This window comes from Streptomyces sp. NBC_01775 (genome assembly GCF_035917675.1).
In the GTDB taxonomy this organism is placed as follows: Bacteria; Actinomycetota; Actinomycetes; order Streptomycetales; family Streptomycetaceae; genus Streptomyces.
The window spans coordinates 1,755,419-1,813,089 of the sequence record NZ_CP109104.1; the positions used below are offsets into that span (position 1 = coordinate 1,755,419).

General features: G+C 68.4%; 48 protein-coding genes and 5 pseudogenes (2 of these 53 running past the window's edge). 23 read left to right on the top strand and 30 right to left on the bottom strand.

Annotation, left to right across the window (positions count from 1 at the left end):
• The 5 genes from OHB04_RS08055 to OHB04_RS08075 all read left to right on the top strand — a co-directional run.
• Positions 1-297: the 3' portion of an amino acid permease gene (locus tag OHB04_RS08055; RefSeq protein WP_405807589.1), read on the top strand. Its footprint begins 1,179 nt before the window's first position; the window shows 297 of its 1,476 coding nt (coding positions 1,180-1,476); the start codon falls outside the window, past its left edge; its stop codon occupies positions 295-297.
• Positions 294-1,373 carry an asparaginase gene (locus OHB04_RS08060; protein ID WP_326807144.1) on the top strand — a complete coding sequence of 360 codons (1,080 nt, stop codon included), beginning with the start codon at positions 294-296 and terminating at the stop codon, positions 1,371-1,373. The genes OHB04_RS08055 and OHB04_RS08060 overlap by 4 nt, the downstream gene beginning before the upstream one ends.
• A 118-nt stretch (positions 1,374-1,491) precedes the next feature.
• Positions 1,492-2,898 carry an aspartate ammonia-lyase gene (aspA, locus tag OHB04_RS08065; protein WP_326807145.1) on the top strand — a complete coding sequence of 469 codons (1,407 nt, stop codon included), beginning with the start codon at positions 1,492-1,494 and terminating at the stop codon, positions 2,896-2,898.
• A 289-nt stretch (positions 2,899-3,187) separates the two neighbouring features.
• Positions 3,188-3,430, top strand: a complete 243-nt coding sequence (locus OHB04_RS08070; RefSeq protein ID WP_326687020.1) for a hypothetical protein — start codon at positions 3,188-3,190, stop codon at positions 3,428-3,430.
• Entirely contained in the window at positions 3,427-4,491 is a 1,065-nt protein-coding gene (locus OHB04_RS08075) for a hypothetical protein (protein WP_326687021.1), read from the top strand. Before OHB04_RS08070 ends, OHB04_RS08075 begins: the two co-directional genes overlap by 4 nt.
• Before the next feature lie 339 nt (positions 4,492-4,830).
• Here the strand turns inward: OHB04_RS08075 and OHB04_RS08080 are convergent, their stop codons facing one another.
• The 4 genes from OHB04_RS08080 to OHB04_RS08095 form a co-directional block, all read right to left on the bottom strand.
• Positions 4,831-5,616 carry an enoyl-CoA hydratase-related protein gene (locus OHB04_RS08080; RefSeq protein ID WP_326687022.1) on the bottom strand — a complete coding sequence of 262 codons (786 nt, stop codon included), beginning with the start codon at positions 5,614-5,616 and terminating at the stop codon, positions 4,831-4,833.
• Complete coding sequence (locus OHB04_RS08085; protein ID WP_326807146.1) at positions 5,613-7,784, bottom strand: acetate--CoA ligase family protein; 2,172 nt, start codon at positions 7,782-7,784, stop codon at positions 5,613-5,615. Before OHB04_RS08085 ends, OHB04_RS08080 begins: the two co-directional genes overlap by 4 nt.
• 68 nt (positions 7,785-7,852) lie before the next feature.
• On the bottom strand, positions 7,853-9,094 hold the full coding sequence (locus OHB04_RS08090; RefSeq protein WP_326807147.1) for an acyl-CoA dehydrogenase family protein: 1,242 nt from the start codon (positions 9,092-9,094) through the stop codon (positions 7,853-7,855).
• Positions 9,095-9,126: 32 nt separating this feature from the next.
• Positions 9,127-9,717, bottom strand: coding sequence for a thioesterase family protein (locus OHB04_RS08095; protein ID WP_326687025.1), 591 nt, complete (start codon positions 9,715-9,717; stop codon positions 9,127-9,129).
• A gap of 223 nt (positions 9,718-9,940) precedes the next feature.
• Here OHB04_RS08095 and OHB04_RS08100 point away from each other — a divergent pair, with 223 nt between their 5' ends.
• Positions 9,941-10,786: an IclR family transcriptional regulator gene (locus tag OHB04_RS08100; RefSeq protein WP_326807148.1), complete on the top strand. Its 846-nt coding sequence runs from the start codon at positions 9,941-9,943 to the stop codon at positions 10,784-10,786.
• Between the two features lie 263 nt (positions 10,787-11,049).
• Here OHB04_RS08100 and OHB04_RS08105 read toward each other — a convergent pair whose 3' ends face one another.
• From OHB04_RS08105 to OHB04_RS08120, 4 genes are read right to left on the bottom strand one after another with little or no spacing between them, the layout of a single operon-like run.
• A complete protein-coding gene (locus OHB04_RS08105) occupies positions 11,050-12,177 on the bottom strand; it encodes an XdhC/CoxI family protein (RefSeq protein ID WP_326807149.1) in 1,128 nt (375 codons plus the stop codon).
• Positions 12,170-14,305, bottom strand: a complete 2,136-nt coding sequence (locus OHB04_RS08110) for a xanthine dehydrogenase family protein molybdopterin-binding subunit (protein ID WP_326807150.1) — start codon at positions 14,303-14,305, stop codon at positions 12,170-12,172. The genes OHB04_RS08105 and OHB04_RS08110 overlap by 8 nt, the downstream gene beginning before the upstream one ends.
• A complete protein-coding gene (locus OHB04_RS08115) occupies positions 14,305-15,297 on the bottom strand; it encodes an FAD binding domain-containing protein (protein WP_326687029.1) in 993 nt (330 codons plus the stop codon). The genes OHB04_RS08110 and OHB04_RS08115 overlap by 1 nt, the downstream gene beginning before the upstream one ends.
• Positions 15,294-15,881, bottom strand: coding sequence for a 2Fe-2S iron-sulfur cluster-binding protein (locus OHB04_RS08120; RefSeq protein ID WP_326807151.1), 588 nt, complete (start codon positions 15,879-15,881; stop codon positions 15,294-15,296). The genes OHB04_RS08115 and OHB04_RS08120 overlap by 4 nt, the downstream gene beginning before the upstream one ends.
• Positions 15,882-16,184: 303 nt before the next feature.
• On the opposite strand from OHB04_RS08120, the gene OHB04_RS08125 reads away from it, so the two are divergent.
• The 6 genes and pseudogenes from OHB04_RS08125 (at position 16,185) to OHB04_RS08150 (ending at position 20,506) form a co-directional block, all read left to right on the top strand.
• Positions 16,185-16,832: a TetR/AcrR family transcriptional regulator gene (locus OHB04_RS08125; protein WP_326687031.1), complete on the top strand. Its 648-nt coding sequence runs from the start codon at positions 16,185-16,187 to the stop codon at positions 16,830-16,832.
• Between the two features lie 440 nt (positions 16,833-17,272).
• A complete protein-coding gene (locus OHB04_RS08130; RefSeq protein WP_326687032.1) occupies positions 17,273-17,608 on the top strand; it encodes an ArsR/SmtB family transcription factor in 336 nt (111 codons plus the stop codon).
• Positions 17,609-17,610: 2 nt separating this feature from the next.
• The gene (locus OHB04_RS08135; protein ID WP_326807152.1) at positions 17,611-18,348 is read left to right on the top strand and encodes a cation transporter; all 738 of its coding nucleotides are present in this window, start codon (positions 17,611-17,613) and stop codon (positions 18,346-18,348) included.
• The gene (locus OHB04_RS08140) at positions 18,345-18,959 is read left to right on the top strand and encodes a methyltransferase family protein (protein ID WP_326807153.1); all 615 of its coding nucleotides are present in this window, start codon (positions 18,345-18,347) and stop codon (positions 18,957-18,959) included. The genes OHB04_RS08135 and OHB04_RS08140 overlap by 4 nt, the downstream gene beginning before the upstream one ends.
• Positions 18,960-19,475: 516 nt before the next feature.
• Positions 19,476-19,890 (top strand): annotated as a pseudogene (locus OHB04_RS08145) (zinc-binding dehydrogenase); the annotation flags it as partial.
• A 121-nt stretch (positions 19,891-20,011) separates the two neighbouring features.
• The gene (locus OHB04_RS08150) at positions 20,012-20,506 is read left to right on the top strand and encodes a cation-translocating P-type ATPase C-terminal domain-containing protein (RefSeq protein WP_326807154.1); all 495 of its coding nucleotides are present in this window, start codon (positions 20,012-20,014) and stop codon (positions 20,504-20,506) included.
• Here OHB04_RS08150 and nhaA read toward each other — a convergent pair.
• Positions 20,476-21,774: a Na+/H+ antiporter NhaA gene (nhaA, locus tag OHB04_RS08155; RefSeq protein ID WP_326807155.1), complete on the bottom strand. Its 1,299-nt coding sequence runs from the start codon at positions 21,772-21,774 to the stop codon at positions 20,476-20,478. The two genes, OHB04_RS08150 and nhaA, sit on opposite strands and share 31 nt — an antisense overlap.
• A gap of 264 nt (positions 21,775-22,038) precedes the next feature.
• The gene (locus OHB04_RS08160) at positions 22,039-23,565 is read right to left on the bottom strand and encodes an alanine/glycine:cation symporter family protein (RefSeq protein ID WP_326807156.1); all 1,527 of its coding nucleotides are present in this window, start codon (positions 23,563-23,565) and stop codon (positions 22,039-22,041) included.
• 122 nt (positions 23,566-23,687) lie between these two features.
• Here OHB04_RS08160 and OHB04_RS08165 point away from each other — a divergent pair, with 122 nt between their 5' ends.
• Positions 23,688-23,945, top strand: coding sequence for a hypothetical protein (locus OHB04_RS08165; RefSeq protein ID WP_326807157.1), 258 nt, complete (start codon positions 23,688-23,690; stop codon positions 23,943-23,945).
• A gap of 551 nt (positions 23,946-24,496) precedes the next feature.
• The gene (locus tag OHB04_RS08170) at positions 24,497-25,300 is read left to right on the top strand and encodes a zinc ribbon domain-containing protein (protein WP_326807158.1); all 804 of its coding nucleotides are present in this window, start codon (positions 24,497-24,499) and stop codon (positions 25,298-25,300) included.
• Positions 25,301-25,780: 480 nt separating this feature from the next.
• Here OHB04_RS08170 and OHB04_RS08175 read toward each other — a convergent pair whose 3' ends face one another.
• The 7 genes and pseudogenes from OHB04_RS08175 to OHB04_RS08205 all read right to left on the bottom strand — a co-directional run.
• Complete coding sequence (locus OHB04_RS08175) at positions 25,781-26,293, bottom strand: hypothetical protein (protein ID WP_326807159.1); 513 nt, start codon at positions 26,291-26,293, stop codon at positions 25,781-25,783.
• A 40-nt stretch (positions 26,294-26,333) separates the two neighbouring features.
• Positions 26,334-26,939, bottom strand: a complete 606-nt coding sequence (locus tag OHB04_RS08180) for a transposase family protein (protein WP_442814795.1) — start codon at positions 26,937-26,939, stop codon at positions 26,334-26,336.
• A gap of 460 nt (positions 26,940-27,399) precedes the next feature.
• On the bottom strand, positions 27,400-27,618 hold the full coding sequence (locus OHB04_RS08185; protein ID WP_326807160.1) for a hypothetical protein: 219 nt from the start codon (positions 27,616-27,618) through the stop codon (positions 27,400-27,402).
• Positions 27,619-27,716: 98 nt separating this feature from the next.
• Positions 27,717-28,826, bottom strand: coding sequence for a cytochrome P450 (locus OHB04_RS08190; protein WP_326807161.1), 1,110 nt, complete (start codon positions 28,824-28,826; stop codon positions 27,717-27,719).
• Positions 28,823-30,121: a cytochrome P450 gene (locus OHB04_RS08195; RefSeq protein WP_326807162.1), complete on the bottom strand. Its 1,299-nt coding sequence runs from the start codon at positions 30,119-30,121 to the stop codon at positions 28,823-28,825. Before OHB04_RS08195 ends, OHB04_RS08190 begins: the two co-directional genes overlap by 4 nt.
• Before the next feature lie 400 nt (positions 30,122-30,521).
• Positions 30,522-31,130 (bottom strand): annotated as a pseudogene (locus OHB04_RS08200) (TIM barrel protein).
• Between the two features lie 8 nt (positions 31,131-31,138).
• Positions 31,139-31,323: pseudogene (locus tag OHB04_RS08205) on the bottom strand (inositol 2-dehydrogenase); the annotation flags it as partial.
• 222 nt (positions 31,324-31,545) lie between these two features.
• Here OHB04_RS08205 and OHB04_RS08210 point away from each other — a divergent pair.
• Both OHB04_RS08210 and OHB04_RS08215 read left to right on the top strand, forming a co-directional pair.
• On the top strand, positions 31,546-31,749 hold the full coding sequence (locus OHB04_RS08210) for a hypothetical protein (RefSeq protein WP_326807163.1): 204 nt from the start codon (positions 31,546-31,548) through the stop codon (positions 31,747-31,749).
• 1,220 nt (positions 31,750-32,969) lie between these two features.
• Positions 32,970-33,365: a peptidase inhibitor family I36 protein gene (locus OHB04_RS08215; protein WP_326807164.1), complete on the top strand. Its 396-nt coding sequence runs from the start codon at positions 32,970-32,972 to the stop codon at positions 33,363-33,365.
• A gap of 96 nt (positions 33,366-33,461) precedes the next feature.
• Here the strand turns inward: OHB04_RS08215 and OHB04_RS08220 are convergent, their stop codons facing one another.
• Positions 33,462-33,644 carry a hypothetical protein gene (locus tag OHB04_RS08220; RefSeq protein ID WP_326807165.1) on the bottom strand — a complete coding sequence of 61 codons (183 nt, stop codon included), beginning with the start codon at positions 33,642-33,644 and terminating at the stop codon, positions 33,462-33,464.
• A 241-nt stretch (positions 33,645-33,885) separates the two neighbouring features.
• Between OHB04_RS08220 and OHB04_RS08225 the strand changes: the two genes are divergently transcribed.
• Positions 33,886-35,103, top strand: coding sequence for a recombinase family protein (locus OHB04_RS08225; protein WP_326807166.1), 1,218 nt, complete (start codon positions 33,886-33,888; stop codon positions 35,101-35,103).
• 692 nt (positions 35,104-35,795) lie between these two features.
• On the opposite strand, the gene OHB04_RS08230 is transcribed toward OHB04_RS08225, so the two are convergent.
• From OHB04_RS08230 to OHB04_RS08240, 3 genes and pseudogenes are all read right to left on the bottom strand, one after another.
• Positions 35,796-36,275 carry a hypothetical protein gene (locus OHB04_RS08230; RefSeq protein ID WP_326807167.1) on the bottom strand — a complete coding sequence of 160 codons (480 nt, stop codon included), beginning with the start codon at positions 36,273-36,275 and terminating at the stop codon, positions 35,796-35,798.
• A complete protein-coding gene (locus OHB04_RS08235) occupies positions 36,268-37,473 on the bottom strand; it encodes an RHS repeat-associated core domain-containing protein (RefSeq protein WP_326807168.1) in 1,206 nt (401 codons plus the stop codon). Before OHB04_RS08235 ends, OHB04_RS08230 begins: the two co-directional genes overlap by 8 nt.
• Positions 37,395-38,654 (bottom strand): annotated as a pseudogene (locus tag OHB04_RS08240) (IS701 family transposase); the annotation flags it as partial. The gene OHB04_RS08235 and the pseudogene OHB04_RS08240, both read right to left, overlap by 79 nt.
• Positions 38,655-38,889: 235 nt before the next feature.
• Between OHB04_RS08240 and OHB04_RS08245 the strand changes: the two are divergent.
• From OHB04_RS08245 to OHB04_RS08255, 3 genes are read left to right on the top strand one after another with little or no spacing between them, the layout of a single operon-like run.
• Positions 38,890-39,603 (top strand): PASTA domain-containing protein, encoded by a 714-nt coding sequence (locus OHB04_RS08245; protein WP_326807169.1) that lies wholly within the window; start codon positions 38,890-38,892, stop codon positions 39,601-39,603.
• Positions 39,600-39,740, top strand: coding sequence for a hypothetical protein (locus OHB04_RS08250; protein ID WP_326807170.1), 141 nt, complete (start codon positions 39,600-39,602; stop codon positions 39,738-39,740). The genes OHB04_RS08245 and OHB04_RS08250 overlap by 4 nt, the downstream gene beginning before the upstream one ends.
• A 1-nt stretch (position 39,741) precedes the next feature.
• On the top strand, positions 39,742-40,494 hold the full coding sequence (locus tag OHB04_RS08255) for a hypothetical protein (RefSeq protein WP_326807171.1): 753 nt from the start codon (positions 39,742-39,744) through the stop codon (positions 40,492-40,494).
• Between the two features lie 10 nt (positions 40,495-40,504).
• Here the strand turns inward: OHB04_RS08255 and OHB04_RS08260 are convergent, their stop codons facing one another.
• From OHB04_RS08260 to OHB04_RS08275, 4 genes are read right to left on the bottom strand one after another with little or no spacing between them, the layout of a single operon-like run.
• Positions 40,505-40,786 carry a YrhB domain-containing protein gene (locus tag OHB04_RS08260; protein ID WP_326807172.1) on the bottom strand — a complete coding sequence of 94 codons (282 nt, stop codon included), beginning with the start codon at positions 40,784-40,786 and terminating at the stop codon, positions 40,505-40,507.
• Between the two features lies 1 nt (position 40,787).
• A complete protein-coding gene (locus tag OHB04_RS08265) occupies positions 40,788-45,398 on the bottom strand; it encodes a putative T7SS-secreted protein (RefSeq protein WP_326807173.1) in 4,611 nt (1,536 codons plus the stop codon).
• On the bottom strand, positions 45,398-46,063 hold the full coding sequence (locus tag OHB04_RS08270; protein ID WP_326807174.1) for a hypothetical protein: 666 nt from the start codon (positions 46,061-46,063) through the stop codon (positions 45,398-45,400). Before OHB04_RS08270 ends, OHB04_RS08265 begins: the two co-directional genes overlap by 1 nt.
• Positions 46,063-46,494 carry a hypothetical protein gene (locus OHB04_RS08275; protein WP_326807175.1) on the bottom strand — a complete coding sequence of 144 codons (432 nt, stop codon included), beginning with the start codon at positions 46,492-46,494 and terminating at the stop codon, positions 46,063-46,065. The genes OHB04_RS08270 and OHB04_RS08275 overlap by 1 nt, the downstream gene beginning before the upstream one ends.
• Positions 46,495-47,136: 642 nt before the next feature.
• Between OHB04_RS08275 and OHB04_RS08280 the strand changes: the two genes are divergently transcribed.
• On the top strand, positions 47,137-47,925 hold the full coding sequence (locus OHB04_RS08280; protein WP_326807176.1) for a PE-PGRS family protein: 789 nt from the start codon (positions 47,137-47,139) through the stop codon (positions 47,923-47,925).
• Here OHB04_RS08280 and OHB04_RS08285 read toward each other — a convergent pair.
• Positions 47,811-49,544 (bottom strand): PE-PGRS family protein, encoded by a 1,734-nt coding sequence (locus OHB04_RS08285; protein ID WP_442815080.1) that lies wholly within the window; start codon positions 49,542-49,544, stop codon positions 47,811-47,813. The genes OHB04_RS08280 and OHB04_RS08285 overlap by 115 nt on opposite strands.
• A gap of 539 nt (positions 49,545-50,083) precedes the next feature.
• On the opposite strand from OHB04_RS08285, the gene OHB04_RS08290 reads away from it, so the two are divergent.
• On the top strand, positions 50,084-51,757 hold the full coding sequence (locus tag OHB04_RS08290) for an SWIM zinc finger family protein (RefSeq protein WP_326809415.1): 1,674 nt from the start codon (positions 50,084-50,086) through the stop codon (positions 51,755-51,757).
• Between the two features lie 28 nt (positions 51,758-51,785).
• Here OHB04_RS08290 and OHB04_RS08295 read toward each other — a convergent pair whose 3' ends face one another.
• The 3 genes and pseudogenes from OHB04_RS08295 to OHB04_RS08305 form a co-directional block, all read right to left on the bottom strand.
• Complete coding sequence (locus OHB04_RS08295) at positions 51,786-51,992, bottom strand: hypothetical protein (protein WP_326807178.1); 207 nt, start codon at positions 51,990-51,992, stop codon at positions 51,786-51,788.
• A gap of 305 nt (positions 51,993-52,297) precedes the next feature.
• Positions 52,298-53,884, bottom strand: a complete 1,587-nt coding sequence (locus OHB04_RS08300; protein ID WP_326807179.1) for a serine/threonine-protein kinase — start codon at positions 53,882-53,884, stop codon at positions 52,298-52,300.
• Between the two features lie 187 nt (positions 53,885-54,071).
• A pseudogene (locus OHB04_RS08305) lies at positions 54,072-54,659 on the bottom strand (type I restriction endonuclease subunit R); the annotation flags it as partial.
• A gap of 17 nt (positions 54,660-54,676) precedes the next feature.
• Between OHB04_RS08305 and OHB04_RS08310 the strand changes: the two are divergent.
• Entirely contained in the window at positions 54,677-55,981 is a 1,305-nt protein-coding gene (locus OHB04_RS08310) for a recombinase family protein (RefSeq protein ID WP_326807180.1), read from the top strand.
• 141 nt (positions 55,982-56,122) lie between these two features.
• Here the strand turns inward: OHB04_RS08310 and OHB04_RS08315 are convergent, their stop codons facing one another.
• Positions 56,123-57,671: the final stretch of a hypothetical protein gene (locus tag OHB04_RS08315; protein WP_326807181.1), read on the bottom strand. The gene runs 4,487 nt beyond the window's last position; 1,549 of the gene's 6,036 nt are visible here — the last part of the coding sequence; the start codon falls outside the window, past its right edge; its stop codon occupies positions 56,123-56,125.

A 57,671-nucleotide genomic window follows, 5' to 3' on the forward strand; every position in this document is an offset into this window, starting at 1 on the left:
ATCATGATCAGTCATCTGCTCTTCTGGCGGAAGGCCAGGACCGGCGAGGTCGTCCGGCCCGGCTACCGGCTGCCGGGCTCACCGTGGACCGAGCTCGTCACACTCGCGTTCCTCGTCTCCGTCCTGGGCCTGATGTGGGCCGACGGCGGCGCCGGGCGGATCACCGTCATGTCCCTGCCCGGGATCGCGGTGGCGCTGGTGGGCGGCTGGTTCGTCGTACGCGGCCGGGTCCGCTCCCTCCGGGCCGCGGCTCAGGCCCAACGGGCCGTTGCCGAGCGGACCGGGGAGGAGGCATGAGTGTGATCCGTACCGCGGGCAGGAGCACGGCCGCGGTGGCGGCGCTCCCGGCGGAGCAACCTGTGACAGAGCGCCTCGTGACGGAACGGCCCTTGGCAGAGCCGCCCGTCCGCCGCTCGCCCGCCCATGTCCCGCTCGCCCAGCTGGTGCGCGGGGGCATCATCGAAGGCGTCCACCACGGCTCGGTCGTAGTACTGGCCGCGGACGGCAGCGTGCAGTTCCGGGCCGGCGATATCGAGGCCGCCTGCTACCCGCGCTCGGCGCTCAAGCCCCTCCAGGCGGTCGCCCTGCGGCGCGCCGGGCTGGAGCTGGACGGCGAGCTGCTGGCCCTCACCGCGGCCAGCCACTCGGGCGAGGCCCGGCATCTGTCCGGGGCCCGGCACATTCTGCGCCTCGCCGGGCTGACGGAGGACGCCCTGCGCAACGTCCCCGATCTGCCCTACGGCCTCGACCAGCGCGAGGAGTGGCTGCGCCGCGGGCTCGGCCCGACCCGGCTCGCCCAGAACTGCTCGGGCAAGCACGCCGCGATGCTGATGACTGCCGGGCTGCGGGACTGGCCGCTGCCGGACTACCTCGACCCCGGACATCCGCTGCAACGGGCCGTCGCCGAGGTGGTGGCGGATCTCACCGGACAGGAGATCGCCGGGGTGAGCGTCGACGGTTGCGGAGCACCGCTGTTCGCGGTGTCCCTGCACGGGCTCACCCGAGCCGTCGCACGGCTGGCGGCAGCCGCGCCGGACACCCATGAGGGCCGGGTCGCGCAGGCCATGCGGGAGCACCCGGAGATGGCCTCGGGCACCGGGCGGGACGTCGCCCTGCTGATGCGCGCGGTACCGGGCCTACTCGCGAAGGACGGTTTCGAGGGCGTGCAGGTCGCGGCGCTGCCGGACGGACGGGCTGTCGGCGTGAAGATCGCCGACGGCGCCGACCGCGCCCGGATGCCGGTGGCCGCGGCGGCCCTCGCCCGGTGCGGGGTCGACCCCGCGGCCTTGGCCGGATTCGCCGCCACGCCCGTCATCGGCGGCGGTACGGCGGTCGGCAGCCTGCGGGCCGCGGGGGCGCTCGCCGCCTCTTGAGCCGGCCTGCCTCCCCTCACCGCTGCCCCCGGCTGTCCCCCGGCAGGCCGACCTCGCATCCCCGCACAACCGCAAAACCCTCGCCCGCACCACCTGAGCCCAAGGAAATATCCGCGCCATGACTACCGACCACCGCCGCGAACACGACCTGCTCGGTGACCGGGACGTGCCTGCCGCCGCGTACTGGGGCATCCACACGCTGCGTGCCACCGAGAACTTCCCGATCACCGGCACAGCGATATCCGCGTACCCGCATCTGATCAACGCCCTCGCGGCGGTCAAGGAGGCCGCGGCCCGCGCCAACCAGGACCTCGGGCTGCTGCCCGCAGGTCAGGCGGATGCCATCGCGGCTGCCTGCCAGGAGATCAGGGGTGGCCGGCTGCACGACCAGTTCGTCGTCGACGTCATCCAGGGCGGGGCGGGCACCTCGACGAACATGAACGCCAACGAGGTGATCGCCAACCGGGCCCTGGAGATCCTGGGACACGCGAAGGGCGACTACGCGCACCTCCATCCCAACGAGCACGTCAACCTCAGCCAGTCCACCAACGACGCCTACCCGACGGCTCTCAAGGTCGCCACGATCACCGCCGTGCACGAGCTGCGCGACGCGATGACCGTGCTGCGCGAAGCGTTCGCCGCCAAGGCGGAGGAGTTCCGCGGCATCCTGAAGATGGGCCGCACCCAGCTCCAGGACGCCGTGCCCATGACGCTCGGACAGGAGTTCTCCACGTACGCGGTGATGCTGGAGGAGGACCGCAGCCGGCTCGCGGAGGCCGCACTGCTCGTGCACGAGATCAACCTCGGGGCCACCGCGATCGGCACCGGCCTCAACGCCCCCGCAGGCTACGCCGAGACAGCCCGCAGCCACCTCGCCGCCCTCACGGGTCTGCCGCTGGTGACCGCGGTCAACCTCGTCGAGGCCACCCAGGACTGCGGTGCGTTCGTCCACCTTTCGGGCGTCCTCAAGCGCATCGCCGTCAAGCTCTCCAAGAGCTCCAACGACCTGCGACTGCTCTCCTCCGGCCCGCGCGCCGGGCTTGCGGAGATCAACCTGCCGCCGGTCCAGGCGGGGTCCAGCATCATGCCCGGCAAGGTCAATCCGGTGATCCCCGAGGTCGTCAACCAGGTCGCCTTCGAAGTCATCGGCAACGACGTCACCATCACCATGGCCGCCGAGGCGGGCCAGCTCCAGCTCAACGCCTTCGAACCGGTCATCCTGCATTCCCTCTCGGAGAGCATCACCCACCTGGGTGCCGCCTGCCGCACCTTGGCCGAGCGCTGCGTGTCCGGCATCACCGCCAACACCGGCACACTGCGCGCGAGTGTGGAAAACTCCATCGGCCTGGTCACCGCGCTCAACCCGCACATCGGCTACACGGCCGCCACCGATATCGCCAAGGAAGCGCTCGCCACCGGCCGCGGCGTCGCGGAACTCGTCCTGGAAAAAGGGCTGCTCCCGGCCGACCGGCTCGCCGCCCTGCTCCACCCGGCCAAGGTCGCCAACTCCAGTGTCGTTTCGTGATCTGTCCAGCAGGTTCGTCGACAGACGGTCGTCGGCCGTGGATGCGGCGAGCTGCCTTCCGATGCCGCGTTCGAGGACACTGACGCATCGGTCAGCACGGATCCGGGATAAACCGTGAGCTTTTTCAGTGTTGTCGCTCCGGGGTGAGGACGCTGAAAGCGCTCCGTGTACCGCCGCGGTTGACGCGAACGTCGTACCAGTGCTGGATGCCACATTCCCGACCTGGGGCCTAGTGTCACGAAGCAGCGAGCGCCACGAGGATCGGTCACGGATTGCGAGGAGGCCCCAGGTGGGTGACGGTGACTACCGCGACGCACAGACTGCGTGCCATCAAATCCAGCGCCTGTCGGACGACCATTGGCACGCCTTGGACACGCCCTGCCGTGCCATGGACGACAACGCTTGGGTCGGTCCGGCTGGTCGCCTCTTCAAGGACGAGGTGAACGGGCTACGACGCGAGTTGCAGACACAGCTGACCAAGGCAGTGCAGGACGCTGACGACAAACTCCATTCGCTGCCGAGGCAGCCATGACCGATCCCACAGCGAATCCCGCTTTCTCCGGCATCAAACTGCCCGTCTTCGATGATCTGGTCACCAGCCATACGCGGGCCGCGCCCGCACTCGAACAGCTTGCTCACGACTTATGGGCGGAGCTGAACAAGCTGGGAGTCGACACCTCCCCTGCTCTGCGGATCCGCACGCTGGCTCAACGGTTGCATTCTCATTCGACCGAACTGCAAAGACGGCAGCGCCAAGTGCATGAACTCCAACAGGGCGGCGGCACGCAGCACTGCACCACTTCGGGCATCTTCTGGGAGCTGAAAGAAGTCTCCCTCCCTACCCCCTCGCCCCAACCCGGTCAGCCGCCTCCGGACCTGGCGGAGCTTTCCTACGAGCTCATGAGTGCGAACCTGCTGCCCCGTCGTGGAAGGTTGCGTGCGGACGGCACACCGTTCTCCCGTGCGGAGGACGCGGTCCTGAGTTGGATGGAGGTATACAGAGAAACCATCCTCCAGGAAGCCGCGAGGTGGCGCATCTCCCCGAAGGCGATCGTCGCCGCCATCGCGTGGGAGGCGATCGATAACCCGCAGCCGTTCCGTCACCCGATCCCCGCTGGTTCAGGACTGGGCCGGATTCACCCCCGGCTCGCCCGCTGGGCAACCGGCCCCGGAAAAATTCACACCGACTTCCCGCTGGTCAAGCAGATCGAGGCCCGAGGCTACCTCCCTCCGAGGAGCCTGGCGGAGCGCGAATCGATACTCAGCACCGACGAAGGGTCGATCAAATACATCGCTGCGATCATGGGAGCGTTCGCCGATGTCGCAGAGCAGGACGGACGTCACAACATCCGTAACCATGTCCCCATGCTCACTCAGTTGTACCAGGGCTGGGACTTGAGGAAATGGGAAGAAGAACTCCGCCACAAGCCGGACGGTGAAAAACCCGGCTGGGGAGACGACATGGCCGAGTGGGCAGAGAAGAACCCTGAATTCCTGACCGCAGCCCTGGAGAAGCAACCTGGCCCCACACCCACCTTCCCCGCCCCGGCCCCACCCGCGCCGACACCCGGGCCCAGCCCCGCGCCTCGCTGAGGTACTGGAGCCACTGGAGTACCAGGCGAGCGTGGTCCCCTCGCGGGACGCGTCCGGCGGATCACGCGTGCCCCGCGCCTGGGTGAGCACCGAAGGGGCGCGGGGCTGTGTCATTCATGCGGCTCCGCCGCGATGGGGGTCCCGCTGTTCTGGGCCCTCCCGGCCGGAGGCTGGGGGGGGAAGCCGAGAACTCGGGGGTCCGACCGGCCTCCCCGCTCGAAGAGCTGCGGGGAGCACCCCGCACCCCGCACCCCGCACCCCGCACCCCGCACCCCGCACCCCGCACCCCGCAAAATACAGTCAGGGGCACCCCGTGCTCAGCACCAGAGGAGCGAGCGCTCATGTCCCCGTCCAGCGCGGTGCGCGCTTTTCCGCGAAGGCGCGGGGGCCCTCCTGTGCGTCGGTGGAGGTCAGCATGGCCCGGTAGCGGGGGAGGTTCGTGTTCCGCATCGTGGCGTAGGCGTCCTCGACGCCCAGTTGCTCCGTCGCGCGCAAGACTTCCTTCACGGCCGCCACCGCCAGGGGTGCGCCCTCCCGGATGGTGTGCGCCAGGGTGAGCGCCCTCTCCAGCGCGGTGTCCGGCCCGTCGACAACCTGGTTCACCAGTCCCCACCTGGCCGCCTCCACCGCGTCCAGCCGCCGGCCGGTCAGCAGCAGCTCCGTTGCCACGGCGCGCGGCAGCCTGCGGGGCAGCCGCAGTACTCCGCCGGAGTCGGCGATCATGCCGACCTTCACCTCGGGGAGGGCGAATTCCGCGTGGGCCTCCGCCACGATCAGGTCGGCGGCCAGGGCGAGTTCGAAGCCGCCGCCCAGTGCGAGTCCGTTCACCGCGGCGATCACCGGCTTGTCCAGGTCGAACAGCTCGGTCAGCCCGGCGAACCCGCCGGGTCCGTGATCGGCGTCGATGGCCTCGCCCCCGGCCGCCGCCTTCAGGTCCCAGCCCGCCGAGAAGAACCGCTCCCCCGCCCCGGTGACCACCGCGGCCCGCAGCGTTCCGTCCTCGCGCAGCCGGTCGAAGCCCTCGTACAGGGCCTGGCTGGTGGCTGCGTCGATGGCGTTGGCCTTGGGCCGGTCCAGCGTGATCACCAGTACGCCGTCCTGTACGTCCAGCCGTACGGGGTTCATGGTGCTCCCTTTCGTTGTTCCCGTTCGCTCAGGTGTGGCGCGGCGCGCCTGATCAGTACGTCCGCGGCGATCGCGCCCCGGCCCTCGGGCAGCACCAGCAGCGGGTTGACGTCCAGTTCGGTGACCTGGGGGTGGTCCCGTACGTAGGCGGCGACGGCCTGGACGGCGTCGACCACGGCGGGTACGTCGCCCGCCGGGCGGCCCCGGAAGCCGCGCAGCAGCGGCCACACGCGCAGGGAGGACAGCGCGGCTTCGATCTCCTCGCGCGTGGCCGGCAGCAGCAACGTGGCGGTGTCCCGGACCAGCTCCACCAGCACGCCGCCAGCGCCCAGGGTCAGCGCGGGGCCGAAGGCGGGGTCGTGGTGTACGCCGACGAGGAGTTCGGCGACGGCGTCCGGCACCATCCGCTCGATCAGGAACCTGTCGGCGAGCCCCGCCATGGCGGATACGGCCTCTTCCACCGCCGCCTCACCGGCCAGTCCCAGGCGCACGCCGCCCACCTCGCTCTTGTGCGCCATGTCAGCGGCGAGAGCCTTGGCGACGACGGGAAAGCCCAGTTCGCGGGCGGCCCGCGCGGCCTCGCCGGGTGCCGCGACGGAGCTGTCCGGGACGGGCACGCCGTACCCCGCCAACTCCCGCTTCCCGGCGTACTCGTCCAGCGTCTCGCCGCCGTCCAGCGTGTCGCCGTCGTCCGGCGTCTCCTCGTCGTCCGGCGTCTCGCCGTCCCGTACGGGCTCATGAAGCGGCGGGCCATGTGGCGGCAGCGTCCGGTCCGCCGTGCGCCGGGCGGTACCGATCCGGTGGGCCGCGGCGATGGCCCGCACGCCGTCCGCCAGCCCTTGGAGGGGGACGATGCCCTGCGACATCAGCCGCTGGGCGACCGGTTCGGGCACTCCTTCTGGCAGCGAACCGACCACGCAGGCCGGGGCGCCGGTCCGGCGCTGTGCTGCCACGTAGGCGTCCAGCGTGATGGTCCAGGCGCCGTCCTCGCACCGGTCGGCGCGTGGCAGGTCGAGCAGCAGCAGGTTCACGTCGCAGTCCGCGCCGAGGAGCGCGGTGAAGCACTCACGCTGCGCGCGGAAATCGCCCCAGATGTAGGTGTGGTAGTCGAGCGGGTTGCGTACATGCACCTGCTCGCCCAGCACCTCATGCAGCCGCGCGACCAACTCCTGTGGAAGCGAGGGGAGTTCGACCCCGTGCCGCTGCGCGGTGTCCGCCAGCAGGGCGGCCTCGCCGCCGGAGCAGCTCGCCGAGGTGATCCGGGCACGCTCCGGAGAGGCCGGGCCTCCACTCACCGGCCCGCTCACCCGTCCGCTCACCGGCCCGCTTATCCGCCCGCCCAACGGCCCGTGGACGTGCAGCAGCTTCAGCGTCTCCACGAAGGTGCCGATCTCCTCCACCCGCGCGACGCCGGTGCGCTGGAACAGGGCGTCGCACAGCACGTCCGAACCGGCGAGGGAGCTGGTGTGGCTCATGGTGGTCTGCGCGCCCAGCGCCGAGCTGCCCGCCTTCAGCGCCACGACGGGTACCCCGCGCCGCAGCGCGGACAGCGCCGCGCGGGCGAAGCCGACGGGGTCAGCGATCCCTTCCAGGTGCAGCCCGATGGCGGTCACGCGCGGGTCTTCCAGCAGGGCCTCGATCAGCTGCGGGGTCCCTGTGACCGCACCGTTCCCGGAGGTGATCAGGTAGGCGAGGGGGAGCGCGCGGCGCTGCATGGTGAGGTTCTGGCCGATGTTGCCGCTCTGGGTGATGACGGCGACGCCGCTGTCCGTCCGGGCGCCGCCGTGCTGGTCGGCCCACAGCGCCGTACCGTCCAGGTAGTTGAGGACGCCGAGGCAGTTGGGCCCGATGACCGGCATGTCACCGGCGGCGGCGCGCAGCGCGTCCTCCAGCGCGGCGCCGCGCGGCCCGTCCTCGGCGAAGCCGGACGCGTGGCACACGGCCCCGCCGGCGCCGCGCCCGGCGAGTTCGCCGAGGATTCCCACGGTCGCCTCCGCCGGTACGGCGAGGAACGCGGCGTCCGGCGCCGCGGGCAGCTCGCCCGTGCCGCGGTGACACGGCAGGCCCTCGATGTGGTCCCGGCGGGGATGTACGGGCCACAGCTCGCCCTCATATCCGACGGCGCGGCACTGGCGGATGGCCGCAGCCGCCGACTCGCCGCCGTACACCGCTATATGACGAGGCCTCAGCAGGCGGTTCAACGGGCGGGCCCGAGGGTGAGGGGCGCCCGGCGTCATCAGGCGCCCAGGGGACGCAGCAGGGAGCGGGAGATGATGTGCCGCTGGATCTCGCTCGTGCCGTCCCAGATGCGCTCGACACGGGCGTCACGCCAGTAGCGCTCGATGGGCAGCTCGGCCATGAGTCCCATGCCGCCGAAGGTCTGGAGCGCCTGGTCGGTGATGCGGCCCAGGGCCTCGGAGGCGTACAGCTTGGCCATCGCCGCGTCGCGGTCGGTCATGGTGCCCTGGTCCTGCTTCCAGGCGGCGCGCAGGGTCAGCAGTTCGGCGGCCTCCAGCTCGGTGGCCAGGTCGGCGAGCGGGAAGCTCACGCCCTGGAACCGGCCGATGGGCTGCCCGAACTGCTCGCGTTCGGCGGCCCAGTCGAGGGTGAGGTCGAGCACGCGGCGGGCCCGGCCGATGCTGGTGGCGGCGACCTGGAGGCGGCTGGCGCCGAGCCACTCCCCCATCAGCGCGAAGCCCTGGCCCTCCTCCCCCAGCCGCTGGGCGGCCGGGAGCCGGACGTCGGTGAAGGTCAGTTCGCACTGGTGGTAGCCCCGGTGCGACACGCACCCCGAGCCGCGCCGCACCTCGACACCGGGTGCGTCGAGGTCCACCAGGAAGGCGGTGATGAGGTTCTTGGTGCCGCGCGCGGTCTCCTCGGTACCGGTGGCCGCGAACACGATGGCGAAGTCGGCCATGTCGGCGTGCGAGATGAAGTGCTTGGTGCCGTTCAGCACGTACGCGTCACCGCCGTCCCCACCGTCACCGCCGTCCCCGCCACCGGAATGGCCGCCCCCGGAATCGCCGTCACTGCCCCCGGTACCGCCGCTTTCGTGTACGGCGCGGGTGCGCATCGAGCGGACGTCGGAGCCGGCGCCCGGCTCGGTCATGGCGAGGCAGTCGTGCCGCTCGCCGCGCACGGCGGGCAGGAGGTAGCGGGTGCGCTGCTCGCCCTCGCACGCTTCGAGGATGTTGCTGGGGCGGGCGACGAGCATCTGGAGGGCGAAGCTTGTCTTGCCCAGTTCGCGCTCGACGAGGATCATGCTGACTGCGTCGAGTCCGCCGCCGCCGATCTCCTCCGGCATGTTCGCCGCGTACAGCCCGGCGCCGATCGCCTTCTCGCGGATGGCGCGGGCCAGTTCGGGCGGTACGTCGTCGAGTTCTTCGACCTCGTCGGCGTGCGGGTCCAGTTCGGTCCGCACGAACTTGCCGACGGTCTCCACGATCATGCGCTGCTCGTCGGTCAGCTCGAAATCCATGTTCTTCCTCTCCTCAGCTGGCCGTCCGGTCCTCAGCTGGTCCGGCGGTTGGCCCGGCTGCGGTCGCCGGGTATGCCCATGGGTCTGCCGACCACTTCGGGTACGGGCAACGCGTCGTGCGCGGACTGGATCTCACCGAGCCGGCGCAGGAGTTCCCCGGGGATGGGGCAGGCGCGCGCCTGCTCCGTGTCGACGTGCAGCAGCAGCTGCTCGGCCGTGGCGAGCAGGGTGCCGTCGGCACCGTGCCGCATTTCGTGGAAGAGGTGCACCCGCTTGGTGTCGTGGTCGAGCAGCCGCAGCGTGAGCCGGAGCGGCTCCCCCTCGGCGGCCTCGCGCTTGTTGTGCAGGTGCGTCTCCACCGTGTAGAGGGACCCGCCGTTCGCCCGGTACTCCTCGTCGATGCCGAGGTAGCGGAAGAAGGCGTCGGAGTTGTCGCCGAAGACGAGCAAGTAGCACGACTCGCTCATGTGCCCGTTGTAGTCCACCCACTCCGGCCGTACCGGAGTGGCGTGCAGCTCCAGCGGCGCCGGCACGGGCGCCGCGTCGTCCCACGGCCGGTGGCCCGTTCCCTCGTACGGAGTGACCACGCGTGCCGGGTTCTCTGCCATCGGGTTCTCTGCCATCTGTCCACCCTGAGATCCTGGCGTGCATCGCATAATGTGCGATGCGCGTTCGCATTGTGCGACGCTACGAGGCGACTTTCCGGCACGTCAAGTACCGCGACCACCCGCGCGGGGCACAGCGAGCCACGGCGATCCCCAGCGAGGCGGACGACTACGCTTCCCGGAACGGACGAGTGCCGGACGGACGAGGCCGGAGCGGACGAGGAGAGCGGAGACAACGGAAATGGACACGGCGCACGCCCCGGACGCTCTGGACGAGCAGGGCACTTCGGGCAGACAGGGCGCCTTGGACGAACAGGGCGGGACACGCCCTGGCGGGGGCCGCGTACAGGCGCTGGAGCGGGCCATCGCCCTGCTCAACGCCGTCTCGGCGAGCGCCCCCGAAGGCCGTCCCGTCGCCGAACTGGCCGCCGAGTGCGGCCTCAACCGGGCTACGGCCTGGCGGCTGCTGGCCACCCTGGAACATCACGCGATGGTCGAACGGGACCCGGCCGGCAACCGGTACACCATCGGCTCCGCGATCAGCCGCATGGCCTCGACCGCGAGCGTGGAGGGGCTGATCCGCCGCTCCCACGACGTGCTGGAGCGGCTGTGCCGGGACACCGGTGAGACCGCGAACCTCGCCGTCGCCCAGCGGCTCGGCCTCACCTACGTCGACGAGGTGGTACCGCCCGCCGTGCTCAGCGCGCGCTGGCTCGGCCGCCAGGTCCCGATCCACGCCACCTCGGCCGGCAAGGCGCTGCTCGCCTGGCAGACGGCCGGGGAGGTCGAGGCGCTGCTCTCCGGCCCGCTGGCCGAGTACACCGAGACGACCCGCACCGACCGGCAGGCCCTGCACACCGAACTCGCCGAGGTCCGCGCCCAGGGCTACAGCGTCAGCGTCGGCGAACTCGAACCCCAGCTCTACGGGGTCGCCGCTCCCGTCCTCGACGCGGACGGCCACCCCCTCGCCGTCGTCAGCGTCTGGGGCCCACGGGACCGCGTCACCGAATCCCGCTTCGCGGAACTCGGCGCACGGGCCCGGCAGGCGGCCCACGAAATCCGCGAACGCCTCGCGCCGGGCTCGTAAGGCCCGGAGCCGGCCGGACCCCCGTCACTCGGCCCCGGCCCCGGCCGAAGGGAAGTAGAAACTCACTTCCCGTCGGGGAAACTTGTCCGCACTGGAAGCTCGAGCGGACCTGGCCTGGCTCATGAACGCCCGCCGCAACGTCGGTCGGAGGCTGCGCGTGATCGCTCCTGGCGTCGAGTACGTCTTGTCCACGGCGCGGCATGTTCGTTATCACCACCCGGCCACCTCTCGTCGGCCACCGGCCACCGTGGGGAGGTGCGGGCTCAAGCGGGTACGGTCACGTGCGCAGAGCGTGCGTCCGGTGCGCTGAGCGGGATTCCGGTCCCTCCCTTGCGCACGGCGATGATCTCCGCGGCGATCGAGACAGCGGTCTCCTCGGGCGTACGGTCCCCGAGGTCGAGTCCGATCGGCGACCGCAGCCGCGCCAGCTCCGCCTCGCTCATGCCGATGTCCCGCAGGCGCTGGTTGCGGTCCAGGTGCGTACGGCGCGACCCCATGGCTCCGACGTACGCGACAGGCAGCCGCAGCGCCGATTGGAGCAGCGGCACGTCGAACTTCGCGTCATGGGTGAGCACGCACAAGGCGGTGCGCCCGTCGACCTCCGTTCCCCGCAGATAGCGGTGCGGCCAGTCCACCACGATCTCGTCGGCGTCAGGGAAGCGCTCCCGCGTGGTGAAGACGGGGCGCGCGTCGCACACGGTGACGTGGTAGCCGAGGAGCTTGCCCGCGCGCACCAACGCCGCCGCGAAGTCGATCGCCCCGAACACGATCATCCGGGGCGGCGGCAGACTCGACTCGACGAAGACCGTGAGCCCGCCCGGGCAGCGGGAGCCGTCCTCGGAGAGTTCGAGCGTTCCGGTGCGGCCTGTGCCGAGCAGGGCGCGTGCCTCGTGCGCCACGGCCTCGGCAACCCGGCCACCACCATCGCCGAGCGTTCCCGCGTGCGGCCCCTCGGCGGGTACGGCCAGGGCCCCGCCCACGAGTTCGGCCGGCCCACGGACCACCCGGGCGAGGGCGACGCCGTCGCCCCGGGCCGCCGTTCGCAGGGCCGTCGCGAATGCCTCGCGCTGCGGCGCCCGCGCTCCCACCGGAGTGACCAGGATGTCGATCACTCCCCCGCACGTCAGCCCGACCGCGAACGCGTCCTCGTCGCTGTAGCCGAACCGTTCGAGCACCGGCTCGCCGTCCGCGAGCGCCTGTCCGCACAGTTCATGGACGGCGCCTTCGACGCAGCCGCCGGACACCGAGCCGATGACGGTCCCCTCTCCGTCCACCGCGAGAGCGGCACCCGGACCACGAGGGGCGCTGCCGGAGACGGCCACGACCGTGGCGACGGCGAAGGCACGGCCGTCCTCGGCCCACTTCGTCAACTCCCCGGCGATGTCAAGCACGTCGCTGCTCTGTGGCCGCGAGCACCCGGTCAGGGCGGATGGGCAAGTTCCGCTGCCGGACGCCCGTCGCGTGCCACACCGCGTTGGCGACGGCAGCGGCGGCGCCCACGACGCCGATCTCACCTACCCCCTTGATGCCGACCGGGTCGCCCGGGACGGGGTCGTCCACCCAGTCCGCCTCGACGCGGTCCACGTCGGCGTTGGCGGCGAAGTGGTAGCCCGCGAGGTCGGCGCCGACGATGCCGCCCGAGGTCTGGTCCCGCAGCGCTTCCTCGTGCAGGGCCATGGAGATGCCCCAGATCATCCCGCCGGTCAACTGGCTGCGCGCCGTGAGCGGGTTGACGATACGGCCCGCGGCGAACATGCCGAGCATGCGCCGCACGCGTACCTCGCCGGTCGCGGTGTCCACGGCGACCTCGGCGAACTGGGCTCCATAGGAGTGGCGCTCGGCCGGTGCGAGCGCGGCGAGAGCCTCGGCGCTGTCCGAGCGCACGGTGAGGCCCTCCGGCGGGATGTCCACGCCGAGCGCGAGGCGCTCCCTGATTTCCCGGGCGGCCGGTGTGATGGCCCACACCCAGGAGCTGGTGCCCGCCGAGCCGCCCGCCACCCACGCGAGCCCGAAGTCGCTGTCCGCGATGCGGACCTGGACCCGTTCGGGCTCGACGGCGAGTGCGTCGGCCGCGACGAGGGTGAGCGCCGTCCGGGCTCCGGTGCCGATGTCGGCGGCAGCGATCCGGACGGTGAACGTTCCGTCGGCCCAGGCCGTGACCGCCGCCGTGGACGGGAGCGCGAACGCGTGGAAGGTGGCGGCTGCGGTGCCGGTGCCGAGCAGCCACCGTCCTTCGCGGCGCAGTCCGGGCCGGGGATCACGGTCGGCCCAGCCGAACCTGCGGGCGCCCTCCTCGAAGCAGCCGATCAGGTTGCGGCCCGCGAACGGCAGTCCGGTCACCGGGCCTGTCTCGGGTTCGTTGCGTACCCGCAGGGCGATCGGGTCGACACCGCACTTCTCAGCGAGTTCGTCGAGCGCCGACTCCAGGGCGAAGGCCCCGGGGGCCATACCCGGTGCGCGCATGGACGTCGGGGTGGGGACGTCGAGGTGGACGACCCGGACGTCGGTGTGGTGCGCTTCGGCGTCGTACAGGGACCGGCCGGCCGCGGCGGCCGGCTCGGCGAAATCGTAGACGGCGGAGGTCCGGCTGACGGAGCGGTGCTCCAGCGCGCGCAGCCGGCCCTCCGCGTCGGCGCCGAGCCTGACCCGCTGCGCGGTGGGGCTGCGGTGGCCGGTGAGCGTGAACATCTGCCGGCGGGTCATCGCCACGCGGACCGGCCGCCGCAGCACGGTGGCCGCCATCACCGCCGCCACCTGGTGCACCCGGACGGTCTTGGAGCCGAAGCCCCCGCCGACATGTTCGGAGCGGACCCGTACCGCGGCCGGATCGAGCGAGAACAGGTTCGCGAGGTCCGCCGCGACCCAGGCGGCGCCCTGGTTGGAGTCGACGACCTCCAGCCTGCCGTCGTCCCAGCGCGCTGCCGCCGCATGCGGTTCCATCGGGTTGTGGTGCTCTTCGGGGGTGGTGTATTCCGCGTCGACGACGAAGGCGGACGCGGCGAGCCCTGCCGCCAGATCACCCTTGCCCGTTGTCGGGGGCATGACGCCGCCCATCGGCTGGGCGTCGGAGCGGTCCCCGGCGAACGCCGCGTCGTGCGGCTCCTGTTCGTAGCGTACGACCAGCGCTTCGGCGCCTGCCCTGGCCTGCTCGGGCGTCTCGGCGACGACAAGGGCGACGGGCCAGCCCTCGTGCGGCACACGGTCGTTCTGGAAGGCGCCGACGGTCGGGTCGGGCACCATGCCCATGATGCTGCCGTAATCCGTGCGGACGCGCGGCGCGTTGTCATGGTGCAGTACGGCGAGGACACCGGGCATCGCGAGCACGGCGGCGTCGTCGACGGCGCGGATGCGGCCACGGACGATGGTGGACAGCACCAGGCTGCCGTGGGCGAGTTCGGCGAAGGGGATGTCGGCCGCGTACCGCGCGGCGCCGGTGACCTTGTCCCGTCCCTCGACGCGGGTGTGCGCGGTGCCGACGGCGCCCTTCGCCTGTGTACGTTCGGGAATGGTGGAGGTCATCAGGCCTCTCCCTCCTCGGCGAGCTCGGTCAAGGCGGCCACGGTGAGATTGCGCAGCAGCGTCACCTTGTAGCCGTTGTGGGCGAGCGGCCTGGCGTCCGCCAGCTCGGCGTCCGCCGCGGCGGCGAAGCTCTCGGCGTCGGCCGCCTCCCCACGCAGGAACTCCTCGGCCTTCCGTGCCCGCCAGGGCCGGGACGCCACGGCGCCGTAGGCCAGCCGCACCTCTCGTACGACACCGCCTCGCACATCGAGTGCCGCGGCGATGGACCCGACGGCGAAGGCGTACGAGGCGCGCTCGCGCACCTTCCGGTAGCGGGACCGGGCCGCGACGGGAGCAGGAGGCAGCGTGACACCGGTGATCAGCGCACCCGGCGGCAGCGCTGTCTCCTTGTGCGGGGTGTCGCCCACCGGGAGATGGAAGTCGGCGAGCGCCGACTCGCCCGGTCCCTGCGCTGTTTCATACGTCACGACCGCGTCGAACGCCGCGAGCGCGACCCCCATGTCGGAGGGATGCACGGCCACGCAGTGCTCCGAGGCGCCCAGGATCGCGTGGTTGTGGTGCTCGCCGGCGATCGCGGGGCAGCCGCTGCCGGGCTCCCGCTTGTTGCAGGGCCGGCTGAGGTCGGTGAAGTAGCCGCAGCGGGTGCGTTGCAGCAGATTGCCGCCGACCGTGGCCATGTTGCGCAACTGCCCCGAAGCCCCGGCCAGGACGGCCTGAGCCAACGCCGGGTAACGGCGGCGGACGTCGGGGTGTGCCGCGAGGTCGCTGTTGGTGACGGTCGCGCCGATGCGCAGGCCACCGTCGTCCGTGGGCTCGATGCCGTCGAGCGGCAGCTCGCGGATGTCGACGAGCCGCTCCGGGCGCTCGACGCCGGCCTTCATGAGGTCGACGAGATTGGTACCGCCACCGAGGAAGCGGGCCCGCGGATCGGCGTCCAGCAGTGCTACCGCGCCTGCGGCATCGGTCGCCCTCCGGTAGCTGAACTCCCTCATGCCGCCGCCTCCTCGTTCGCCTCGCGCTCGGCCGCAGGGTGCTCGGCCGCGGCATGTCCGACAGCCTGAACGATCGACACGTACGCGCCGCAGCGGCACAGATTGCCGCTCATCCGCTCCCGGATCTCCTCGGGCGAGAGCGGCGGCGGACCCGCTTCGGGCCGTACGTCGCCGGTGACGGCGCTCGGCCAGCCGGCCGCGTGCTCCTCGATCACGCCGATGGCCGAGCAGATCTGCCCAGGAGTGCAGTAGCCGCACTGGAAGCCGTCGAAATCGAGGAACGCCTGCTGCACGGGGTGCAATTCGCCCTGCTCGGCGAACCCTTCGATGGTGGTGACCTCCCGCTCTTCGGTGCCGATGGCGAGTTGCAGACAGGCGACGGACCTGCGGCCGTCGACAAGGACGGTGCAGGCTCCGCACTGACCGTGGTCGCAGCCCTTCTTGGTGCCGGTCAGATCGAGGCGCTCGCGCAGGGCGTCGAGCAGGGTGGTGCGGTGGTCGACGGTCAGCGCGTGCTTCTCACCGTTGATGTGCAACGTGATGGCACTCTGCGTCGACGAGTCGGAGGAGTCGGGTGGATTCATGGTCGGCCCTCTTTAACGTGCCCGGAGACAGGAGTCCGAGAGGTGGTGGCCGGTGGCCCGAGAGGTTCGGGATGCCGGATGAGACGGTGCGGGAGGGAAGGCGGGTGCGTAGTTGCCGTCGCGTGGTACTCGTCCGCTGTAACCACCGGTACAGTGATCCAAGCGGACAACTGTCCGCTACCAGGGAAACGTACCGGACGGTTGTCCGGTACGCAAGAGAACTCAGCGCAGGCCGCCCGGAACGGCAGCACGCCGCAGGCGGAGCCACCCTCACGGAGAGCCACACCCACGAGGAGGACGCGCATGGGCCGGCAGCAGCGACCCGAGCAGGCAGCGAGCGGACAGGAGCAGCAAGCGGCGAACGATCAAGCACAGTCGGCGGGACCGAAGCGCTCGGATGCTCTGCGCAATCGCGAGCGGATCCTGGAAGTCGCGCTGGCCGAACTGACGCGGGCCCCGAATGTCCCGCTGAGTTCGATCGCCCGGAAGGCGGGCGTCGGCCAGGGCACCTTCTACCGCAACTTCCCGAGCCGCGAGGCGCTCATCCTGGAGATCTACAGCCATGAGATGACTCAAGTGGTGCAAAGCGCCACCGAGTTGCTCGCGTCCCGGGCACCCGACGCGGCGCTGCGCGCCTGGATGGACCGGCTCGCCGAGTTCGCGCTGGCCAAGGCCGGCCTCGCGGACGCGATCCACAAGGCCCTCAGCGCAACCGGGAGCGAGAAGCCCCCGCCGGCCGAACTGATGGCCGCGGCCGGACTCCTGCTCCGCGCGGGCGAGGAAGCGGGCACCCTCCGTCCGGGCGTGACCCCGGACGACTTCCTCCTCGCGATCACCGGCCTGTTCACCATCGAGCCCGACGAGCACTGGAAGGAACGCTCCACCCGGCTCCTCGACCTGGTGATGAACGGCCTCCGCGCAGGGGCGCGGAACTCCCCTCACGCGAACTGAGCGCCCCCGGACACCTGGCTCGCCGAGGGCTCTTCGACGAAGGCCTCGAACCGCTTCTTGCCTGTGCACGCTCACAGCACCGCGCGCAGGCCCGGTGACGGCGCTCGCGCCCACTCGGTGCTTGCTTACGGCTACGAAAAAGCCCCTCCGACAGCGCTTCCGCTGGCCAGAGAGGCTTTCACTGGAGTGTCCGAGGGGGACGTGGATCGATGTCCCACGAATCGTGCCATTGGCAGCAGAACCGCCCTTGCTATAGCCCGCACGGCCGGGGTCGTGGACCGGTGCAATGCGGTCCCCGCGCGAGCTGGGGTGGTCCGCTGCTGGAAGGCCCCGACCGACCGGACAGGCGCGGGCCAGCCGGGCCACCGCACCAGCCGAGCCCGACAAGGACAATCAATCCATGACTTCCTGAATTCAGGAAATCATGTACTGTTGGCGGTGTGCTGACTGTTGCCTCCGACATCGAGGTGCTGGCCCGGTTCGGCCGTGCGCTCGCCGACCCGATCCGCTGCCGCATCCTGCTCGCCCTGCGCGATGCCCCCGCCTACCCCTCCGACCTCGCCGATGCCCTCGGCATCTCCCGCACCAGGCTGTCGAACCACCTGGCGTGCCTGCGTGACTGCGGCCTGGCCGTCGCCCTCCCCGACGGGCGCCGTACCCGCTACGAGCTGGCCGACGAGCGCCTCGGTCACGCACTGGACGACTTGCGCACGGCCGTGGTCGCCGTCGATTCCGACCGCACCTGCCCGGACGCCGCCACGAAGGGGTGCTGCTGACCATGGCCGCCGAGATATCCCTCTCCCTCGGCCCGAGCCCAGCTCGTCGCGATGCGCTCGCCCGCCGGATACGGCTGCTGGTCGCCGCGACCATCGCCTACAACGTCATCGAAGCCACCGTGGCCCTCACGGCCGGCGCCCTGGCCTCCTCCACCGCACTCGTCGGTTTCGGCCTGGACTCCGTCATCGAGGTTTCCTCGGCCACGGCGGTCGCCTGGCAGTTCTCCACGGCCGACCACCAGGTCCGCGATGCCCGGGAGAAGACCACCCTGCGGATCATCGCCGTCTCCTTCTTCGCTCTCGCCACCTACGTCACCGTCGATGCCGTGCGGGCCCTCACCGGCAGCGGCGAGGCTGAGCACTCCCTCCCCGGCATCATCCTGGCCGCACTGTCCCTGGCCGTCATGCCGTTCCTGTCCGCCGCCCAGCGCCGCGCCGGACACGAACTCGGCTCCGCCAGCGCGGTCGCGGACTCCAAACAGACCCTGCTGTGCACCTACCTGTCCGCCGTCCTCCTCATCGGACTCCTCCTCAACACCGCCCTCGGCTGGAGCTGGGCCGACCCCCTCGCCGCCCTCACCATCGCCGGCGTCGCCGTCAAAGAGGGCCGCGACGCCTGGAAAGGCAAAGGCTGCTGCGCCGCCCCCGCCTCAGCGACGCCGGCCGAGACCACAACGGCCGCGTGCGACTGCCCTCCCGGCTGCGGCTGCTGCACCCCGGCAGAAGGGAACCAGGAGTGAACGCCTGGGCATGGACCGCGCTGCTCCTCCACCTCGGCTGGACAGCCTTCGCCTTCGGCGTTCGCGCCGCCCAGCAGCGACACCGCACCGGCGACGCGGGCTTCCGTGGCATCTCCGGCCGCCCCGGCCAGCCCTCCTGGTGGGCCGGAGTACTGTTCGTCGCCGCCTTGCTCGGCGGCCTCGCCTCGCCGACAGCCGCCCTCGCCGGGCTTCCCCCTCTGCCCGGAACCGACGCCCCCGCCCTGCACTGGTCAGGACTGGCGATCACGCTTGCGGGGCTGGCGGGCACCGTCGCGGCCCAGACGAACATGGGTACCTCCTGGCGCGTGGGCGTGGACCCCGGCGAGCGCACCGCACTGGTCACCGACGGGTTGTTCGCACATGTACGCAACCCGGTCTTCACCGCCATGGCCACAGCCTCGCTCGGCCTCACCCTGATCGTGCCCAACTGGGTCTCCCTCACCGCCCTGGCCGCGCTGGTCATCGCCATCCAACTCCAGGTCCGCGTCGTGGAAGAGCCCTACCTCACAGCCGTCCACGACCCGGACTACGCCGGCTACACCACCCGCACCGGACGCTTCCTCCCCGGCATCGGCCGCCGAACTCCCTGACCGCAGCAGACAGACGGCCCCAAAGCCACGCAGGGACGGACCAGTTCCCACCACGACCGAGGAAGCGCCCCTCGACGAAGCCGCCCCGGCCCATGAGCGACATCGAAACTCAGCGATATCGATCTCGAGAACGCTCACCCAGTGGCTCCCGGAGCCATCGCCGAACGACGCCCTGGAAAGTGACACATGGGAGGTACCCGAAGCCCTACTCCTGCGTGTGCAGATATGTGCTCCGAACGTGCTGACGCACGGTTGCACTCAGCCTGCTGAGACCCGGTGACGTCGACAGGCGCGGGGGTACCGGCGATGTGATGCGCCGCGCTGCCGCAGGAGCGTCTCGCACTCCCCCAAGCACCTTTCCCGTGCCTCGCCGAAGGAAGGCGTCGGCTGCACTGTCTCTCCTTCTCGCATGACCGTGCGCAACAGGGCGCTGGATCCCTCCGGTGCGGCCTCGTCGGCGAGGGCGATGAGGTCGTCGTAGGGGTCTCGTCGATAGACCTGCTTCCGTCCCGGTGTCTGACGGACGGCCTGGGGGCCGACGTGGCCATCGAGGCCGTCGGAGTGGCCGAGACGTTCGAGATGTGCACGCGCATGGTGCGGCCGGGAGGGCACGTGGCGAACATCGGCGTACACGGTGGGCCGGCCCAGTTTGCATCTGGAAGATCTGTGGATCAAAGACGTGACGGTAACGACCGGCCTGGTCGACACCTACTCGACACCGATGCTTCTCGGAATGCTCCGAGCCGGACGACTGCCCGTCTCCTCGCTGGTGACCCACACCTTCGCGCTGGGGGCTATGGAGGAGGCATACGACATCTTCTCCCGGCCGTCCGAGACAGGAGCGCTCAAGGTCGTACTGAGCGGATCGTCACCAAGGACATGCTCGTCCGCGCCTGGGGGCGGTTCGGACTCCTGTCCGCGGGCCTCGTGATCGGCGCCTTCTTCTACACGCTCTGGCGCGCGGGCTGGACACTCGGCGCTCGACAGCCGCGGGGAGCCCCCGGCATCACGCCTGTGCAAGCGCGACCACCGCGACCTTCGCCGGAATCGTGATGTGCCAGATCGGCACCGCGATGGCCGCCCGCACCGACCACGCCTCACTGCGGCGGGTCGGCCTGCTCTCCAACCCCTTGCCGCTGATGGATATCGCCTTCGAAGTGGCGTTCACGGCCGCACTGGTCCGGACGCCGCCGCCTCAGGCGGTATTCGGCACGGCCCCACCGCCCGCCAACATCCTCGGGCTGCTGCTCGCTTTCCCGTTCCTGGTCTCGGGGCCCGACGCGATCCCGCCGGTCCCGCCCACGCAACCGCGTCGTATCCCGGGTGGTGCCGGCCCTTGGCGCCCAGGCAGAGGCTGTCACCGCGCCGGAGAGCATGGCCACGCCGCCGGTGACGAAGGCCCATTCCTGGCGAGCGCTGCCAGGGCTCCTGTTCTCGTTCACGGCCGTTCTGATGACCAGGGCGGCGACGATGATCGCCACTGTCAGCAGGGAGGCGTCCATGGAGGGCTTCCCTGTCAGCGTTCGGTGGTGTCGGCTCGCTGGTAGATGTCCGGGATGCCGTCGTGGTCGTCGTCGCGGGTCTCCTCCTCGTACAGGCGGCGGTAGATGCCGTTGCGCCGTTTGATGAGGAGGGCCGCCGAGCCGGCGGCGAGGAGGGAGCCGGTCAGGACGGCGGCTTTGACGTGCTCGGAGGCGGCCGGGTCGGGGAAGGCGAGTTCGCCGATGAGCAGGGCGACGGTGAAGCCGATTCCGGCCAGTACCGCGAGTGCGAACACGTCCGCCCAGGCCAGGTCGGGGTTCAGCTTGGCCCGGGTGAACCGGGCGGCCAGATAGGTTCCGGCGAAGATGCCCAGGGTCTTGCCGATGACGAGGCCCAGCACCACGCCCAGGGGCTCCGGGCGGGTGAAGACTTCCCCCAGGGCCGCGCCCGAGACGCCGACACCGGCGGCGAAGAGCGCGAACAGCGGGACCACGACGCCTGCGGAGACGGGGTGGAGCAGGTGGGAGGTCTGCTCGGCGGGGGATGCGGTCTCACCCTTGTCGCGGGTGGTGCGCAGGATCAGACCGATCGCGACGCCGGCGACGGTGGCGTGGACGCCGCCGTTGTACATCAGCGCCCAGGTGACGACGCCGATCGGGACGTACCACCACCAGCCGCGCACACGGAAGCGCTGGAGGACGTAGATGACGGCCAGTCCGACGAAGGCCCCGCCGAGGGCGGCGAAGTTCAGGTCGCTGGTGAAGAAGATCGCGATGATCAGGATCGCGCCGAGGTCGTCGACGACGGCGAGAGTGAGCAGGAAGGCCCGCAGTGACGCGGGCAGGTGGGTGCTGAGGACGGCGAGGACGGCGAGCGCGAAGGCGATGTCGGTGGCCATCGGCACGGCCCAGCCCTCAAGGCTGCCTCCGCCGACCGTGGCCGTGGCGGCGTAGAGGGCGGCGGGCACGGCCATGCCGCAGAGAGCGGCGATGACCGGCAGTGCGGCGGTGGCGGGGGTGCGCAGCTCTCCGACGACCAGTTCGCGCTTGAGCTCTATGCCGGCGACCAGGAAGAAGATGGCCAGCAGTCCGTCTGCGGTCCAGTGTCCGACCGAGAGGTCCAGGCCGAGGGCCGGAATGCCGAAGTGAAAGTCGCGAATCTGCTCGTAGGCCCCGCTCCACGGGGTGTTCGCCCACACCAGCGCCACGACGGCGGCGGCGAGGAGCACCAGCCCGCCGACGGTCTCCGTCCTCAGTGCCCGTACTACGGCGTTGCGCTCCGGGAGAGGGAGCAGGCCGAGGAAGGGGGAACGCTCGCGTGGGGCGGGAGCCATGCGTGGGCCTCCGGAGGGATCGGCTTCAGGGCATACGGGCCCAAGGACGCCGACCAGACTTCCCGGCACACCGCGCGTCGTTGTCCAACCGCCCACAGAACGAGGCGTTGACGCGTTATTTACACCCTAACCGCCTGCCGCATGCCCCGCCAGGCGCCCTTTCACCTGCCGATATGCGGATGTGGGCATGGCGAGCGGGCCCGTGCACACCAAAGGCGCGAGGTGTGTACGGGCCCGCTCAGGAGCCGGGCCGCGGGGGCGCGGTCAGACGGTGGTCTTCTCCGACTCCTGGTCCTCGTCCTCGACCGTTTCACCGGCGTCGCGGGCGCGGACGAACTCCAGGAACGAGTTCAGCTCGCGCTTGACGACCGGTGCGAGGAGGTAGAGGCCGATGATGTTGATGACGGCCAGTGTGAAGAGCACGGCGTCGGCCATGTCGATGAGCGTCTGAAGGGTCAGCAGGGAGCCCGCTACGGCGAACAGGGTGTAGACGACCTTGTAGGTGATCTCGCTGGTCTTGCTGCGGCCGAAGAGGTACGACCATGCCTTGAGGCCGTAGTAGCCCCAGGTCAGCACGGTGGAGATGGCGAAGAGCAGCACCGCGACGGTCAGGATGTAGGGGAACCAGGGCAGGACGGTCTCGAAGGCGTCGGAGGTGACGGTGACGCCCTCGGCTTCGGCGTTGCCGACCTTCCAGCTGTCAGGCTTTGCGATGACGATGGTCAGCGCGGTCATCGTGCAGATGAGGACGGTGTCGATGAACGGCTCCAGCAGGGCGACCAGGCCCTCGCTGGCGGGGTGCTTGGTCTTGACCGCGGAGTGAGCGATGGGGGCGGAACCGAGCCCGGCCTCGTTGGAGAAGGCGGCCCGCTTGAAGCCGATGATCAGCGCGCCCAGGACACCGCCCGCGACACCCTCCGGGTTGAAGGCGCCCTCGATGATGGTGCCGATCGCGGCGGGCACGGCGGACGCGTTGACCAGGATGACGGTCAGGCAGGCCACGATGTAGATACCGGCCATGGCGGGCACGAGCTTGCTGGTCACGTTGGCGATCGAGCGGATACCGCCGAGCAGCACGATGCCGACGAGCGCGGCGATCAGGATGCCGAAGAACAGGGCGCCGGCGGACGAACCCAGTGCGCCGTCCTCGCCGCCGGTGACGGAGACGAGCTGGACGTAGGACTGGTTGACCTGGAAGAGGTTGCCGCCGAAGAGACCGAAGAACAGGATCATGAAGGAGGCGAGAACCGCGAGGAGCTTGCCGAAGGTCTTCCCGTTCTTTCCGAAGCGGTCGCCCAGCCCCTTGGGCAGGTAGTGCATCGGGCCGCCGGACACGGTGCCGTCGGCGTGCACCTCGCGGTACTTCACGCCCAGGGTGACCTCGACGAACTTGGTGGCCATGCCCAGCAGGCCGCAGAGGACCATCCAGAAGGTGGCGCCGGCGCCACCGATGGAGACGGCGACGGCCACTCCGGCGATGTTGCCCAGACCGACGGTGCCGGAGACGGCGGCGGTCAGCGCCTGGAAGTGGTTGACCTCACCGGCCGACCCCTTCTCGTCGTACTTTCCGCGCACCACATCGACGGCGAGCTTGAACTTGCGGACCTGGACCAGCCCGAACCAGGCGGTGAAGACCAGGCCGGCCACGACGAGCCAGGCGACGATGAGAGGCAGCTCCGTACCGGCTACGGGGACGGCGTAGAAGACGACTTCCCCGAGCCAGGTGGCTATTGGCTCGAAGAATCCGCTGACGGCTTCGTCAACGGACGTGGTCATGGAGTCGAGTGACACGGTGGATACCTCGATGGCGCAGTATCGGCGCATGGGAGGTGGCGCCGGGAAGATGTGCGGTCGTTGAGTGAGCGCCGTTGTCCGGTCGGCGACCCTGGGCGCGCGGTCCGCGGACTCGAACCGTGATCACCCTGGTCGTGCTGCTGGTGCATGCCTGGCCGATCCGCGCCGTGGCGAGGGGTGGTGCCACCTGCGGAATTGCGCAGTTCTACCACGACCTTTACGAAGTGTTTAGTGATGTAGGTCACATGACCAGGCGCATTCCTCGAAAATCCCAGCGAGCGAAGCCAGATCGTTATCCGGACGCCTTGATCCGTTCATCGGGCACGTATCCGCAGGTGAGGCCGCATGGACCCCGTGGCGCCGCGATGCGGCCGTGAGGCTCAAGACACCTCCGGAACACTGCGCAGACCGGACGACAAGGGGGCCGGTGTGCCCGACGGCTGGTGGGGGCCGCAATTCATGTCACCCGGGCTGACCTGCTGTTTCGGATCTGACAGACCTCAGCAGGCCATGACGAACCCCCCAGCCATACAGGGCATCTGCCGCTTCCCATCCGCGTCGTGCCCCGCCGGGGATTCGCACCCGCACAGCACGATGGCGGAGATAAGCGCGATCGCGGGATCAGCCGACTCGCGTCTTCCGGAGATGCGTCGACATCGTCACCACGAGCGAATCAGCACCGGTAAGAGCGGGTTCGACACGACCAGCCCTTGCGTGTGGCTCCTGCCGGGGACTCCAACCTGCGACCACGAGCACTTCGGGGCGTCGGAGTGTCGAACGCGGAGAAAACTCTTGGTCGTCTTCTCCGCTGCGTCAGGAGCTTCCAAGACTCGACATCGACGACGTCACCCTCGGCCACCGCACCCAACTGACGTGGAATTCCCACGACAAGTGGGTCTGGTCGGCCGAACCCGTCCACGAACCGCTCGTGCCGACGGCCCACTTCCAGGCGGCCCAGGCCCAACAGGAACGCCGTCGCAACATCGCGGGCGTGGAGCGCATGGTCGCACCGACCAAACGCAGCTACGCACTTCGCGGCCTGCTGCGCTGCGGACACTGCGACCGCAAGATGCAGGGCAACTACAACAACGGCCTCCCCAACTACCGCTGCCGCTACCCCGCCGAATACGCCCGGAGCGCGTCCCTCCCCCACCCCCTGACCGTCTACGTCCGCGAGGGCGCGCTCCTCCCCGCACTCGACGCGTGGATCGCCCGCACCTTCGCCCCCGGCCGCCTCAAGCAGCCCCTCCAGGCCCTGCACCAGGCCCAGAGCGTGACCACCCCCGCCCCCGGTCCCGCGCTGGAAGTCGCCCGTCGCACCCTCGCCGACTGCGACCGCCGCATCGACCGCTACCGCGCCGCCATCGACGCCGGAACGAACCCGGCACTCGTCACCGAGTGGATCAACAAGGCAACAGCCGACCGCAACGCCGCCCAACGCCAGATCGCCGCCGCCGCGACAGCCACCCCCGAGCGCAAAGCCCCGCTCTACGCGGCCTTCGGGCTGTCCCTCACCTACGGCCACAGCAAAAGGGCCGTGACTGTGGAGTCACGGCCCGAGAGCGCGTGTACGGCATGTGCGTACGGTGCGTGTCCGAGGGAGGACGTGGACCGATACCCCACGAATCGTGCTATTGGCGGCAGAACTGCCCTTGCTATAGGCCGCACGGCCGGGTCGTGGACCGATGTAATCCCGACCGCGTCAAACGTTGAAACTGAACGTCAAACCTAACGCTATGACGCGCATGGATAGCGTCTGCACATGATCAACCAGCGGGAAACCAGCGTCCGGCCGACAACCATCGTTGAGGCCAGCAGCCCTCACGCCAGCCGCCGTGTACCGACCCGCCCAGAGCAGTCCCCCAGGGCACCTGGACTGAACGAGCCCAGGGGCCTCCCTGCCGTGCCATCGGCTCTGTCACCATCTACAGATGACAACAAGGAGCAGCGGCAAAGGATCGGCAAAGCCCTTTTAACGGCGCAGGTCAGGAAGTGTGGTCCCCGCGCGAGCGGGGGTGGTCCGTACAGATTGAATGACGCTTGCGCCCGGATAATGTGGTCCCCGCGCGAGCGGGGGTGGTCCGGTCGCGCGCTCGCGCACCAGGGGTGCGGGATCGTGGTCCCCGCGCGAGCGGGGGTGGTCCGCCTCTTGATCGATACGAACGGCTTCTGAGGCCCGGCGGCCCCCGTCTACAGCGGCTGGCGGGCCTGGTCACTCCTCGAAATCCTGGTAGCCATACGCTCCGAGATGCCCCTCGGCCAGCTCAACAACGTCGTCTTCGTCGTCCTCGGCCACGGTCTCACCGGTCAGCGGCGGCACTTCTATTCGGCTCCAGTCCACGCTGACACTGACCGCGTCCCCGAGACTGCCGCAGAACATCTTGGAGGAGAGCCTCTCCTTCTCGTCACCTGCCCCGTCGTCAGCACGGAAGTCATAGCCGACCGGTTCCCCGGGGCCCTTGAAGGTGATGTCCATATAGCCGTCGATGGAAATCGTAATAAAGGGATGCAGGTCTATCGACTGTGCCAACTCCTCTTGCTGATATACATGCAGCGACAAGTCCGCCCCGTACCAACACAGCAGGTAGAGATTGATCTCCTCGGCAAGCTCCTCGGCCAGCGCGATCTTCACCTCGTCGAGACTGGCCAGAACGTAGTGCGCGTCCTTGCGAGCGCCGCCCGGCGCAACGCCGAAGGCCAGGTCATAGAAACTCTTCTTCATCATGGTCGCCACAGTAGCTGGCCACATTGACAACCCCACGGCCTCAGAAGCCACTGTCTTTCGTGCAGTTCGCCCGGCGGTCGTGGTCCCTGATCAGGTTGTTCGTAGTTCGTGTGTCGGCGTGCAGGGCTTGTTCCGACCGGCCTTTCGGACGGCGGATTGGGACGAGGATGCCGATGCCGGCGCCGATGTAGCCCTTGTCGGCGAGGGTGGGAAGACCGTCAGCCGCCGCCTTGTAGAGGGCGGGGAATGCGTGGAGGCGGGCGGCGGTGATGTCGGGGGTGGATCCGGGTTCGGTGTCGGAGACCCATAGCGGGGTGCCGTCAGGGGCAGCCAGGAACTGTACGTTGCCGCCGAACGCCTTGTGCTTCTGGCTGAACCAGAGTTCGTTGCCGTTCTCGCGGGGACCGGCGACGCGGTCGGAGGCGATCAGCGTGCCATCGAGGATCACGTGGATCATGCCCTCCCCTCGGCAGCGGCCGAGAACCTCGTGCAGGTCCGGCGCCTGGCCAGCGAGGACGTCGATGCCTTCGTGGAGGTAGCGGTAGCCGGTTGCCTGGGAGACGCCAGCGTCGCGGGCGAGGCAGTGCACGCAGCTGCGTTCGCGGAACCAGCGCAGGACCAGCGCTGCTTGGCGGTACGGGCCCAAGGCGCGTGAGTTCCTCGGAGTCCCGATCCGGCGGCGATGGGGGGCCAGCAGACGGGCTCGCTCACAGTCCGTCGAACGGATGTCGCGAGACGATGTCGCGGCGCTCGTACGCTCCGTCGGCGACATCGCTGCCGCCGTGCACCAGGCCGAACCTCATGACAAGGCCGAAATCTACGAGCGGCTCGGGCTCCGGCTCACCTACGCCCCGGAAAGGCCACGGTTCTCGCGGAGATCACACCCGACTCCGGAAACAGCAAATCCCCACGGCATACGAGAAGCCGTGGGGAAATGATTGGTGTCCGAGGGGGAACGTGGACTGATGCCCCATGAATCGTGCCATTGACGGCAGAACTGCCCTTGCTATAGCCCGCACGGCCGGGGTCGTGGACTGGTGTAATCCCGAGCGCGTCAAACGTTGAACAACAACGACGCTGGATGGATCAGTGCAGCAAGTCGTCTGCTACGCGAAGATCCGCGCACTCGTCGAGCAGGCAATGGCCACCCATGTGATGAGTTGACGGATGCGGTGGGTGTGCGGCGTTGCGCCGGTTGCCGCCGCCGGTGCCATACCGGCCCTGCGGGCCAGCAGGGTGATGAGGCCGCCGACAGTGACCAGGCCGAAGGCCAGGTTCCGGCACGCGTGTGATGCGGGGTGCGCCGAGGTGAAGGGCCCTGCCACGTCGGACGGGCTGAAGTCAGCCCGTCCCGCAGGACCGGGGCCTTCGGGGCGGAGCCCCCAGGAGCAACGGGAAGGGCCGACCACCGGCAGTGCCGGCCTCAGCGCAGCTGGACCGGCAGTTCCTGGTAGCCGTTGATGCCCAGGGACGGCACCCGGGAGGCGGGCCGCCCCGTGAGGGACAGTCCGGGGAAGGCAGCGAAGAGCCGCTGCAGGGCGATCTCGGCTTCCAGCCGGGCCAGCGATGCACCGGGGCAACGGTGCGGGCCGTAGCCGAAGGCGAGATGCCGGGAGGCGTCGGCGCGGCCGGGAGAAAAGACCTCCGGATCACCGTCCGGGAAGGCGTGCGGGCAGCGCTGAATGGCCGACAGCGGCACCAGCACGGCCTCCCCCTTGCGGATCATGTCCCCCTCGACGTCCACGTCGTCGAGTGCGTAACGGAACATCACATGACGGGTGGGAGACTCCCAGCGCAGCGCCTCTTCCACGATGCCGGGCCACGGGTCCTCCCCCGCGTCCTGCCGGGCTCTCGCGGCCTGGAGCGTCTCGGGGTGTGTCAGCAGTCCTTTGACGGCGTGGCAGATCAGATTGGCCGTCGTCTCGTGGCCGCCGATCACGGTGGTCACGAGGTTTCCGATGACCTCCGCCTCGCTCAGCTCCCCCTCGTCCATGGCGGTGACCAGGTCCATGGTGAGGTCGTCCCGGTCGCCGCGGGCGCGCTTCTGCTCGATCAGTGCCAGCAGCGTCGCGGGGAAGCGGTGGGAGACCGTCTGCTGCACCTCTTCCGCGCTGGCCTCGGAGTTCAACGCCGCCGCCGACAACTCGTGCAACTCCTCGCGCCGCATGCCGTCTTCAGGTACGCCGAGCAGTGAGCAGATGACATCCAGCGGCAGCGGCAGCGCGAACCCGGCGAGCAGATCCGTCTCCTCCCCGGCGGGGACGGCGGCCAGCCCCGCCAGCAGGCGGTCGGTAATGGCCTCGATCTGGGGACGCAGCGCCTCTACGCGGCGGGGCGAGATGGCGCGCTGGATGGGGAGCCGCAGCCGACGGTGGGTCTCGCCGTCGGTGGTGAGCAGGCCCTTGCCCTCCACGATGAACAGCAGCGGCCAGTCCACGGGTATCTCCCCGCGTGCGTGAGCGCCCCAGTGCTGGATGTCCTTGGAGAAGCGGGGGTCGCCCAGCACCAGGGCACCCGCCTCCCGGGTCGTCACCGCTTTGGCCACCACGCCACCAGGGAGCGCCACAGTGGCAACCGGCCATGCGGCTCGGAGGGCTGCTCCTTCTGTTCCGTGGAGATCGGCCGGGGCGGGTTCGAGAGAAAGCGGTGCTGTGCTGTCCACTGCTGTCCGTTCGTCTGAGAAGTCGGCGGATAAGGGAATATCACGGGAAGCGCAGTGGGTGACCTGGCCATATACGGAAGGTCCCAGGCGAGACTCTCCTTGGGAACGGCCAGCCGCATGCCCGGCAGCCTGTTCCACAGCACTTCGAGCCCCGTACGGACGATGAGCGTGCCCAGGTCCGGTACCGGGCAGCCGTGGGAACCGGCGCCCCAGGCCAGATGCGACCTGTTGGTGCGGGAGACATCCCAGCTGGTCGACATCATCATCGGGTCACCTCCGGTCGCAGCGAGGCAGATGATCGCCATGTCCCCGCAGTTGATCGGATAGCCGCCCAGCGTGGTGTTCTGGGTGGCCCAGCGGCCGATGAGGTTCTGGACGGGCGCGTTGACCCACATGACGCGGTTCATCGCCTCTTCCATCTGACAGCGCCCGGCGATAACGTCGGAGTTGAGTTCCGGGTTGGTCAGCAACTCCAACACGGTGTTGCAGATCCAGGTGTTGCTGGCGCCGCGCCCGCAGACAATCTGCAGCCATACGTCCTCGCTCAGCTCGTGAGCATCCAGCTGCTGCTCCATCTGCCGGTTGTAGTGGTGCATCCAGGAGATGAGGTCGGGCCCCGAGGCCCTCTGCTTCTCCTCCACCAGGGCCCGCATCCGGACATCGAGATCCGCGGCGGCACGGTGGGCCCCGGGACCGCCGCTGAGCATCTCGTGAATGGCGGTGCCGGTGGCCAGCGCGCTGTTCTCGTCCATGCCCATCAGCCGCATCATGACCAGCAGCGGCAGCTGGAGCGCGTACTGGTCGAGGATGTCGGCCTCGTTCCATTCCCCGGGCCCTTCTGGGGGGAAGAACGAGGCGATGAGCTGCTCCGCGAGGTCTTCGATGAGGGCGCGGGTAAAGAGCAGGTCGATCTTGGCCAGCGCCTTGTTACCCGGGCTGGAGAGGCGTGAGTGCTCCATGCCCTCGGCGTAGAGACGGCTGCGCCGGTAGGCGATCTGGGGGATCAGCGGGTGGTCGGGTAGCGCACCTTCGGCGAAGTCGCGGTACCAGCGGGAGTCCCGCGTCCACATATGGCCGCGGTTCTGGAGAATCTCCAACTGGTAGGCGTGGTCCAGGACGAGGTACCCGCGGAAGGCGCCGGTCTCCTCCAGGGTGACAGGCGCCACAGGACCGAAGGTCTTGCGCAGACTTTGGTAGTACGAGAACGGTTCGCGTGCGAAATCCTGGCCGTAGAGGGTGGCACTACGTGCTGGCCAGGCCGTACGGGCATACGGCCAGGGATCACCAAGCGGAGTTCTTGAGGCATAAGTTGACACAGCCACATCCTCCAGGGCAGTGCTCAGCCGAGGCAACTGTGAGTGGAGGGGCAGAAGGTACTTCTGTGCTCAGAGGCCCGGTTCGACAGCGCCTTCCTCACCATGCCGGCAGGAGTACTCGACAGACCTTTCCGAAGATAAGGGGCGCACTGCCTCGGGAGGTAAAGGGTGAACCCGGGAGGCAGGGGAGGTACCCGCAGCCCCCCTACCTCCCGTCGGCATCCGCGCTACCTCCCGGAGCGCAAACCTCTCAAGGGGCCAGCTCCTTGGTGATGCGGTCCAGCATCAGCGCCGAGGGCTCGCGTGCCCGCTCCTCCCAGGCGAAGACACAGGCGGTGGCGACCCCCGTCGAAGCTGAGCTCGCGCAGGATGCCGAAGAAGCTGTTCCAGTCGACCTCGCCCTGGCCGATGTCGAGGTGCTGGTGGATACGCGCCGGCGTGCCTTGGGGTATCCCCCAGCTCGAAGAGCTAGGGGAAGGGTCGAGGATGTAGCGCTCGCCGGACGACGCCTTGAAGTAGAAGATGCCGGCGACGTGGACGTGCGCCAGCTTGTCGCCCACGTACCGCCTCATGGCCGCGATGTCGGCCCCTACCTGCTCGGGTCCGGAGAGGTGGAAGGAGTGCGGGTCGCAGTACAGGCAGTTCGTCCAGGGCTTGTTGATGACGCGCACGAGGTCGACGGCGGGGGTGTTCTCCTCGCAGAGGTCGAGCTCGTCGTCGGCGCGGGGTGCAGGAAGAACGGCATGAAGTCGTCGCGCGGCGAGAACTCGATGTACTCATAGCCCAGGTCGGCGGCCGTGCGCACCATCTCCTCGATGGGCAGGAAACGGAACATACGGGGGTCGAGTGCGATCTCCATGCGGGGACTCCGTACAGCGCGGGCCGGGGCTTCATATCGACGCTGCCCAGCTGTCCGTCCGATTCAAGGGAGCGGACCGTGGCGTCGGTGATGACGGTGGCAGCGTAGCCGTCCCAGGCGGTCGGCCCTTGGGCTCGGCGCCCGCTTCGACGCCGAAGCTCCACTCCTGGAATTCGGTGTCGAAGGCGTCGGAGAGCAGTTCGGGCTTGCTGTGGCTCTCCGTGCCGGGGCGAGTGGTCAGCACCACCAGGGTCTCGGCGCGGTTCTCGGTGAACAGGTCCTGGGCGTCGACATCGATGCGGCCGAGTTCGGGATGGAGGATGGTCTCCAACCGCGTCGGCCCGTCCGCCCAGCACCCGGGTGTACTCGTCCACCACGGCCGGATCGGACACCCGGGTGTGGATACGAGTCGACTGTGAAGATGCGTGACTGGGTCGCAACTGGAAAACCGCCGTTCCACCTCGGCGAGTTCGACGGTCGCCTCGGCCTCCAGGACCCTCCGCAAGCCGATCTCCACGCCGAGTTCATCGAGGCGGTCGGCGAACGATTTCGCCAGAGCGGCCAGTTCGGCGTACGTCGTCACGGTGGTGCGGCCCGGCTCGGGTGGCTAGTGCCGTGACCGGCAATGTTTGCCCGTCAAGGAGCGTCGTCCGGTGCGTGCGATCGCAAGGCGGCCGGAAGTCCTTGTAGCGGAGCTACCAGGGCTTTTGGCCAACGCCGCGAGCGTGCGTGCCGGGCGGCGCGACGGGGCAAAGCTTGCCGGGAGGGGCACTAGATGCCGGCGGGGCGGCCCGGGTTGCGGCGGGCCGTGGCGAGCAGGAAGTCATGGAGGAATTCTTCGGCGGGCACGGTCTGGCTCACGTTCATGCCTCTCTCGTCCGGAACGTCGTACTGACCGGCAAGGTTTCCCTTGTGCGAATGAGTTCTTCCAAATGATGACGGCGGGCCTGCCACACGAACGGCGCGTTATGTCACCCAGGAACGCCACCTGTACCGATCCATTGAAGAGCTCACCAGAAATTCCCTGAATGTCTCTCAAGAAAGGGAGGTCCTCGACGGCAGGAACAGGACCTTTCCGGGGAGGGAGTGTCAGTCAACGGACAGGACTGGACACGCTTCAACGTCCCATGACGGTTTATCCCGGAACCAGAAAAAAATTTCCACTATGCGGAATGAGAGCGGAGGCAGGAGCCGGGATGGCCGACATGACGGAACTCCTGTCCCCGCGAGGTCAGCTCGAAGCTCGGCCGGCGTTCGAGGGCGCCGCGCCCGGCGCCTTCGCGGTAGCGGACGATACTGGTGGATAGGCGGGCATCACGGCTGGTCAGCCGTGGCACGCGTCGAGCCAGGTGTGGGGCAGGGGCCGGTGACCATGAGGGAGGCCACAGCGGTCGTGCCGGCGGCGAGCATGACGGGCCATTACTCGGACGTGCTTCCTCTCGGCTGGGCCGGGCGGTCAGCTGACCGGGCTGAGCCGGGTGTTCTGGAAGGCGGCGACGTGCCCCCTGACCGTCGGCGTCCCGCATGCACGTCGGACCTTGCTGGTCTTGTGCGTCCGCTTGCCCAGGCAGGCGTCCCTGGCCGCTGACGACGGCCACATCGGGTGCGCAGAAGCCCTCTGCTCGGGGTGTCGAAGTCGCCTGGCCCGACCGCAACGGAGAAAGCAGCAGGCGATCTCCAGAATGCCGTGCATCATTGGCTGACCGTCCCATAGAGTGCTCGCCGGGCCGTTCGAATTTCGTCGAATTCCGCCTACGGCACACCGAGTTCGCGGCGCCACAGCGGTGCCCGCGCGCCCCTTCTGCCGGAAATTTCCCCTTGCAAACGAAGGTGACGTACGTGAAGCGCACCCTTGCCATATCGGCCAGCGTCCTGACGCTGAGCAGCGCGGGCCTGATCGGCCTCAGCCCGACCGCTCAGGCCGACTCCAGAGCCAGCTGCGGAGCCAATCGATTCTGCCTGTACGAGGGCTACAGCTTCGAGCGTGGTGTATACCGCCACAAGCCCCGCCCGGGTTCCTGGTACCGCGTGAATCTGCCGTCCTCCATCAACGACCAGGCAAGCTCGATGGTGAACAACACCAAGTACGACGTGTTCATGTATTCCGGCCGCGACTGCTTCGGTGACGCGTACACCGCAGCAGCCAAGTCCTCCGACAAGGACCTGGCCCACAACTCGGGCAACAACAAAGGCAACATGAGCAACCGGGTGACCTGCATCACCGTCTCGAAGTAGCACCACCAGACGGGGTGCGGTGCCTTGACGTTCGCACCGCACCCCGTCCGTAGCATCCGTAGCGGCGTCAGTTGCGCGACGTCGGCGGAGTGAGCGTCACCTGGTCCAGGACCGGGTGTACTTCGAGCGCTGCTCGTACTCGTTGTAGGACTTGTCATCGAAGTTGGGGAACTCCGCCGACGTGAACGTCACCGTGATGCGGTTCTGCCCCAGCTCCTCCGCGAACCGTGAGTTCGCGGAAATTGTTGAGGACTTCCCGCACAACCGCGTATCAACCACGTCGCACCTCCCCAACGCCGTTTCATCAGAGGCAGGCACTCCATCACATGCCTCTGACACCATGAGGTCGTGACGCCGACGGGCAATGATCAAGCACCGCAAAGCCGCTCTAGAGCCGCAGGTCAGGAAGTGTGGTCCCCGCGCGAGCGGGGCTGTTCCCCAGCTCGCCGACGAGGCCGAGCTGTGGCTGAGGTGGTCCCCGCGCGAGCGGGGCTGTTCCCGCAGTCACGGTAGGCCCCATGTGGCCCGCAAGGCCGCCGACGGCAAACCCCTCCACGGCTTGGAACCCGACCTCAAGACCGCATCCGTCGTTGTCCGGATCTTCACCGCGTTCCTGCCCGGATACGGCATCTACGCGATCGCCGAGGGACTCACCCGCGACGGCATCGCCCGCCCCTCCGCCCACGACCCTCGCCGCAACCCCCACCGCGACACCCGCGCCTGGGCCAAGAGCGCCGTACGCGCCACACTCAACAACCCCCGCTACACCGGCCGCCAGGTATGGAACCGGCAGAAGAAGCACGAGTCCCTGCTCGACATCACCGACGTCAGCCTCGGCTACACCACCAAGATGCGCTGGAACACCCAGGACAAGTGGATCATCTCCAAGAAGATCGTCCACACCCCACTCATCGACGACGACACCTTCGCCCGCGCCCAGGACATCTTCCACAGCAAGACGCGGACCGGCCCCGCTCACGGCGTGCAGCGCACCCGCCGCCCGTACCTGCTACGAGGCGCCCTCATCTGTGGCGCGTGCGAGCGGAAGATGCAGGGCCACTGGTCTCACGAGCAGGCCTACTACCGCTGCCGCTATCCCAACGAATACGGGCTCGCGAACCACGTCCAGCACCCCCGCAACCTCTACGTACGCGAAGCATGGGTGACCCGGCCACTCGACGACTGGCCCGCCAAGACGTTCCTGCCGCACCGCATCGACAAGACCGTCGACCTCATGACGGCAACCGGTCCCGACACGGGCCATCCCGATACCACCGAATCCACTCAGGCACGGGCCGACATCGCACGGTGTGACGCCAAGCTCGCCACACACCGCTCCGCCCTCGAAGCGGGCGCCGACCCCGGTCTGGTCACCCGCTGGATCACCGACGCAGGCCGCACGGGCCCAGGCCGAGGCGAAACTACGACCTCCCCGCACAGGCGGAACCCGGAATCTCGCGGGACTACGTCACCGACCCTCATCCGCACAGCGGACGACCTCTCTCAGGTGATCCACCAAGCTGCCCCGACCGACAAAGCCGAGATCTATCAGAAGCTCGGTCTCCGCATCCGCTACACGCCCGCACAACAAAAAGTGCTGGTCGAGGCGCACCTCAACCAGCACATTCCCGGCACCCGTGGGGTACCAGTCGGTGTCCGAGGGGGGTGTCGAGCTCAGCGCACGATGTTCCGGCGCTGGTGGCGGGGACGCTGGCGCTGTCGTAGGGCTCCATCGTAGCCGCACGTGTGGCCACGCTCCGTGCCCGTCCGATCGACGGGCAGGAGCGGCAGCGCGCTCGTGCCGGACGATGTTCACGCTGCTACCCCGAACCGCGCGTGCCACCGCCCGGCGGGCCCGCTGTCAGGCGGTTTTGTCACGAGCTCCCCACCCCGGCCAAGTTCGCGATGTACTCGTAGCGGTATCACCACGTCAAGACCAGCTCATCCGGAGCAGGGCGATTACTGCAAAAGATGGGTCTCAACCGACGGTCGGATTCCCAGCGCTACGAGCGCCGAAGTCCATCGAGTCCTGGGCCAGCCGGGAAACAAGAAACGCTCCTACCCGTACATCGCCATCGACGACGCCCGGCTCCGAATCCTGCGCGCCTAACCGCAGAACGACCAGAAGGCCGACAGTGACTTCTGGAATTTCTGGCGGAGTCGCCCTCATCATCGAGCGAGCAGAACGCATGCAAAGCTCTCGGCCAACGCCTGCCCGAAATCCGGAACGAAGCAGGGTTCACCAAGCATGTGTTGGCCGCGCTCAGATGTGCGGGCACGAGTCGAAGTGCTCACGCTTCAAAATCGGCTCGCGCCCCGTCCGAGGCCGGTGTCGCGGCTGGGCTGCGGCCTGCGTCGCAGCCCACTGATCGGAGATCGTCTCTACCTTCCGTGGAATCGGTGACACATACATCGATTGGGTAGGTGCATTTAAGGAACTCTTCCCTTTTTTGGCTTTCCCCAAGATGCCGTGAACAGGTAAATCCACCACAGCGGATTGACGAAATTCACCCACGACTTTCTACGTGCGAGATGGCGTTCCCAGTAAGCGTCCTGTTCCTCCACCGAACCGATCCGGTGCGCGCAGTAGCCAAAGGTGGGGACCAAGTCCCGAACTGTTGGGGGGCGCCACATGTGGAGGACATAGACCATCCATGCGCCGTAGGAAGCCGACTGTGGCGAGGGCCTGACATCGACGCGTGCCCCGTTGCAGCAGAGGGTGATGTCTCTTTGAGCGAGAGTTGCACGCATTTCCTGAAGGGCAGAGAAAACATTATCAGCCGCTTTCGAAATTTCCACACCACTGGAGGACTCAAGGTGCAAAATCCACGGCCCATCACCCTCGACGAGAATTTTCCATTCTTCCTCGCGGCCCTCCAGCCTCACATAGATTGGGATTTCTTCATTCATTCGTGAACCTCGGATTCTCTATCACTTCACCGGTAGGTCTTCCGTATTGCCAACGCTCCGCTCGAACAATATTACTGCCATCAATCCCCCTGAAGATAACTTCCCGTTCAGCCGGGAACCCAGTTCCTTTAATGAAGGACTTAGTCGCCCCACCAAGGGCGCGGTTCACGTCGACACCGTATCCATTTCCGCGTATCTCGTAGACCCATGTCCCACGTCCTCTGGCGAACTGCGGAAAGTTTCCGGCCTGGCTGGAACTCTTACTCGTGCCCACCCAATTTGACGGCTTATCATGCAGAGCGTACTTGCCGATATCTTCATTCGTTCCTCGTGGGGAGAACCCGGATGAAAACACCTCGTCGGGACTTCTGGTATCGCCCCTGAACACACGTCGCGGCTTCACTGCGGCCCTGCGGCGAACTCCGAAATCTGAGGCTACGGCCATTCGACAGCCGTCTGGCGCGAGGCCGAGGGGGTCCGTCACTGTGTGCGGATTGTCCACATACGTAGCTGGGTTCGGCCCCGGTATCAGTCCCAGCGGGTCCTGTGACAGATATCGCCCGGTCTCCGGATCGTAGTACCGGAAGTAGTTGTAATGGAGGCCGGATTCCGGGTCGGCGTACTGGCCCGGGAAACGGAGGGGGCAGGTGGCGGTGCCGGTGGTCGCCGAGGGCAGGGGGTCCGGTGATGGGAGCGGGGTGCCCCAGAGAGTGGTGCGCTGTCGCCAAGTGGTGGTGCCGTCGGGGGTGACCAGTTCGGTGGGGGTGCCGGTGAGGTCGGTGAGGATGGCGTGGAAGCGGGGGGTGGTGTCGAGGTTAGTGAGCTTGGTGATGAGGGATGTGCCGGAGGTGCGGGTGAGGGGAGCGTGGTCGGTCTGGGTGAGGGGACGATGGGTGTCGGGGGCGTAGTCCCAGGTGGTGGTGTGTCCTTCGGCTGTGGTCTGTTCGGTGACGCGGGTGCCGTCCCAGGTGAAGGTGATGGTCCTGTCATCCGGACCCGTCTTGGTCGTGCGGCGGCCAAGGGCGTCGTAGGTGTAAGTCCACGCTGAGCCGTCAGGATCCCGGAGGTGGGTGAGACGGTCCTCGGCGTTCCAGGTGTAGGTCCAGGTGTGGCGGTGGCCGTTGAGAAGGCGGCGGCAGGTGGATGTGCGGCGGCCGACGGCGTCGTGGAGGTAAGTGGTGCGACCGGCGCGGTGCACGAGTGTGCCGGAGTTTTCACGTTCGTGGCGTGGTGGTGCCAGCCGGTCCAGGAGCGGCCCTCGAAGTGGTCCAGACCCAGGGCCGTACTTGAGTTCGCGTTAGTCGTGTTCGATCCGCCAGCGGATCTTGGCCAGTCGCAGCAGAAGGTGCAGGATGGTGTCGGCGGGAAGGCTGGTCAGCCAATAGTCGGTGGGCTCCGGCTGGTGGGGCGGCCACTGGGCCAGGAGCGTATCGGTCGGCAGGGCGCCGTCCCAGGCGTCGCGTCCGCCGGACTGCTCGCGTGCCGCTTTCCGGACCGCGACACCGGTCGGCCCGGACCTCCATGGCAATGAACCGGCTGGTCATCGCACCGCGGCTGCCCTGCCGCCAGGTGCACCGCCGCAGTGAGCGCCGTCCGGTCCTCATGACCAGGTCTTTCACGGAGTGGGCCGGGTCGCGGTAGCGGGGCAGACGGGGTGCGCCATCCGCCCGGCCCGTTGTGGCGTGCTGGGCACGGACGGCGTCGGCGGGATGTGCGCTGGTGTCCCCGCGCACGGCGGTGATGTAGTCCAGATGCCGCTGGCGCAGTCCCGCGCGGAGGCGTGCATCTGGCCGCACCCGGCGTCCGCCACCACGATGCGGTCGGCCAGGCCCCACCTGGCCACCTGGTCCAGGACATCAAGCGCCAGCCGCCACTTCTCCCGGTGCCCGACCTCATCCGGCACCCCGCAGGCACGGCGCCGCCGGGTGTCCGGGTCCCATTCCTTCGACAGGAACAGCCGCCACTGCAACGGAACCGACGCGGTATCGCTGACCGTGACCTGGCAGTTCGCCTGCTTGCCAGAGCACCGCAGTACTGGCGGGCAACCCCGACCGACATCCCGCCGTCCTTGGGGAAGGACACATCGTCGATCACGACGGCATCCGGGCTGATCAGCGGCACCATGCGCTCGGCGATACGCCGCTGCACCGGCACCGGATCCCACGGCGACTGGTTCACGAACTGCTGCAGGGTTCTGTTCATGCCGTCCGGCAGCCGCTCGGCCATCGGCCGGATCGACTTCCGCCGCCCGTCCAGCATCAGCCCCCGCAGGCAACAGTCGCCCTGCACACGCTGATCCCGCCGCGGCACAGACGCGAACAGGTCCGCTACGAACTCGGCTAACTTCGCCCGCATTCCCTCCACTTGCTGCATATCCATACACCCACCGTGCCTTCGAAGCCGCTGAAAACGTCGATCACTCCAGACGAGCTGCGCCGCCGCAACGACGCGAGCAAGCGCGAGGCCGAAGAGCAGGACCGGGGAGACCAGTTGGAGACGCAACTAGCCCCACATGAACTGACGAGTACCACCACAACACGACAGGGCCCATAAGACCCTGATGTACCCGACACATCCACCAGTACGATCCGGCATTCAACAACCAGGGGGACCCGTGAACCAGCACCCGCAGCACCCGTACCAGCAATTCCAGCCGCCGCCCCAGCCGCCGAGGCGGAAGCACACCGGCCTCAAGGTCACCGCCGCCGTGTTCGGCGTCCTCGTTGTCATCGGCGGCATCGCCTCCGCTGTCGGCGAGGGCGATGGCAGCCCCAAGGCCGACAAGAAGCCCGCGGCGTCTGCCAAGCAGAAGGCCAAGCCCGAGAAGCCGGCCGCAGACGAAAAGAAGGAGACCAAGAAGCTCCCCGCCCTCACCCGCAAGGGCCTGCAATCCGCTCAGGACGAGGCCCAGGCAGCCGGGTTCTACACCCTCACCTCGCACGACGCGCTCGGCCGGGACCGCATGCAAGTGTTCGACCGTAGCTGGAAGGTGTGCTCCCAGAAGCCAGCACCCGGCACGCACGCCACCGACACCGAGATCGACCTCGGAGCCGTGAAGACCACCGAGGACTGCCCTGCCAAGGACGCCGGACCCGTCAAGACAGCCGACGGCACCATGCCGAACTTCATGGGCAAAAGCGTCAAGGCAGCCCGGAGCGCGCTCGACTCCTCGGTGAGCCTCGACGCCACCGATTCGACCGGGCAGGGCCGCATCGTGCTGATGGAATCGAACTGGGAAGTGTGCTCCCAGACCCCCGCGGCCGGCACGAAACTCGATGGCCAGCCTGTGACGTTCAAGGCCGTGAAGTTCGAGGAGAACTGCGCGTGAGGCGGTCGGGAGGGGGCGGGCTTGCGGTGCTCCTCGCCGCGGTGCTGGTTACGGGAGCATTCGCAGCCGGGTACACCAGCGGCGCGGGGCCGACACTGGTCCGCGTCGACGACGCCCGCCACATCGGCTCCCGTTGAGATGGAGAAGTCGGCCACGCCCGCAGCAGAGCCGGACCCCGCGCCGACCAGCTCTGAGCGAGCGAAGCTCACCGAGGACGCCCCCGGCGCAACCTGGACCGACACCAGCGAGGACGCACTGTGTGAAGGACTGAAGCTGTTCGGCACGGCGTGGATTGCCCGGCAACTCCGAGAAAGCCAGTCGGACGCGGACGTCGACTGGAACTACGCGGCCCAGTTGGGCGAGGAGAAATGCGAGGATGACTGGCTGGTCGGAACTGTGGTTGCCGAGCACGGCGGTCTGGATGAGTCTGGTGTCGATTGGGGGCACCGCTACCTCCCATATGCGCTGACGGAGATGCGATCCCCGGAATCCGGCATGTTGCCTGCTGCTTGCCAGAGCATGCGCGGAGCGCTGGCCCAGTTCATGGGCGATCCGGGGCTCCAGCAGCCCTTCCGGGTGGATGCGCTTGAGTGCGACCGGGCGGTCGTGGACCGTGTCGTACCCGCGCTGGACGGTCCCCATCCCGCCTTCGCCGAGTTCACCCTGGAGTTCATAGCGCCCGGAAATCTACTGTGTTGGCACTGTGTGGGTTCTCGTCCCCCATCCCGTCCCGTACGCGAGCAGGGGTGGTCCGTGCCCGATGCGCCGTCAGGTGCTCTCTTCGTGGTGGTCCCCGCGCGAGCGGGGGTCCGCCCCGGCCATTTCGCCGGAGGCATACGCGCGAGCGCCAGGAGGTGTCACCAACATTTTCCGGGCAGTTGGCTGCGGTAATTCCCAGATGTCAAATCAGCCCTTTGTTCATGTATTCCAATGCTTCAACAAAAGGGATGAAGTGACACTCTCCCGTGTTCAAATCCACCTTGATTGGATTATTGCCCGCCAGGCGCTCCATTTCATCTCCGTGATCAAGATATGCAATCGTGTCGTAGCACACGACAAGATCTTCACCGTCGAGAAAGGCGCTTTCCGCGCTGAGCCGGACCTCACCCCCTTTTCCCCATTCCTCGCTTTTCGCCGCAAGGTACTCGGCGGCTCGCGAAATGGCGGCTTCCTTGTCCAGCATGTCAGTTCGTCCTCATGATCCAGTAATGTTCCCAGTTTGCGACATGGTGAGCATGCCCTATTTGCCCGTCAAGAAATACTACGCTACCGCGGTCGTTCATGACATTGAAATAGTGCCCTATCCCCTTTTCCGGCCATGCGCCGACAATCCCTCGTGCGCCCTCCCCCGCTCGCTGCATGTGTTCAACTACCCCGGACAGGCCGTTTTGCTTCTGGAAGTTTCCACCGAGAGCCTCTGTCATCTCTGGCATGGTCATTGGCCTGTCAGCTCCGAGAGCAGAAGCAGGGCTGCCCTGCATGGTCGAGTCGACTGCCGATGAGACTGGCCCGCAATTCATCGTCCCACCTTGAGGATTGACCAAATCCCGCAGTGCGGGAGTCCGAGGGGTGAAATAGTCGTGACCTCTCAGGGTTGTGCCGCCCTCTGGCCCCCACCAGGCTCTACCGCCTGAGTGGCACGGGGCGAGGCCAAGCGTGTCAGTCCAGGCCCGGGGGTTGTCCACAAAGGCTACTGGGTTCGCTGCTGCTTCCAGGCCCAGCGGATCCCGGCTGAGGTACCGCGCTGTTTCGGGGTCATAATAACGGAAGTAATTGTAGTGCAGGCCCGTTTCCGGGTCGTGGTATTGGCCGGGGAATCGGAGGGGGGTATACGTGGTGCTGGATGCGTGCCAGGTTGTGGTACCCCAAAGGGTCGATTGGGTTCGCCAGGCGATGTCGCCGGATTCATCGACCAGTTCGCTCGGGGTGCCCACCAGATCGCTGACGATCGCGTAGAAGCGGGAGTCTATTTCCTGCTGGCTCGACTCGTCAGTGATGCGTTCCGTCTGGGTCAGGGGTGTGAACCCCTTGTGGTCCCAGGTGAGGGTTACGGGGTGCGGGAGCGCTGGCGCATCCGTGGTCTGTTCGATGAGCGTCGGGCCGTCCCAGGTGAAGGTGACGGTCTCGGTCTTCTCCTCCGCTGCCATGCGGTGCTTGGCCGTGCGGCGCCCCAGCGGGTCGTACTCATACCGCCAGATCGTGCCGTCCGGGGTGACGACCTGAGTGAGACGGTCCTCCGTGTCCCAGGTGTAGCGCCACGTGTCCGGCTTTTTCGACAGGCGGGTCTTCTGGCGAAGGGTGATGCGGCCCGCGTCGTCGTGTTCGTAGCGGACCTTGCCCGCCGACTTGATTGCCGTGCCCTCGTACGTGCGGGGGCCGATCGCCTCCGGGGACGCATGGGTCGTCGGCCATGTCGCCTCCGTCTGATTGCCCGCCTCATCGTATGCGTACTGTTCCGTCCAGCCCCGGGCGTGTATCGCCGTGACCCGGCCGGCCGCGTCCAGATCGAAGGTGCTGTGTCCCGCCAGCAGGTCGTCCATGCTGGTCAGGTAGCCGTCCGCGCGGTATTCGTACTCCCGGCTCTGGATCGTCTCCTGGGCGCCGAGGGACTGCGTTCGCAGGCGGCCCGCCGGGTCCCACACTTGGGACAGCGTGAGGCCTTCGGGGCCTATTCGACGCTCCGTCTCACGGCCTGCCACATCGTGGACGAAGTCCACGATGTGGCCCGATGCCGTCAGCGAGGTGCGGTTGCCCACCCCGTCGTACGCGCTCGTGGAGACAGCACCACTCGGTGTGACACGACGGGTGCGGCGGCCCAGCGCGTCGTAGGCGTGGGTCAGCGCGCGGCCGTTGACAAGCTCGGTCTTGACGCGGCCGAGCTTGTCGCGCTGGTAGCGCAGTTCCGCATCAGGGCTGACCGCTTCCAGCAGGCGGCCTGCCGGGTCGTACGCGTACGTGGTGACCGCGCCTGCCGCGTCCTTGCGCACCGTGCGGCCGAGCGCGTCGCGCTCATAGATGATCTCCTCACCCAACGGCGTCGTCCGGCGGACGAGGCTTCCCACCCCGTCCAGTTCATAGCGCTGGGTGCGGTCGTCGAAGTCCGTCTCCGCGATCAGGCGCCCGGCCGAGTCGTAGGTGTAGTCCCAGGTGAGCCCCTGCGGATTGGTCACCCGCGTCATGCGCAGCTCGGCGTCGTAGGCGAACTCGTAACGCACACCGTCCGGGCCTGTGCGGGCTTCCAGCATGTCGAAGTGCGTGTACTCATAGCGCGTCTCGCCGCCCGCCGCGTCCACGTGCCGAACGCAGCTGCCCTCCCCGTCCCACTCCCACCGCTCCGTCGACCCGTCAGGAGCAGCACGGCTGCCCAGGCGGCCTTCGGCCGTCCAGGTCAGCGTTGCCTCCGCGCCCAGGGGATTCGTCTCTCGCACGGGGCGGCCGAACGCATCGCGTTCGTAGCGGGTCGTCGCACCCAAGGGGTCGGTGATCTCGACGGGGAGCCCCGCCGGGTCGCAGCGCACCCGCGTTACCGCGCCCAAGGGGTCCGTCACCAACGCGAGGTGGCCCCGGGTGTCGTAGGCGTAGCGGGTGGTGTGGCCTGCGGGGTCGGTCAGCGCGGTGCGGTTGCCGTGCTCGTCCCACTCCTGGCGCCAGACCGCTCCGTCGGGGTCCGTCGTCGTAACGGGCAGGCCCATTTCGTTGCGGGCCGTCGTGACCGTTGTGCCATCCGGGCGGACAACCGCCGCGAGGCGGCCCGCCGCGTCGTAGGTGAACCGCGTCGTGTGGCCCAGGGCGTCCGTGTGGGACAGCGGACGGTTGTACGCGTCCCGTTCCGTCGTGGTGCGGTGGCCCAGGGGATCGATCTCGCCGACCATCAGGCCGTGTTCGTCGAACAGGGTGCGGGTGGTGTGCCCGGCCGCGCTGGTCAGCGTGGTGACTCTGTGGCCGGACGCGGTGTCGTGGCCGTCGTAGTCGATGCGGACCTGCATGTGGCCTGCGGTGCCGCCTTCGGCGATGACGCGGTGGAGGTTGTCGTAGACGTAGTCGTAGCGCCGGTCATTGGTGTCGGTCCAGGAAATGACCCGGCCCTCGTCGTCGTACTCGAAGCGCAGCGGCAGCCCGGAGGAGTTGATCACCTCGGTCAGGTAGCCGTCGGTGTAGCCGTAGCCCAGCACTCGCTCCTCGATGCCGTCGGTCCGGACCAGGCTCAGCGCGGTGACGCGGTCGTCCTCGACCGTCAGCTTCACCACGTAGCCGCCGCTGTGGACCAGGCGTGACGGGGCGCCGGAGTCGGGATCGTATTCGAAGGTGATGCTGTGGCCGTTGCGGTCGGTGATCTGCTCGATCCTGGCGGTTCCGTCGTCCGCCGAGTCCGTTCCCCCTTCAGATGGGGCGAAGTGCCGTACCCACCCTGTCTCCGGCTCCGTCAGGGTGTATCCGCCGTCGGAGGTGCGTTCCAGCGGCATGCGCGCCGAGCCTGCCGAGGGGAGGGTGGGCAGGCCGGGGGCCGGATGCGGGTAGGAGAGGAGGCGACCGTCCTCGGCGACGAAGATCACACCTTCGGGGTCGATCTCCAAGCGCTGGTCAACCGTGGAGGCCCAGGAGAGGCCGAACCAGCGGCCGAGCCCGTAGCCGGACTCGACCCGGCGGGTGAACGTCAGGGGGAGGGCGCCGGGGAGCGACAGGTCGGTCTGGGGCAGGAACATCCTCCCCGTCGCCAGATCGACCGGGTCCGTGCGGCCCGTCGGGATCTCATCCCCACTGCGGGCAGCCTGACCCCGCCCCCTCTCCCTCAGCGCCCTGCGCCCACTCGACAGCTCTTTGGCCAGCTTCCCGACCCGGCCGGCCTTCGTGGCCATACCGACGCCCTTGGTGCCCAGCAACTCCGGGATGAGGCGGCCGATGCCTTCTGCGGGGTCCTTTTTGAAGGTGTCCCACATCTGTTTGCCGGTGCCGACCGGGTCGTTGGCCACCCTCGCTATGCCGGTGACGGTGGAGTTGAGGTTGGTGACGTACTCGGCGGGGTGGGTGAGGTTGTAAGGATCGACGGGGTTGACGCTGCGCACGAAGTTGTTGAGCCCGGCGACGCCCTTGATGACGCCGCCGCTCAGGTGGGTGGCGTCCAGTTGCAGGCCGGTCAGCCCGTCACTGGCCTGTGCGGAGTAGGAGGGCTTGGGCGGAGCCGCATCCCGGGCCGCCTTCACCGCCGTCTGCGCCCGCCCGGCCGCCTCGTTGCGCTGAGAGCGGGCCTCATCCAGCTGCTCCTGGGCCGCTTCCTTCTTGTCGTCCTTGTACTTCGCCGCCGCCTCACGCGCCTGGCCCTGGGCCCACTCCACCGTTCCGGCGAAGTCCTCCAGCGCCCCGGCGGCCTTCTCACACGCGTTGGCGGCCTTGACCCACTTCGCCGGCTCCAAGCCGACTTTCTCCCAGAAGGCGTCCGCCGCCTTCCCCTTCAGCGTCCCCTTCGACACCCCCTTGAGGCCCTTGGCGACGTTGTCGAACGCCTTCTTGAAATCCTTCAAATGGCCCGATGTCGAACGCAGCTTGCTGGAACTGCCAAAGATGAGTTTCTTCGGATCGTCTGTCTCATCCAATTGGAACTCGGCGGTATCGGCGCCCATCGCATTTGCCGCCGAACGCGAATTGTCCCGCGTCCAGTCCGCACCGCTCTCCCAACCGACATCATCCATCCGGTCGGCCGACCAGTTGCCGAACCCCTCGACACCATCGCCGACATCCTCGACGAGGTCCTCGCCCTTGTCCTCGATGGAATCAGGTACGAAATCCCGCCACCCCATCAGCCCTCATCCCCCTGACCGCCCTCATCCTGCTGGGCGGCGCGTTCCTCCGGTGACGGGCCGAAGTATTCGTCCTGCTTGACCGCGATCTGCTCGTCACTCACCCCGGTAGCGCCCTGGGCCAGGTCCATGTACATGCCGCCACGGCCCTTGGTCGTCAACTCCCGGCCCGTGTCCTTCCAGTCTTGGGTGATGTCATCCCCCGCCTTCTGGAAGGACTCCTTGCTCCAGTCCGGCGCATCCGGCTTCACGATGTCGCCCCACCCCTGCTTGGTGACATCCTCCTCACTCGCGTGCGGATTACCCGTCACCAGGAGGGAATTCGCAGCGATCTTCATCGTGCCCGCCGCGTACTGGTCCTCCTCGTACGACATCCCCGCCGACAGACCCAGCTTCTGCGCCAGCGCATTCGCGTTCTGCACCAGCGCCCGCACTCCCCACTCCCACTTCTCACAAAAGTCCTCGAAAGCCCCGGCAAGCCCCGGATGCCCCGCCTCCATCCCCGACAGCGACAGCTCTTCGAACCCCGCCCCTTGAAGCGAAGAGGTCGACGAACCCCCCGACTCCTTCAGCTCACCGATCGCCCCCTTGAGCCCCTTCTCGATCAGGTCGAGGGACTCCTTGTTCCAGTGGACACCGTCGACGTTCTTGCCTCCGCCGCCCATCAGACGCCTCCCCCATGGACAGAACCGCCAAAGGCACCCTCACCAAGGCCGTCGACATCCACCGCCACCGCGTACGGCACGATCCCCCGGACCGGCGGAAACAACATCGAGCTGTCCTCATCGGCCACATCCACCGCGACACCCGTCGGCTCCGCCTGTGCCGGCACCACCGCGTCCAGCAGCCGCGCCCCCAGCACCGCCGCGTAATCCCAGGGCGAGCCAGGCGGCGTACCCCGCAAGACAGCGAACCGCGCCAACGCCGCCTCATCCGTGAACGCGAAGATCCACCGCACCCCGCCGAAGTGCGCGGACATGACCTGGTCCTGACCCACCGTCGGAACCAGCACCGCAGTGCGACGGAACTCCCCCACCAACGCTCCCGGATCCCCGACCCCGCCACGCGCCGCCGCTATCTCCTCGGCCAGCTCCATGTCCCGTCCCACCCCATTCGTCCCCTACGGTCACCCCGTCCGGACAGCACCTTGCTGCTCCCAAGGCTTTGACCAGGGACAACCGTAAACACGTCAACGCATGATCACGCAATCAAGAGACCGAAAAGCAGTCTCCGCGAAGCGGTCCTGGCCATTCCCAGCAGAACTCCGGCGTGCCCGTGCGCCGAGACTGCTCCCGAATCCTGCGACTGCGCAGATGAGCGCCCCAGTCCGAGACCTGTTTCGGTCTCCTCGGACAAGAACAGACTGGGCAATCGGATGAAGTGCCGATGTGGCGACGAGCTGCGTACCGTGGCCTGCCGTTGCGCCCCAGGTCCTGTGATCACTCTGTCACTCAGTGCTGTTACGGTCACGACAGTCGCAGGGGGCTCGTTGGTGGGAGGCTGTCGTCGCCGGGTACCGTTAGCGGCGCTCGTGCCTGGGCAGCAACGGCTCGATCACCGCCCACAGTTCGTCGCAGACCTCGCACGACTTCGGCAGAGTCACCCTCACCCCCGAACAAGACCACCTACCCCTCCACCGTGCCACACGGAGATCATCCTCCAAGGACTCCTTACGCGCTTCGGGCGGAGACCTGCCAAACCGCTGCGTTCGTGTCGGCTGCCCTGACTCAATGGGCACATGAATGTTGAAGAGAGCTGGGCCTACCGTGCGGCCCCGAAAGATCTGGGCGCTGAGGTTCGCCGAGTAGAGATCGTCCGGGTGAGCGGCTCGGGACGATCCGATCGAGTACATATCCGGTTCGTCGACGGAGACGAGGCCGGATTGCAGGAATGGGTGGCGATGGGCTGCCTGCTGGCGCCCTGGGAGGACGTGGAAGCGTTCCGCGCTGACGACCAAGCGGAGCTGGCTCTGGCTGACGTATCGAGAGAGGTGCGGGGCAGCGTCGAATTCGAAGCGGCGCGCATGGTCTTGGGATTCGTCCGGCCGAAGAGTCGGTTGCGCCTGCGCCGCACAGTGGCTGACGCGGGCGTGCTGGACCTCGGACCTGTTAAGGATGCGGCACGGATCGTCGGTATGGAGCCCGACGAATTCAGGGAGGACCCCATGCTGCACCAAGACCGCGATGGTCGGTGCCTGGCGGGCTGGCCACTTACTGAACGGATCGCCCGCAACGTCGCCAAGCACCGTGCCGACGAGATCCTTCCGGAAGTGGACCGAAAGCAGCAGTCCATCGACGAGGAACGTACCCAGCCTGTCTGGGGATCGTGGCGGCGGGACGACCGCAAGCTGGACGCGGATGCGGCCGTGCTGCGCACCGTTCGCGAGTGGTGCGGCGAGGAGAAGGCCGAGCGTTACGACGAGTTGGTGGCTCTCCGAGAGGAAGTAACGCGTCTGGGGAAAGTCGTCGAGCGTGCGCTGGAGGAACTGCGGCGCCGCGGACACGGGGTCACCCGCCTCCACCATTGAGCGCGACCTTGGCGTCCGTATCTCCAGCCTTGATCCCGAGGTACGTCGTTGATCCCCTGCCACGGCGCAGGATCTGGCTTCGGCGGGGCGGTCTCAGCCCTCGGCTTCTCCTTCTCGGGGCGGTCCGGATGCCAGCCGTCCAGGAAGGGCCTCAGCTCATCGCCCGTCGGCTCCCTATGGAAGTCCCGCGTGCTCAGCCCTTGGCCGCTTACCGTGGGGTCGAGCCGGTCGGCTTCCGCCTGTCCCCATTCCAACCACTGACGCAGCCGGTTGCTTTCGTCCGGATCGGTGGTGCGGTCGGCGGCGTCCCTGAGGGCGGAGCAGAAGGTGCGCATCTCGCCGGCGGTCCGCCACTGGTCGAAGGCTGTCCCGAAGTGCTTGGCATGCGCTGCTTCTACGGCCTTCACCCTCGCTGTGCCGACCACTGCCTCCCACTCCCGCTGGGCGCGTTCCCGCTCCTCGGCCTCCTGGCGCCTGCGCTCTTCCTCCTTCCGCGCTAGCTCCTCCCGCAGCCGTCGCTGCTCGGCCTCCCGCGCGAGCCGTGCGCGTTCCTCCTCCTCGGCACGCGTCTTCAGCGTCCGGAAGACCGAACCGATCTGACTCTCCAAGGGCTTCTTGGGCGTGTCTCCCCAGTCGTTCTTCCAGCCGTAGTAGCCGTGCGCGCTGATGTGCAGTTCCAGCTCGCCCGATGGCTCGAACCGGTGTTGCGGGGTGACGCGCTGCCAGTCGTACGTTCTCCTCCTCCCGGGCTGCGTCGGCACATACCGCACCGGCTTCTGCCGCTCCTTGAAGGACACCTCGTAGGTGCGGCCGTGCACGGTGAGCAGGGGCCGCGGCTGCTTGCGCTTCTTGGAGACCGAGAGGTCACCCAGACGGTTCTCGGCCTCCTCTGCCAGGAGACGGAGCAGGGACTGCACGCGGGGCAGCACGTCGTCCGTGATCTCGAAGGCGCTGTGGTCTGCGGCGACGGCTGCGAGTACGTCGTCGAGGTCGGAGATCACGCGACTGCGTTGGAGACGGACCCGGTTCCACTCCGTGTCGTCCTCGCCCGAGATCCGCAGCAGGCCGAGGAAGAAGTCGCCCTTGGTCCTCCCGCTGTACTTCAAGTGGTAGCCGGGCGGAGCGCACTGGCGGGCCGCGTCGAAGGCGCGACGGTAGCGCGCCCGGTCCGCGGCCTCCGGATTCGGGATGCGCAGGAAGCGGCCCGCCTTCTGGACCTTCTCGATCAGAGCGGGCCCGGGGATCTCCAGGTTGGGACGGGCCGGTGGTCGGGAGGCGGACTTGGCCGCCTTGGCCTGGACGTCACTCGGCTTGGACGGATCCCGAGCCGGCGCCGGACTACGATCGGCTACCGCCTCGTCGGTGGCGGGCGTCTTCCTCCTGGACGCATGCGCGGGCTTGTCCGGATGATGTCCGTGCTCTAGATAGAAGCGGCCGACGTCGGTGATCTCGGCCCGCCACCCGCCTCCTGCCTTCGGCATGGCGATCAGGCCCCGGTCCTTCAACGCGCGTGCCGTCAGGGCGAGGGCCGGGGAATCGGAGGTGACCGGCTCAGCCCCATCCGCGATGCGACGGAGCGAAGCGAGTTGACGCTCGTTGAGCGGTGTCCATCGATGCATGCTCATGGTCGTACCGTGGATGCCCGCTGGAGGACGGCAGTTCGGGGAAACTTCCTCCGAGCCGGTTACCCCTGTGCTCCGGAGTGGAGCGTCGGCGGCTCCCTGGGGGCCAGCCGAGAGCCATGTCCGGGGGTCGGCTTCCAAACGGTTCCCAAAGCTGGCCCCTGACCTGCTGTTCCCTCTGTCGGGGTGGCGGGATTTGAACCCACGACCTCTTCGTCCCAGAACAGGGGCACTGGCGTTTATCTCGCCTGCACGGGTGGTGTTGCGCTTGGGGGGGTGTCGAGCTCAGCGCACGATGTTCCGGCGCTGGTGGCGGGGACGCTGGCGCTGTCGTAGGGCTCTATCGTAGCCGCGCGTGTGACCACGCTCCGTGCCCGTGCTAGCGATCGACGGGCAGGAGTGGCACTTCGCGCGCTCGTGCCAGGCGACGTTCACGCTGCTACTCCGACCCGCGCGGGGCTACCGCCCGGCGGGCCCGCTGCCTGGCGTTTTTGTGACGAGCGCCCCCGGAAGACTTCAATGGCCGGGTGAGGACTTTGGTGGGGTTCAGTGAGGACGATCTGCGGGCGGCGGCCGGTGCGCGTTCCTTCGCGCGAGGGCAGGGCTATCTGGACGCGGTGAGCGGACTGGAGGTGGGAGACAGCTGGTTCGCCGCCCGCGTGCAGGGCACCGAGGCGTACGAGGTGGAGATCGCCGCGGACGGTACGGACCGTCTCCATGGCGAGTGCGACTGTCCGTATGGGCAGGAAGGGCACTTCTGCAAGCACTGTGTCGCGTTGGGTCTGGTGGTGCTGGGCCGGGCCCGGGAGGTGCCGGCCCAGCGGTCGGCCGCCGCCCACCGGGCCGAGGGGCTGGAGCGGTGGCTGGACTCCCTCTCCCGCGAGGAACTGCTGGAGTTGGTGCGCGAACAGCTCGGTACCGACCGAGAGTTGCGCCGCCGTCTGGAGCTGCGCGCGGCAGCCGCGCGCAGCGACGAGCCCGCCGTACGGGACCGGGTGCTGGCCCTGCTCGACCCCGCGCCCTTCGCGCAGTACGGGTACGTGGAGTACGCGGACGCCCGCGCCTATGGCACGCAGGCGTCGGAGGCCGTCGCTGCGCTGCGCGTACTGATCACCGGCGACCGGGCGGCGCAGGCGGTCACCCTGGCCCGCGAGGCGATGGCCGTCATCGGCTCGGCGTACGAGGACGTCGACGACTCCTCCGGCCACCTCGGCTCCGTCGCGGCGAAGCTGGCCGAGGTGCATCTGGAGGCGTGCCGGGCAGCGCGCCCCGACCCGCGGGAGACCGCTGCGTGGCTGGCCCGCCACCTGCTCGGCGACGACCACTATCTCTTCGACACGGATCCCGCGGATTACAGCGAGGTCCTCGGTGGCGAAGGGCTGGCCCGGTTGCGGCAGTTGGCGGACGAGGCATGGCAGCGCAACCCGTCCGGCTGGGCCGAGAAGTACCTGAGGGAACGGTTGGTGAAGGCGGCCGGGAACGTGGACGAGCTGATCGCCGTCTACGCCACCGATCTGTCACCCAGCGGCGAAACCCACCTGCGCATCGCCCAGGGACTCGACGCGGCGGACCGTCCGGACGAGGCCCTTGCCTGGGCCGAGCGCGGCCTGCGCGAGACCGACGCGGCGCACCGCGCCCACAGCGGCCTGGAAGACTACCTCTGCGCGCGCTATACGCGCGCCGATCGCCTGGCGGACGCGGTCGCGGTACGCCGAGACGGCTTCCGCGCCCACCGCTCCCTCGCTGCATACCGGCTGCTGCGCGAGGCCGCACGCGCCGAGGGAGGCTGGGAACGGGAACGTGAGGCCGCCGTGAAGCTGCTGCACCAGGAAGCGCAGGGGCAGCAGTCCGGCTGGTACGGCGGGCACGTACTGCTCGACGCCCTGCTCGACGACGATGATCTCGAAGCCGCCTGGCAGGCAGCACAGGATGGCCTCGCGACCGACGCTCAGTGGCTGACTCTGGCCGATCGTATCCGCGAGGACCGCCCGGCCGACGCGCTGGAGGTCTACCTGCGCCTGGTCGAACCACGCAAGCAAGTCACCGGCGACGCGAACTACGAGCAGATCATTCAGCTCCTGCTCGGCGCCCGCGCCTGCCACCAACGACTCGGCACCCAGAAGCGGTTCACCGACTACGTGGCCGCACTGCGCACCGAACAGAAGCGCAAGCGGAACCTGATGAAGCTCCTCGGCCAGCATGGCCTCTAACCACGCAGGCTCGCCCATTTCGAGGCGCTCAACGCCGTGGGGCCTGCGCCGCCAGCGCGGGAATGGAAGCGATCTCCTCAGGGTCGAGGTCGTCCCAGACGAGGCCGGTGGGGCGATGGGGATGGTGGCAGGTGATGACGTCGTCGGGAGTGACGATGAGATCGACGTCGAAGTCGTGGCGGGAGAAGGGGAGTTCCTCGTCCAGCACCTGGAGGCTGTGGACGGTGGTGACCACGACGGTCTCCGGACGGTGAGTCCCGCCTCGGCCAGGAAGGCGAACTCCAGGTCCGAGTAGCCGGTCCCCTTCCCGACACGCATGCCCCTGTGTTCCGCGGAGACGCTGCCGACCAACCACCAGGTCGGATAGAAGGCGTCACCTCGGCACCGACCTCCGGCGCGGTCGCCATGCCTGACCTCGGGCCTCTTCACAGCAGTCCACGGCCGGACTGTCGGCCGGTGCATACGCTGCCGCTTCGAAACCCATGCGAGTCCCACGCCTGGATCGCACCCAGCCCTGGGGGGCGGTTGCCGAGGGAGGGGTCAGGCGTCGTCGTAGCCGAGGGCGAGGCGGATGCGGGCGATGTCGTCGGCCAGGGAAAGGCATTCCTCGTCGTCCTCCCCCAGGACCAGGTGCATGTCGTCGAGGAGTGGTTCCAGGACCTCCAGCGCTTCGCGCAGGCGCTGCTGAGAGGCGAGAAGACTGCCGATGCTGCGGCGGAGTTCAATGGCTTCTTCGCTGGCGTCGCTCGCCACATTGCGGACCAGCTCCAGCACGGCGTGCAGCTCCCGTAGGGCGACGGTCGCTTGGCCCAGGTTGGCGCGCGCGTGGGCGGCCTGGGCACGACAGAGGCGTGCTGCCTTGCTTGTGGGGCCGGAGGTACGGGCGTACGCGTCGGCGAGGGCGTCGAACTCGGGGAGCGCGGCGCGGTAGTCGCCGCCGAGGATGAGCATGCCGGAGCGCTTCCGCCGTAGCTCCAGTACCTTCTTGTTGTCCGCGCCCAGGGCCTGGGCGGCTGGAGCAAGAACTTCGCCGAGTACCTCGGCAGCCTGGGCGAAGCGCTCCTCGCCCATGAGTGCGTCGGCCTGCGCGTACGCGGACTCGATGTCGACTCGCAGCTGCTCGGGAACGGGGACAGGCTGAGCCTGGGGATCGATGAGCGTAGGGGTGGGTGCGGGCGGAGGCGCGGTGGGACGAGAGCGCGGCGCGTAGGGGTGACGAAAGACCCCGGTGGGGTCCGGCGCTCCTGCCGGGCCTGTCTCCTCCGGCGCGGGGTCCTGGCCCGCTTCGGGCAGGAAGGGGAGCAGCCGTTCGTAGACCTCCTGCGTGTCTGCAGGGCGTTGCTCGGCGCTCTTGCTCAGCATCTGGAGGACGAGGTCTTCCAACGCTGCCGGGACATCAGCGCGCAACTGCCGCAGCGGAGTCGGGGCGGCGTGGACCTGCATCTCCATGATCTCGTAATCGCTCGGGCCGTTGAAAGGCCGTTGGCCGGAGAGAAGTTCGTGGAGGATGCAGCCGAGTGCGTAGAGGTCCGTCTGCGGGGTGATCTGTCCCGACTGGATCTGCTCGGGCGCCATGTAGGGGCGGCTGCCCATGTAGCTGCCGACGGCGGTGAGCTTGGTGACGTCGGTGCGGAGGATCGCGGCAATACCGAAGTCGAGCACCTTCACAGTGCCGCCGCGGGCGACGATGATGTTGTCCGGCTTCAGGTCCCGGTGCACGGCGGGGATGACGTGCGCGTGCGAGAGGACAGTGGACACCTGTGCTCCGACGGCGGCGGCCCAGGTGATCGGCAGCTGCTGATCCGTTCCGAGATATTTGCGGAGCGACGTCCCGTCGACCAGCTCCATCACCAAATACAGCTGCTCGTGCGCGGCGTCGAGCACGGCGTCGTAGACCTGCGGCACACCGGGGTGCTGAATGCGCGCGGTGATACGTGCTTCGCGGCGGAAGCGCTTGGCGAGCTCGTCGGCAGCCGCGGGAGCCAGCGCGAGGCTCTCCGGCCGAATGCGCTTAATCGCGACCGGCCGGTCGAGGACTCTGTCGAAGCCTCGCTGCACGGCGCCCATTCCGCCCGCACCGAGTTCGCCAATGATCTCGTAGCGCTCGGAGATCGGCTGTGCTGGCACTGTGTGTTCCCCGTCCCTCACGTGTCGTACGGACCGTGGTGCGCTCCCGGAGGGGTACGCGGTCGCTCGTGCCCGGGGAGCGAATGCTTCAGTGTGACCGCTGCGGCGATCTTCCGTCTATGGTGCAGCGGATTCGGGGGCTGGGGACGGGCCCGTTCGAGCCCGTCCCCAGCCCCGTCGACGGCGGTCAGGCCGCGTCGTCGAGTCCTTCGTCCTGGCGGATCATGCGCCACGCCGCCCGCCGGGCGATGCGGTCCAGGTCCGACTTGAAGTCCTTGTCCGGGCCGAAGTACTGCTTACCGAGCCCGGCGATGGTGCTGATGTGGTCGGCCATCTTGTCCTCGAAGACCTCGTCGAAGACCACGCCGAAGTTGTCCTCGTCGTTCACCACCGCGGCCTGACGCACCTTCGGGTCGGCCTTGGCCTCCTCAAAGGGGCGGATGAGGTCCTGCTCGGTGAAGTCTGTGCCGAACTTGGAGTTGAACTTCTGGATCAGCTCGGACAGCAGACTCTTCTCTGCTTCCTTGGCTCCGCCGCCGGTGCCGTCCCCGAAGCCCGGGAGCGTGGTGTTCCCTTCAGGGGTCAGGCGCTTGTCATACTCACCCGACTTCTGGACCCGCACGTGACTCAGGTCCACGTCGCCGATGTCCACACCCCCGTCGGCGCGCCGCGGCAGCCGGTTGAGGAGGTGTCGCCCGTAGAGGTGGAGCCGCTCCAGCTCCGGGTCCTGATAGGGCACGACCTGCGCGAGGAAGCCGTACTTTCGGACGTAAGGTCCGCGTCCACACCGCGATGTCCGCTCAAGCTCAGATCGAGGGCCGCTACCTCGGCGGGCGCCCGCCCTACGGCTACCTCCTCGCCGACGCCGGACCGCACCCCAACCCGGCCAAGGCCGCCGACGGCAAACGGCTCCACAAACTCGCCCCCGACCCCGTCGCAGCGCCCGCTGTACGCCGCATCTTCCGCGAGTACCTGCGCGGAAGCGGCATGTACGCCATCGCCGAGGGCCTCACCCGCGACGGCATCCTCTGCCCCTCCGCGCACGACCGCGCCCGCAACCCGCACCGCGACGGCCACGCCTGGTCCAAGGGAGCCGTCCGCACCATCCTGATGAACCCCCGCTACACCGGCCACCAAGTCTGGAACAAGCAGCACAAGAAAGAGATCCTGCTCGACATCGACGACGTCACCCTCGGCCACCGCACCCAGCTCACCTGGAACTCCCACGACAAGTGGATCTGGTCGGCCGAACCTGCCCACGAACCGCTCGTGCCGATGGCCGACTTCCAAGCGGCCCAGGCCCAACAGGAACGCCGTCGCAACATCGCGGGCGTGGAGCGCATGGTCGGCCCGACCAAACGCAGTTACGCACTTCGCGGCCTGCTGCGCTGCGGACAGTGCGACCGCAAGATGCAGGGCAACTACAACAACGGCCTCCCCAACTACCGCTGCCGCTACCCCGCCGAATACGCCCAGAGCGCGTCCCTCCCCCACCCTCTGACCGTCTACGTCCGCGAGGGCGCGCTCCTCCCCGCACTCGACGCGTGGATCGCCCGCACCTTCGCCCCGGGCCAGCTCAAGTGCACCCTCCAAGCCCTGCACCAAGCCCAGAGCGTGACCACCCCCGCCCCCGATCCCGCACTGGAAGTCGCCCGTCGCACCCTCGCCGACTGCGACCGCCGCATCGACCGCTACCGCGCCGCCATCGACGCCGGAACGAACCCGGCGCTCGTCACCGAGTGGATCAACAAGGCGACCGCCGACCGCGCAGCCGCCCACCGTCAGATCGCCGCCGCCGCGACAGCGGCCCCCACAGCGCGCCCCCGCCCGCTCACCGAAGAACAGATCGCCCAGATCATCAAGGACCTCGGCAACCTGACCGACCGACTCCAGCAAGCCGCCCCGGAGCGCAAAGCCCCGCTCTACGCCGCCTTCGGCCTGTCCCTCACCTACGACCACAGCAAAAGGGCCGTGACAGTGGAGTCACGGCCCGAGAGCGTGTGTACGGCATGTGCGTACGGTGCGTGTCCGAGGGCGGTATCGAGCTCAGCGCACCATGTTCCGGCGCTGGCGGCGGGGGTGCTACGGCTACGTTGACGCGGCGGGTGCGGTGCCGCCGTCGCGCCACCGCACCCCACGCGCGCCGACGTAGGGGTCCAACCGCGTCTCCTCGTCGCCCTAATGCTCGCCGCATTGTGGGCTTCGCCCGATGAAGCCGACCCCGCCGCCGCTCTTCTGTCAGCCCTCGAGCCCGAGTGTTGCCATCGCCGCGTGAAGCACGGCGTCTGGCCGCAGCCGGCTGCCGTCCTCTTCCAGTGTGTGGAGCATACTCAGGCAGGAAACCGCCCCCCGTGACTCCTCAGCCCCAAGGCCGGCGAGCTCTCCGGCAGCCTGGCAGTCCTCCTCCGGGCTCCAGTCGAGGCCAAGCTCGCGAACTATCGCGAAATACGCGGTTCGGATCCGTTCGTCCTTGAGCACGCCTACCGCATCGACCAATTCCTCGGCCCCGGAACGGCTGCCGAGCCATGCGTCGAGTTGGTCGAGTGCCCGGTCCTGGTCCCGGCAGCGGCCGTGAAATTTGAGCGCCTCGCCGAGCAGTATCGGCCAGCCGCTGGTGATCCGGCCCAGCCTGTCCAACCGCTCATCCGTCTCCCACACGCTGTGCTGCTGGGCCCAGCGCTTCATGTCACGCGCGTCGTAGCGGCGCAGTACCACCGCAACACCGGACATGTCGAAACCCTCCGTCTGCGTCGTGGCGAGTTCCTGCCAGAGGTCGAGGTGGTTGGTACCCGATACGAGAACCACGGAGCGCGTCGCTCCCTGCGCCGCGGGCAGCATTTCCTGAGCAAGCGCCAGGGACTCGCGGCAGGACTTCGCGGTGCCCACCTGGGTCAGGTCACTGATGAGCAGCCGCCGGTCGCCCTCATCATCAGCCTCCACCGCGCGCCGGAAGCTGTTGGCACTGCCGATGACGGGAACGGTCCAGCCTTCGACCTGCCCGGCTGCGCCCCGCAGGGTCTGTTCGACCTCCTCGATTCCGGTGGCACGGGATCCGAGCACTACGCGTACCTGGTTCTTCCGGTTGCCCAACAGATAGTCGATCTGGCTGATGGTCAGCGGTGCCGAGCGTCCGTCCCGCAGCAGCGGGCGGCTCTCCAGGACAACTGCGTCCTCCAGCCGGGAATCGCGTTCGGCCCCTTCCAACCGGGCCTCGATCTCCTGGGCAGTGCCGATCATGCGCAGCGCGTTGGGACCACGCAGGTGCCAACCCCGGCCGTCGTGATTGGGAGCGAGGACGCCCAGGCCGACCATTTCCTCCAGGTAGGTACGGAAGGCGTTGCTGTGTAGCTGCTCGAAGCCCTGCGGCCACCAGACCGCGCACTCGTCGTGCAGTTCGCGGTCACTGAGGCGGGTCTCCAGGCCGTTGTCGCGTGCGTGCTGGGCCAGCACGTTGGCGATCAAGGTGTAGCGGTCGTCAAGGTCAAGGGTGTCCTTGAAAGCGGCAGTGATGTCCGAGCGCAGGCTCGCATCCTGTTCCACCGCCTCCACATCGTCCTCTCCGATGAAGTACGGCGGCGATGCCCCCATTTTTTGGACCCGCTTGGCCTGCATCACCTGCACCATGCGGCTGCCGAAGATCTGCAGGAGGAACGGCTGGTAGGAGCAGAAGCCGAGGACACGGTTGACCAGGTCCAGATCGTCGAACTCGAAGCCGAGGGCCCGCATGGGCTCAACGAGCAGGTCAGCCGCGAACTGCGGCGTCAGCGGCCCGATCACGGTCGGGGTC

What these genes read in the sequence shown, in the direction of transcription:
- OHB04_RS08230 (WP_326807167.1), bottom strand. Translation starts at nt 36,275, where the DNA reads ATGAATGAAGAAATCCCAATCTATGTGAGGCTGGAGGGCCGCGAGGAA.
- OHB04_RS08260 (WP_326807172.1), bottom strand. Translation starts at nt 40,786, where the DNA reads ATGCTGGACAAGGAAGCCGCCATTTCGCGAGCCGCCGAGTACCTTGCG.
- OHB04_RS08175 (WP_326807159.1), bottom strand. Translation starts at nt 26,293, where the DNA reads ATGATGAAGAAGAGTTTCTATGACCTGGCCTTCGGCGTTGCGCCGGGC.
- OHB04_RS08280 (WP_326807176.1), top strand. Translation starts at nt 47,137, where the DNA reads ATGAATGTTGAAGAGAGCTGGGCCTACCGTGCGGCCCCGAAAGATCTG.
- OHB04_RS08115 (WP_326687029.1), bottom strand. Translation starts at nt 15,297, where the DNA reads ATGAGGGAGTTCAGCTACCGGAGGGCGACCGATGCCGCAGGCGCGGTA.
- OHB04_RS08095 (WP_326687025.1), bottom strand. Translation starts at nt 9,717, where the DNA reads ATGGCAGAGAACCCGATGGCAGAGAACCCGGCACGCGTGGTCACTCCG.
- OHB04_RS08265 (WP_326807173.1), bottom strand. Translation starts at nt 45,398, where the DNA reads ATGGGGTGGCGGGATTTCGTACCTGATTCCATCGAGGACAAGGGCGAG.
- aspA (WP_326807145.1), top strand. Translation starts at nt 1,492, where the DNA reads ATGACTACCGACCACCGCCGCGAACACGACCTGCTCGGTGACCGGGAC.
- OHB04_RS08110 (WP_326807150.1), bottom strand. Translation starts at nt 14,305, where the DNA reads ATGACCTCCACCATTCCCGAACGTACACAGGCGAAGGGCGCCGTCGGC.
- OHB04_RS08075 (WP_326687021.1), top strand. Translation starts at nt 3,427, where the DNA reads ATGACCGATCCCACAGCGAATCCCGCTTTCTCCGGCATCAAACTGCCC.
- OHB04_RS08060 (WP_326807144.1), top strand. Translation starts at nt 294, where the DNA reads ATGAGTGTGATCCGTACCGCGGGCAGGAGCACGGCCGCGGTGGCGGCG.
- OHB04_RS08255 (WP_326807171.1), top strand. Translation starts at nt 39,742, where the DNA reads ATGGAGAAGTCGGCCACGCCCGCAGCAGAGCCGGACCCCGCGCCGACC.
- OHB04_RS08125 (WP_326687031.1), top strand. Translation starts at nt 16,185, where the DNA reads ATGGGCCGGCAGCAGCGACCCGAGCAGGCAGCGAGCGGACAGGAGCAG.
- OHB04_RS08120 (WP_326807151.1), bottom strand. Translation starts at nt 15,881, where the DNA reads ATGAATCCACCCGACTCCTCCGACTCGTCGACGCAGAGTGCCATCACG.
- OHB04_RS08310 (WP_326807180.1), top strand. Translation starts at nt 54,677, where the DNA reads ATGTCCGCTCAAGCTCAGATCGAGGGCCGCTACCTCGGCGGGCGCCCG.
- OHB04_RS08135 (WP_326807152.1), top strand. Translation starts at nt 17,611, where the DNA reads ATGGCCGCCGAGATATCCCTCTCCCTCGGCCCGAGCCCAGCTCGTCGC.
- OHB04_RS08270 (WP_326807174.1), bottom strand. Translation starts at nt 46,063, where the DNA reads ATGGGCGGCGGAGGCAAGAACGTCGACGGTGTCCACTGGAACAAGGAG.
- OHB04_RS08080 (WP_326687022.1), bottom strand. Translation starts at nt 5,616, where the DNA reads ATGAACCCCGTACGGCTGGACGTACAGGACGGCGTACTGGTGATCACG.
- OHB04_RS08090 (WP_326807147.1), bottom strand. Translation starts at nt 9,094, where the DNA reads ATGGATTTCGAGCTGACCGACGAGCAGCGCATGATCGTGGAGACCGTC.
- nhaA (WP_326807155.1), bottom strand. Translation starts at nt 21,774, where the DNA reads ATGGCTCCCGCCCCACGCGAGCGTTCCCCCTTCCTCGGCCTGCTCCCT.
- OHB04_RS08150 (WP_326807154.1), top strand. Translation starts at nt 20,012, where the DNA reads ATGTGCCAGATCGGCACCGCGATGGCCGCCCGCACCGACCACGCCTCA.
- OHB04_RS08275 (WP_326807175.1), bottom strand. Translation starts at nt 46,494, where the DNA reads ATGGAGCTGGCCGAGGAGATAGCGGCGGCGCGTGGCGGGGTCGGGGAT.
- OHB04_RS08285 (WP_442815080.1), bottom strand. Translation starts at nt 49,544, where the DNA reads ATGCATCGATGGACACCGCTCAACGAGCGTCAACTCGCTTCGCTCCGT.
- OHB04_RS08100 (WP_326807148.1), top strand. Translation starts at nt 9,941, where the DNA reads ATGGACACGGCGCACGCCCCGGACGCTCTGGACGAGCAGGGCACTTCG.